Here is a 57,671-nt window from a genome sequence, read left to right as displayed (position 1 = left end):
TCATCCAGGTCGTGGAAAACTACGACAAGGGCAACCGCAAGGCGCTGAGCAAGGTCAACGCCGTGGCCAACACCTACGAAGGCCAGGACCGCGTGCTCTACCGCGTCTTCATCCAGAACCCCAAGGCACCGCTGTCCTGCATGGACGTGGTGTTCAGCAAAGGCAACTCACAGGCCACTGACGGGGTGCTGTTCTACCCGAAAAGCTCCGGTGAAACCTACTCCGCCCGCTACGTGCCCACCCGCACCTGATACAAGGAACGAACAATGGAAGACTTGAGCTTCAAAGCGCTCATGGCCCTCGCGGGGGCTAACAAGCTGATCACCGGGGCGGTGGTTACAACCTTGCTCTCGGTGATTCTGATCAAGGTTTATTGGGAACAGGTCAGCTACTTCGCCATGCGCGTGTGGCACGGTTTCCCGCTGATCGGCACCGTCGCCCGGCTGTCGCGCTCGGGCATGAACCTGGACAGCAAGCAGTGGCTGACGAACGAAGTAGCGCTGTGCAACAACTACTGGGATTACTACGACTCGATCTCCGACAAGGACACGGACTACTACAACAAGTCCGAAGCCTATCTGGACGCCATCGGTGAAGGTGACCGCCGCGAGCGCCCGGCCTGGGTGCTGATCCTGATTTTCTTGCTGATCCTGTTCGAAGCCGTGGGTTTCGCCTATGTGCTGGCGCCTTTCATTAACCAGAACGCGTCCTCCAATGACCAGACCTACCTGGCCTGGATCGGCGCCTTCCTGCTCTCGATCCTCTCGGCGGGCATGGCCGAAGCGGCCGGCCGAGCGATCCATAAAAACTCGCTGGTGAACAAAGCACGTCACTGGTGGGAAATCGACCCGGACAAGGGCAACACCCCGCTCAAGCAGATCCTGCCGGGCTTCCGCATCAAGAACACGGATGAAGACCGCAATGCCAAGGACTACAACCGCATTCTTGCCCGCCTGAGCACCAACCAGACCGTCACCCCGCGTCACGGCATGATCATCGGCTGCGCCGCGGTTGTGCTGATCATGGCGTGCGCCGCCTTTGGCATCCGGGCGTATCAACTCAAGAGCATCGAGACGGAGATGGTCGGCAATCCGAACGTGTTCGCCGAACAGAACTACGAGGCCGCTGCCAGCCCGTTCGAACTCCCGTCAGAGTCGGCTGCGGTCAATCAGGAAGCCGGTGACAAGACCCTGGAAGACCGGATGGACGCCATCCGCAGTGCGTCACTGATCACCTTCGTGGTGCTCTCGGTGATCTACATCGCGATCCAGGTAGTGAGCGTGTGGATGGCCTCGATCTTCGGCTTCGCCGGTGCCGAGTCGAAAAAGGCCTGGGAATACACCCACAAGTTCAACAGCGCTTCAGAGTTGCAGCGCTGGATGGAGACCCAGCGCACCCGCATCTCCGGTCATGCCGACCACAAGCTGCGCATGCTGCAGATGAAGTTGTCGCAGCGCCCCACCACCGGCCGCGCGATTCAGGAAGCCATCAGCGGCGCCCATGGCCGCGACTTCAATGCCTACGCCGCGCGCATGCATGAAGAAGCCGTTATCCGTGACGCCACCGCTACCGCCACTGCCGCCGCAGCAGCAGCCGGCCAACCCGCCGTGGCCGCGCCGGTCGCACAACCTGTCGTGCAACCCGTAGCCCAGCCGGCACCGGTTGCCGTGGCGCCGCAGCCAGCGGTCGTTGCCGAGCCTGGGGTTGCACCGCAGCCGGTCGCAGCCCCCGCTCCAGTCGTTGCGCCGCAGCCTGTTGCAGCGCCAGCACCGGTCGCCGCCACGCAGCCAGCAACCGTCGAGCAGGCAGCACCTGCCGCGCAAGCCGGTGGCCTGGACGCGATGCGCGCCATGGACCTGACCCGCTTCAGCGAAGACGACCTGCGCAAAGTCAGCGAGAAGAAGGGCCTGGACGCGGAAGCAGTACTGAAGATCCGCGCCGATCAAATCCTGCTCAAAGAATTCGAAGGGATCTGAATGAAGCTCAAGCACCTCTTCGCCCTGCTGCTGTGCCTGCCTGCGCTTGCGCAGGCGGCCGAGCGCAACGAAATCCCCGACTGCTACAGCTACGCCAAGATCGACAACTTCCGTCAGCCGGGCTCCGGGCGCGAACTGACCGTGATCGTCGACCAGACCATCCCGATGCCCGAAAGCATCCAGAAGGCGAGTTGGGGCCAGATCAACCGGTTCGTCGCCCCTGGCGACAAGGTCCGGCTGTACAGCTTCTCGGCGTTTCTGCCCAACCAGTTCATGCAACTGCGTTTCGCCGGCGAGTTGAACGTGCCGCTCGAAGGCAAGGTGCGTGACAGTGTCGGCATGTCGTCGCTGCGCTCGTTCGACAAATGCGTGGCGCAGCAGCAGGACTTTTTCCGCAAGAAGTTCGGCGCAACTTTCGTCACCACCCTGCGCGAAGCCTCCGAAGACATCCCGCGCAGCGAGATCTTCCATTCGCTGCGTGACATCGGCAACGACCTGGCCGCCCAGCCAGCGCAAGAGCGGGTCATCCTGCTGATTTCCGACATGCTGGAAAACAGCGACTTCGGCAGCTTCTACGTGAACAACCGGATTCGTGACCTGCAAGCCCAGGCCGAACTCAAGCGCGTCGAAGAGAAACAGCTCTACGCCGACCTGCAAGGCGCCCGCGTCTATGTGGCCGGTGCCGGGCTGGTGACCAAGGACGTGAAGCAGGCCTACCGTTCCGGCAAAACCATGGAACTGCTGGAAGGCTTCTGGAAAGGCTACTTCAGCGGCTCCAACGCCAGCCTCGTAGCGTTCGGCACCCCCAGCCTGAACGTCGACCTGAAGTAATCCCTTCGCCCGCCGCCGCCTCCAGGCGGCGGGTCTGTTTCTCTCCTCCGCACTCTTTTCATCCCGCGAACACAGGTTCGCCGCATTCGTTCGCCTGCGCGCTTGTATAGGGGGTGGGGGTATGTCACTGTGCCCGATATACATAGGGGGAGGGGGTATACCGTGTCGCACATCCATTCCAAGAAAGACGCGCTGCTCAAGCGCATCAAACGCATCGCCGGCCAGCTCCAGGCCGTGGAAAAAGCCCTTGAGGGCGACGACGACTGCGCCACCACATTGCACCTGATCGCCGCGACCCGCGGCGCCATCAATGGCCTGATGGAAGAAATCATCGAAGACCACGCCCAGGCCCATGTGGCCAATCCGGCGCTGAGCGATGAAGAGCGCGCCAAGGGCGTCGAGGAACTGCTCGAAGCGATCCGTCGCTACTCCAGATAATCACCGGGGAACCGCCATGAACCACAGCGCACCGCCCGCCCATGACCATGTCTTCCTCGGCTCGACCCACGATGAAAATGCCCGGCGCACCCTCTGTGTGGTGGTTCTCACCCTGGTGATGATGGTGGCCGAGATCGCCGCCGGTTACCTCACAGGCTCCATGGCCCTGCTCGCCGACGGCTTCCACATGGCGACCCATGCCGGCGCCCTCGGTATCGCCGCCGCGGCCTACGCCTACGCCCGCCGCCACGCTTCCAGCGGTCGCTACAGCTTCGGCACCGGCAAGGTCGGCGACCTCGGCGGCTTCGCCTCGGCGCTGATTCTCGGCATCGTCGCGTTGAGTGTTGGCATCGAATCGACGCTGCGCCTGTTCCAGCCCACTGAGGTGCAATTCGGCACCGCGACCCTGATTGCCGTAGTCGGGCTGATCGTCAACCTCATCAGCGCCCTGCTGCTGGGTCACGGTCACAGCCATGGCCCTCACCACGAACACGCGCATGACCACGATCACGACCATCACCACCACGGTCATGACAACAACCTGCGCTCGGCCTACCTGCACGTGATCGCCGACGCCCTCACCTCGGTGCTGGCTATCGCCGCACTGTTGGCCGGGCGTTATCTGGGCTGGGTGTGGCTGGACCCGGCGATGGGTATCGTCGGTGCGCTGGTGATCGCGCGCTGGTCGTGGAGCCTGATGAAAGTCACCGCCGGCGTGCTGCTGGACCAGACCGACGAGCACGTCGCCGAGGAAATCCGCGCGCTGGTGGAAAAGCCGGGGGATGCGCGGATCACCGACCTGCACGTCTGGCGGGTCGGGCCGCAGGCTCATGCGGCGATCGTCAGCGTGGTGGGTGCGGCCAGCGCGGACCTGGCGAGCATCCGGCAGCGCTTGCTGCCGGTGCATGAGGTGCGGCACCTGACCATCGAGGTGCAGCCGGGCTGATCAGTCGAAGGTGCCGCGCAGGGTCAGGGTGAAATTACGCGGCTCGCCGTAGTAGTTGCCGTACTCGGAGGTGCCGACGCTGGCGTAGTAGCGGCGGTCGAACAGGTTGTTGCCGTTGAGCGCCACAGTCCAGTGGTCATCGACCTTGTACTCCACCAGCGCGTCGTAGACGGCGTAGCCCGACTGGGTGAAATCGAAGTCGTGACTGTCGACGACATTGCCGCTCGTGTCGAAGCGGTAGGCGCTGCCTTCCACGTAGGTCGGGCTCTGCACAGTCACGCCGCCGCCGACGCGGAAGTCCGACAGGGCGTCCGGCAGGGTGTAGGCAGTCCACAGCTTGAACAGGTGCTTGGGCGTCACCGAGCTGTACAGCGTCTCTTCGGTATTGTTCTCGACACGGTTGAAGGTGTAGCCGGCGAGGATGTCCCAGCCTGGCATGATTTCGCCGGTGACTTCCAGGTCGAGGCCCTTGCTGACCACCTTGTCCTGCGCCAGGAAGCAGCACGAACCGCTGTAGCTGAAGAACGGCGAGGCGTACGCCGGGTCGGTTGCCGCCTGGTTCTCGCGGGTGGTGTAGAACAGTGCCGCACTCACATTCAGCGCACCGCCGAGCAGTTCACCCTTGATGCCGGTCTCGTAGGTCTTGCCGGTCATCGGCTCGATCGAGGTAGGCGACTCTTCCGGGCCTTTCCACTTCTGCGCCTGAGGCTTGAACACCTCGGAGTAACTGACGTAGGTGGACCACTGGTCATCCAGCGCGTAGATCAGGCCGCCGTAAGGCACGAGCGTGGTCGGCTCGCGATCAAAGACGCTGTCCTGTTGCTCCCACGGACCGACCCCGGACTGACTGGCCTTGGTGTTGTAGGCCTGCTCGAACTTGTAGCGCTGGGCGCGGGCACCCACGACCAGTTTCAGCGGGTCGGTCAGTTGCAGGCGCAGGGTCGAGTAGAGGCCATATTGCTCGCGGGTGTTGGGCGAGTAGTCGCGCCAGAAGTTGTGGTTCGACGCCTCGGTCGGCAGCGGCGTGGCTTGCGGGTCCCACAGATCGATCATGCCGCCCTTGCCCACCTTGCCCTGGGCGCTGCGCCAGCGGCTGGTGACTTTCTGGTAATCCGCGCCTACCAGCACTTCGTGGCGCCGGCCAAAGGCATCAAACCCACCGGACAGGTTCACGTCGAACACCGACTGCTGGCTCCAGCTCGACACATAGCTGCCCCACCAGTAGGGGCCGTTGTTGGTGTTTTCATCCACTGAACCGTAGGGAATCACGCCCTCGGTGGTCGCGCTGTTGTAGGAGTAGGTGTAACTGGTGTTGAGCTTCCAGTCCTCGTTGAAGTAGTGGTCGAGCTTGGCGAACCACTCACGGGTGTAGCTATCGGCCCAGGCACCCTGGGTGGAGTACCAGGTGTGTCGCGGCAGGTGCACGTCGCCGCCACTGCTGTAGCGCGGCAGGCCGTCGCCGGTGCCGTTTTCCTTGAGCTTGTCGTAGCTGCCACCGAAGGTGAGCATCGTGTCGTCGCTCAGGTCCGCTTCGAGGATGCCGTAGAGGAACGGCCGCTCGGTGCTGCGGTTGTCCATGAAGTACTGGCGGTCGTTGTACGCCGCCACCACGCGGCCGCGCAGCTTGCCGTCGAAGGCCAGCGGGCCGGTCAGGTCGACCTGGCCACGGTAGTTGTCCCAGGACCCTGCGGAGGTTTCGAGCTTGAGCTGGTAGTGGTCCAGCGGCCGCTTGCGCACCAGGTTGACGATCCCGCCGGGATCGCCGGTACCGCCCAGCAGGCCACTGGCGCCGCGCAGCACCTCGACGTGGTCGTAGGCCGCGAGGTCGTATTTGCGCTCGCTGTAGAAGGTGCCGATGCCCGAACCGATGTCCATCGGCGCGGCGCCGTCGATTTGCAGGTTGTCGATGGGGAAGCCACGGGAATAGTACTGCTGGGAGTTGTAGCTGCCGTTGCGCAAGGTGATGCCCGGCGCCATCTTCATCGCGTCCGGCAGGCTGGTCATCTGCTTGTCTTCGATCACCCGGCGGGTGACGACCGACACGGTCTGCGGCGTTTCCTTGAGGCTGACCGGGGTCTTCGAACCGACACTGACCAGGCCGGTGGTGAAGGACCTGGAGTTCTCGGTCATCTCACCCATACCCTGGCCGGAGATGCTGGTGGCACCCAGCTCCAGCGCGCCGCGTTCAGGACGGGGCACCAAACGGTAACCGGTCCCTTCACGGATGGCATCCAGCCGGGTCGCGCCGAGGATTTGCGCCAGGCCACCCTGCACCGAGTATTCGCCGTTCAGGCCATCGCTGTGCTGACCCGCGCTCAGCGCCGCGTCGACGCCAATCATCACGCCAGCCTGCTGGCCGAAAGCGCCGAGGACGCTGTCCAGGCTGCCAGCGGGAATGTGGTAGCTGCGGGTCTGCTGCTGCGAAGCGGCATCGCCGGACGCGGCGAGCAGCGGTTGGCTGGTGGCGGTCAAAGCCAGGCCCAGCAGCGCCAGGCGCAGGGCGCTGGCCAGAGGTGTGAGGCGCGTGTGCATGAAGACGATCCGAGTGTTGGAGGTTGGGAAATGGCGCTGTTTTCTCAGCGTTCTCCCTGTCTTGATGCGTGAACCGGGAAAAACTGCCGGGGCGTGATGAAAATCTTTCTCAAGCCGCCGTCACGTTGGTCCACAGACCCAACACGCGCTCCACACGGATCGGCAGCATCCGCGCCAGCAGGTCGAGGCTGGCGTCGGGATGATCCAGCGAATACGAGCCGGACACTTGCAGCCCCGCCACCTCCGGCGCGCAGCGCAGCACGCCGCGGCGGTAGCGGTCGAGGTGAGCGAGCAGCAGGCCCAGCGGCATGCGCTCGGCCACCAGCAAACCCTCGGTCCAGGCCAGGGACGCAGCGCTGGCCTTGTCCTGGGCCAACACGCGCTGATCGGCGAAGCTCAGTTGCTGGCCCGCGCTCACCACATGATTGTCGCCGTGGCGGAATTCAACCGACGCGCTGCCAGCGAACACTTGGACCAGGCTGCCAGTCATTCCCGGCAGATCGCGCGCGATGACCAGGCGGCTGGAGGCTGACGGACGTATCCAGCCCTCGGCGGTGCGGATCAGTACCGTCGCGCCCTCGCCCACGTTCAACAACACCCGCCCGACATTCAGCGCCAACTCGACGCCCGCCACCGACGGCTGCAGATCCAGCGCGGTGCGGGCGTCCAGTTGCGACTGCACGCCTGCGGCCAGTTGCACCCGCTGACGCTGGCCGGTGCCGGTGCGGTAGTCACTGAACAGCTCAGGCAGCAAGGTCCGCTCGCGCACGCTGACACCTGCCGCCGCCAGTACCGCAAACCCCGCAAAGCCCTTGAGCAACGTGCGCCGCGAACTGCCGGCGCGGGTGCGCAACAGGCTGCGGGCGTTGCTTGCCGGGACCGTCTGCGTGGTGCCGCGCAGATCATGGTTGATCCCCACCAGCCGCTGCCAGGCGCGCTCATGCTCACTGTTCTGCAAGCGCCAGTCGTCACAGGCCTGCCGATCACCGTCGCTGCTCACGCCGGATTGCAATAGCACCATCCAGTGCAGCGCCTGCTCCAGCACCTGCTCGTCGAGGGGTTGACGGTCCCGCGGCTGGAACAGCTTCATTCCTCGTAGACCGCCGCGTAGCACAGCCGGTACGCCTTGAGCATGGCCTTCTGCACCACATTGACGCTGACGCCGACCTGCTCGGCGATCTGTGGATAAGTCATCCCGTCGAGCTGCGACAGCAAGAAAATCTCCCGCACCTTGGCGCCCAGACCGTCCAGCACCCGACCCACCGAATCGAGGGTTTCCAGCACCAGCAGGCGGGTTTCCGGCGACGGCGCGAGCAGCGGGTCCATCGCCGCCAGCGACTCCAGATAGGCATTCTCCAGCGCCCGACGGCGGAAAAACTCCAGGCACAGGCGGCTGGCGACCGTGGCGAGATAAGCCCGTGGCTCGCGCAAAGACGGCAGCGCCTCCTGGCGCATCAGGCGGATGAACGTGTCCTGCGCCAGGTCCTGGGCCTGCTGGTGATTACCCAGCTTGCGCCGCAGCAACTGCACGATCCAACTGTGGTGGGCCACGTAGAGTTCGCCGACGGCGTGATGGGGCGAGGTAGAAGGAAGCATGCGGGTGATTCCATACCGACCAGGGTTGAAGGGCGTTTATGGTAATGCTTCTTATTAAATATTTTCGAGAACTATCTGATCGTCATCCGTAACACCCGGATTCACTCTGCCGCCGTCACCTCGCGGACCCGCCACTATCCTTGCAAAGCCGCACGACGCGGCCCCGCAATGATCATGGAGCGTTCATGTCCCTCGCCCTTGTCCACAGCCGCGCCCAGGTCGGCGTGCTGGCCCCGCCTGTCATCATCGAAGCCCACCTCGCCAATGGTTTACCGACCCTGACGCTGGTCGGTCTGCCTGAAGCCACGGTCAAGGAAAGCAAGGACCGGGTGCGCAGTGCGATTCTCAACTCCAAGCTGGAATTTCCGGCACGGCGGATCACCCTCAACCTGGCACCGGCGGATTTGCCCAAGGATGGCGGCCGCTTCGATCTGGCGATTGCCCTGGGGCTGCTCGCCGCCAATGGGCAATTCCCACTGGCGGCGCTGGACAGGGTGGAATGCCTGGGCGAGCTGGCGTTGTCCGGTGCGGTGCGTCCGGTGCAGGGCGTGCTGCCGGCCGCCCTTGCCGCCCGCGAAGCCGGGCGCGCGCTGGTGGTGCCGAAGGAAAATGCCGAAGAAGCGTGCATGGCGTCGGGGCTGGTGGTGTATGCGGCGGGGCATCTGCTGGAACTGGTCGGGCATTTCAGCGGGCAGCAACCGATGGAACCCTACAAGGCCAACGGCTTGCTCATGCAGCCCCGCCCCTACCCGGACCTGAGCGAAGTGCAGGGCCAGCTTGCCGCCAAACGCGCGCTGCTGGTGGCGGCTGCGGGGGCTCACAATCTACTTTTTACCGGCCCGCCTGGCACCGGCAAGACACTGCTCGCCAGCCGCCTGCCCGGCCTGTTGCCGCCACTGGATGAGCGCGAGGCGCTGGAAGTCGCGGCGATTCAGTCAGTGGCAAGCTCCAAGCCGCTGGACTGCTGGCCGCAACGACCGTTTCGTCACCCTCACCATTCGGCTTCCGGGCCTGCGTTGGTCGGTGGTGGTTGTAGGTTTTCGAAATAAATGCGAATTTTTCGAAATTGATGCGACTGACTCACTCGCTCTGAACGCCTCATAGCTAGGGGTTCGGAATATCAGGTCGCTCATCCGAAGCTTCAAACCCGCGCTTCAAAGCGTCTGCTTTCGGGCCGGTAATGTTCTAGCCCAGGCCTCATCGTGAGCTTGAAAAGGTTTTTTAACCTAGGCAATCTTCAAGGTGCCCTTACCGAAAAACCAACATGGAAGCATTCCTCTCCAGTTACGCCAACACAATCACCATCACGAGCATCCTCATCACCCTTCTCTGCACCTACGTCGCCCTCATTCAGCCGCCTCGCTAACGGTGAATCCGGATAAGAGGCTGCCGTCTCTCGCCAGGTTAGACAGACACCCTAGGGATCCATGGGGCAACCGCGTTTCAGATTTCGGGTTGCCCCATGCGTCGTAAAAACCGGTGCTGAGCTTATGTTTTCGCTAACCCTATTCAATCGTCTATATGGCACTTTGAAAGCCGCTCAGCTCGGAATCTTGCCAAGCAGGAATTCATTCTCATGGAGCTGAGGAAGCTTGGCTTTTTGGGGCGCGCCAGAGGATGTCTTGACGGCGCGGGGGGGAGACATCTTGCCTCCGTCGCTGCGCAACCTCTGCGGTCGAGGTTCCAGCCTTACTATTTCCCTGACAATGTAGGATTCTGGCTCAAAGTGAGGAATTTGGTCGGCCACATCTAACCAGAAATGTTCCTTTGGTTCGTGCTTAGGCAAAGCGGCTTTCACCACAGGAGAGAGCTTTCGGCGTCGCGGTGCGTGAGGCATACCCACCCACAGTACGGTACTGGGCATCTCAGGCTGTCTACCATGGAAGCTAGTGGCTGCGCCCGTCCAGGATCTGGCGCTTGCGATGGCTTGTATCTGCTCAAATATCTCATCGTGCAGGGAGCCGAATTCTGCACGCAGAACAATTGCCGCCTCTTGCAGGAGGGCAATTCCTTCTTTGTAGACTGGCCATCCTTGAGTGAGTGAAGCGACTAAGAGTTGAATAGGCTCCTCTTTAGCGGGAGTAACGGCGGCACCTTCGCGCAATAAGCGCACGCAGTACAACAAATGAGTGTCGGGCATCCAGCCGAAATAGCGCGACAAGTTCCGGAACCATTCCAGCGGAATCTGCTGCCAATCACCTCGCCGCAAAAGGTAGTAAGCACCAGCTACTGCAGAAACAGGATCTTCAAACTTCTCCGCGAACAAATAATGTGCCGAATGCACAAGCGTGTCCGCAGCACGCATTGAATCTCGAGCGAGAAATTCGAGCAAAGTTTCGGCAGCGGGACGGAAGCTAGTCACAACGACTGTAAGTGAGTCACCGCGGGTGTCGCGGGTGTCCTTGGGGGTCAAGAGCACGCGTGCACGGCCGCCCCCAGGAAGGGAGACAAAGCGCCATGGTACATTGGAGCCGCCCACGTGTAGCAGCCAAGCAGCGCTATCGAGCGTCAAATCAATTTGCCATGCTGCGCCGTTGCGGTAAGTCTCGTCTGGACGCAGCGGCACTTGGCTCCAAGTCCCGTTATCATTACGCCATAGGCGGAGCCAGACCCTCTGGAAGCGATCCAAATCGAGATCCAGATCATCATGTGCAGTGGCTAGAGGTGTGCGCACACCAAGCCGAGGGATCGCCCAAGCAGACCATACAGCCTGCGAAATGCTGTCGTCGCTGAAGGTCCATTCAGCAACAGACTTGTTGCCCAAAAGAACACGCTGAGTTTCGGTACGCCCAGACGGCCAAGTTAGACGCACAAATGCTTGGGAAGTACCTGCCGGTAGACACAGCAAGGCCGGCTCGCCAAGGCGGGCAGCGCCCTCGGCAAGGATGGCGCCTTGACCATCCAGTGCTTTAACAGGCAATGCCAGATTCTCGTTAGGCTGATAGTCTCGGCCCGCGCTGGCAGACGTGTAATCGAGATGAACGGTCAGCTTGCTCATGGGATTGACTGCAAAGTGAGAGGGTAGATTGGGGGAACCAGTTCTTCATCAAGGTGCACAATGGCGGGCAAGCGGCCCTCCGGATCGAGCGCGCCGACTTCATAGAACCCCCGCGGCACCTCGACCTTGTACACATCGTCCAAACCTTTTTCTGCGATACGATCCCCCTTGGACGACACAAGGTAGCGCTCGTACAAGGCACGGCTCTGCCTGGGGCTCAGGTCGAGCCAAACCTTAACTTTGGGCACAACGGCAATGCGCAGCAGCGGGACAGAGCTGCCTAGCACCATCTGCTCACTCACCTGATTACTTTCGCTAGCTGAAGCAGGGCAGTTCAGGGCTTCATATTCCAGCAGCTGTCGGATTGCGGTTGCGATGCTTTCCCCGTCCACATTCCAGGTGGCGGCCCCGGGCGTTTTAACGCCGCAATAGCCCGACAAGGCGTAGATAAGTGCGGTAGTGAAACGCGAGACAGAGCCACCCTTGGGTGCATACGCGAATGCGCCTTCACCGGTGGCGAAGACGGCGGTGACCGAGCGACGGATGACCTTCTTCTTCAGGTTCAATGCATACAAAGCTGTCGGATCAGCGCCTAGCGTCATAGCTATTTCGCGCGATATTTCACGGCAGGCATCAATGAAGTAGTAGACCGCTCCTGGCACCACACGCTCTATGGCTCGAATTGTGGTGGAGATATCGAAAGCCTCACTCCAGGGCAAAGCGCTGCTCTTACCAAAATCTTCCGCCAACAAGTAATGGTCGGCAGCAGTAAGACCGTGGCCGCAGAAATAAAAAACGCCGATGTTTTCAGGGTTTCCCTGAAGTCGCTTAATCCAAGACTCGAATGCTTGCTGAATATTCTCACGCGTAGCCGGCGCCAATGCCACGGGCCCCTGACACAGATTGACTTTCACCGGCTGGGGGGCTGAAGCCAAAGCCTCGATGGATGCAAGCGGGACCCTAGAGTTTTGCAGCCCCGTTGTACCTGGAGGCGCACCTGGCGGGAGAAACCATTCAAGTAAAGCCTTGAGTGAAACAGGCGGCGACTCCAGTTGCTGGAGTCCCAAGGGCTCATCCGCCAATGTGCCATCACCGCCAAGCAGATACGGATAACGGCCTACGCCGATCGCGAGGACGTGGGTGCCCGGCTGGCCGGCAATTGCGGCGTCGTACAGTAGTGTCATGCCGGCTTTACCCTTGGGCTAGTCGCTTAGCTAAACGCTTATAGAAACTTGGACGAAGGAAGTAGCCGCCATGCGCGCCGAAGGAGCTGTAGCCCGTGTCATAGTGGAAGTCTGCGACACCGGTCATGACAGGTTCCAATTGGTAGCTAAGCACATCGTTGGTATCGAAAACGTTCAACCAACGTTTGATATTGGTGGGGCGAGCCAGACGCCCATTGGGTGGGTCGGGCGGGAGGTTCTCGGCACTTGCCATGTATAACTTCATTTCCTCGAACAGCCCCACCTGCGAACCGACGGTAATCAAGCAGTCTACTTCGATATTAGGGTCGAAATGGGTGAGGATGTCATAGATGATTTCTCCGCCGAAGCTGTGGGCTATTACGATCAGCTTGTTGTCTTGAGCCGAGCGCGCAGCATCTGCCTTACGAAGATCTTCTAAAACCGTGGCTACGATAGGGCCTGGAACCTGCGTTGATCCGCGATGCGCCAGGTAGGTGAAGGCATCACCAGCGAACCGAGTAACTGTAGCGTTAAGCTTCTTTCGCATAAGACGCCCGGCGGAGCCTGCGAGGGCGTCTGGTCCTGCATTTGCCAGCCGTGACAGCCCCTCTTTGAGCAAATCGACGATGCCGCCACGGCCAAAAGTCTCTTGCTCACTGGTTTGAGTAGCGTACTCCAGTTGGTCCACGAAGTTACTTTCGCTCGCGGTGCCTACCCAGTCGGGCAGAGGGTTAACCGCGGCGTACTCGGCGCTCAACACGTAGGCACAAGCTAGCTTGCGCGCATCCTCGTCGCTTGTAACACCAGCGACTGCGGCCGCATATAGTATATCGACGACCGCCGATAAGTTGCCTTGGGCATCAGCGACGATGTTACCGGTGATCTCTGGGGACTCTGCAACCAAACCTGCGACTCGGCCCTGCGCCGCCCCCTCCAGGGTGTCACTTGATACGGCTCCGAATGACTCGAACTTGTCATCGGGGTTAGGCAGCACGGCCATTTGCCATGCGAACTGACCGCCGTACTTACCCCAGTAGGGGCTGAAAATTTGGATGGCGTCCGGCTTCAGCCCTAGGGAAGGAGCGACGATCTCGCGCAGCAAACCATTACGACCAATTTCATTCTCTCGATAGGCACCGCCATCGCGGTTGTTTACGCCGTGGACGAACACGAGGGGCATAGCTCATCTCCATATGATTATTGTCGTAATGTCAGGCTAGGGAACTGACAACGCTTATAGCCTTCCATGTAGCAGATTGCCATAGCTCTGGACGACTGGGCACTCCACGCACTGGGCAGGTCTGACGATACGACCATGAACTGAACCTTCAGCCCACGCTGCGCCTTCGACTCCACCTCGTTGAGATCATGCTGGGAGACCGAAATCCACTCCTCAAGTGATGTACGCATCAGGCGGCGGAGCGAACCAACCACAAAACGTCGCTGAGAATCACTCGCTCATCGGTTAGTGAGCTGCTCGTGCTGCGACGCGCGTTGAAGAGATCCACTCCCAGCCGGCGTGGCAAATTTCGCAGGCGGCTGGGCATGGGAGAGTTCTGCGCTAAAAAGACCAGAACGCTAAAAGGTGTGGGGTGTGAGCGGGATTTCAGAGGTTTTATACAGAGCCTATGTAGCAAAACTTCTACTAGACTCTGCCACTACTTGACACTGAACATTAATTCTGGCACTGCAGAGTCGCGCTAGTATTATGTGACAAGCCCGATAATAAAGGTATTTCTCCATAATCACGGAGTTGCGTATAAACCTCAACGCCCCCTAATTTTCTCCAAAAATTTAGCTGGCTCGTCAAAATTAGAACCGGACAGTTCATTGGCAAGCCCAGCGACATCAAGCGCCCTCGTACGATCTTCCGGGTCAGATGACGCATACAACACCACTGATAGATTGTACATAAGAATTGGATTACTCGACTCGCGCGTGGCTTGCTCAGCAAACTCTATCGCTATTTTGTGCATACCCGCACGAGAGAGTGCCAGACCGTACCAGCTTTTAGCCCACCGATTAGATGGATCCTCCATGATGGACTCTAAAAAATACTTTTGAGTCACCTCAAAATCCATATCAAGCACATCCATAACATGTGCCAACGTCGCCAAAATCCAAGAATCTTTAGGAGAAAATTCTAGAGCTCGACTCAATGGCTCCAATGCCAATTCAGGGCGCCCTGCTTTTTCGTAGCTCAACCCTATGAATTTGTAACACTTGAGCAACTCTTTATCTTTTTGAGCATACTCTAGTGCAGAAAGAGCCAGCGTCACGCCTTGAAGCCAATACTTTTTTGGCTTACAACTCAACGCTAAATTCATGAAGAATTTATACCAGAAAGTTTTCCTTGCCGGGTCCGTTTCAGCTTTTTCCAGGCGCGCCAAAGTATTTTTTATTTTGCATACAAACTTATCTACCTTCTCTAAATCTATAGCTGAGCAAAACTGCGGCGGCATTTCTAAAATTTTATTAGCATCTGAAAGGGCTGCAACCAAATTGCCCAATCCATAATGCACACGGGCACGTGTAAAGTAAATAATCGCACGGTCTGTCGGATTCGAATATTCGCATGCTAAGTCAAGATCATCCGCAGCACCTTTATAGTCACCAAGATCCAAGTGCACAGCAGCTCTTGTATTTAGCGCCATAGCCAACTGCCCAAAAGAGGACACTTGAACGGCACGATCAATAGCTTTTAGCGCCTCATATGACTCACCAATCTCTCGCATCAAAGCAGCTTTCTGAATGAGAACGGTACCCAGCTCACGGTCCGCTATTGATTCCGCCTCACGAAGATAAGCCAATGCTTTATCAGAATTTTTTAATTCGCGTTCAATCAAAGCCATTCGCGTGAGCAGGCTGGCTTTCCAATCCCCATCACACATCAAAACCGCTCGCTGAAGATCGGAGAGAGCACCTGGTAGGTTTCCAGTCCGGTGCAGTGTCATAGAACGGGAATTCAGACACCAAATTAGCTTTACACGCTCACCAAGCAACTCAAAAAGAGCAACCGCTTTATTAAGATGCTGCAACGCTAGCACCAGATCATCCCAAACCGTCTCTATAACCCCCGCAAGTTGTGACGCCCACGCAACTAAAACATTACGCTGACTACAGGAAGATACTTTAACTAAGTCTGGATACGCTTGTGCATAGTCGTGACCGCGATATGCAGATAGAGCACGCAAGAATACAGGCTCAATGGCCCCAACCGGAAGAATGCCAGCCTCTTGTTGCTCTCGCGAAAGTGCACTAGCAAGCCAAAGTTCACCGTTATCGGTGGCACCTGCAGCTTTAGCATACTCCCTCAAGGCTTTTTTTGACCATCCCAATGCGCCACTATGATACGCCATGCCTGCATGCGTAAAAAGATAACTCGGTATCAGATCAGCCTCCGACTGATAACTCCCCTTTTTGCTAATACCAAGTAAAAAACGATGAATGTCTGCTTGCGCTCTAGATTGATCCCTAGCATTTTTTAGAATTGCACTTCTCATGTCATCCGAAAAACACCACTCATTGTTTCGAGGAATAACGTAATCCGCACAATGCAACAACTGCAGAAATCTTTCCGCTTCAAGACCTGAGATTCCTCGCCTCTCAAGGATTAGCTTTGCTACATGATCAGTGAGGCTCTCAAGCACGCTCAGCGCCTCTACAGCACGAAGCACTTTTACAGGCATATCCTTCTTTAAATCAGAATAACGTTGCATGATATTAGCGACCTTGCATTAAAGTAATGAATGAAATAAGGTCATTATGAAGCGCACTAACATCGTTCACATGCCCATACACATACCCCAAAGCCTGATCATTACCACGGACACTATCCTGACCCGGAAGAATCTCTTTAATCATATTAGCTATATCATCTATCGCATGCTCAGCAGAGCTTTCATCCAAAGAGGATTGCAATATTACTTCAGAGTCTGCAGCACACTCGTCTAGGTTTTTTGCATAATCATTGCTTGACTCGTCAAGCAATCTAACAAGCAACAATCCTTTGGATGTTAACCATGATAGCTGAGGCCATAAGGTGGCCCAAAAATCCTGCTGTTCTTCCGAGGTTCCGGCGACCAAAACGAGCATAAATCGACTTGTACTTAGATAATCGCTCAAGGACGCTGATAAAGATGCGACCCAATCGTGAGACTCCGCACACATCATCGGTGCAACATCGATATTTATATTAGCCTCAATAGTCTGGTTACCACCTGCGGTATTCTGCGAAAGAATCTGAGCATTTCCTGGCAAAGCTACGGGGGAGGAAGATTGCGTAGGTGTTCGCCCTAACTTCCTATCAAACTCGCCACGAATACCAGAAAGATATCTAACTTTATAGTTCCGAGGATCGAGCCGAATCGATGTTCCGACAGGCTTTTCGATATCAACTTCATCGCCTCGAGACTCGAACGTAGCTGTCAATATCTCTAGAAAGGCGTTGGCGCCACAACGTGATCCATTATAGCGTACGTTTACAACACCACCATCGCCATCCAAATACTCTTTGAAAACGACGAACTGACGCCTCCAGTCAATGTGACGCCCCCTGAACTGTCGCATTTTTCTACCCAATCTTAATTTTTTGGTTACCGCCGGACTTGTTAGAGCTCCCAATATTTACATTTGAAGAAAGTTCTTTTGTTCTCTCGATCTCTATCTCTTGGTCACCTTCGGCTTCGTTGAAAGAGCCAATTCCCTGCTTTGCTGCCGCTGGCTTCTTCGCCGCTCTATGCTCAAGCAGGACAGCTCCTAGAAAAAAAGCTATGAAAGCAGCTGCTATAGAGCCTGCGTACGCCCATCCGGTTAGGGTGTTCCAATGGTTAACTGCAGCCATCACAAGTCCACCACATACCCCGGTAAGCAATCTACCGATCACTGAGTTCATTTTTATTCCTGAATATAAAAAATAAATATGTAACATACCGACTTTGCTGGCGACTAGCCATCGTTTCTCTCATCGTGCCCCTGAGAATGCCTGCTAGGCTCTGTAGGAAGCCCCTTGAAATCCCGCCAATGCCCCAGCCAGCCTGAGTTTTCGTAGAGCCTTGCCCTTTTTCACGCAGGACTCTGTGACGGCCAAGCGGCGATATGAAATTTCCGATGCGGACTGGGAGTTGGTTTCGGACCTTCGCAATTCGCCCCGCCGCACGGGACGTCCGCGCGCTGATGATCGATTGATGCTCAATGGCGTTTCTGGGTGCCTTGCTCGGGCGCAGCCTGGCGGGACATGCCTGAGCGATACGGACCTTGGTCTACGGTTTACAGCGGTTTCGAGATTGGCGAAATCAGGGCACATTCACCAAGATGCTCACGCGGATGCAAACTCAACGAGCATGGGCTAATCGATCTGGATACCTGGTGTATTGACCCAACGGCAGTCGGTCAAAGCAACCCGGGCGGCCTCTGGAGCAGGTCAAAAAAGGGGGGCGGAAGAACCGGCGGACCACGCGCTCTGCCCTGCACTCGCCGCTTGTAGTCTGCAGTGCCACGCTTGCGGTTGTGCCCCTCGGGCAACGGACGACCAGTCCAACGACCTCGACTGTCCTCCCACTGCGGTGCAGGATTCAGCCATAGCAACCTGACCCTCGCTAAGATACCGTATTGCCACTACGACATGCTCAACACGATTAGCCGAGCAGCCAAACGCGTCAGAGATGGGTCAACAAGGAAGTAATATGTCTTTTATACCAATGGAATATCAGGGTAGAGAACAGGCGTACGTAAAGCACGCCATTCTGAGAACTTACTTGCAGCGGCTGTTCATGATCATTGGCCGCAGTGAGAAGGTGATCAACTACGTTGACTGCTTCGCCGGTCCCTGGTCGGAAGAGTCTGATGACTTGCGCGACACCTCAATTGGCATCTCGTTGAGCCTTATGAAGGATTGCGCGAAATCGCTTGAAGAGCGGCATGGCGCAAAGGTGAAATTCCGCGCCCTGTATATCGAGAAAAACGACGACGCTTTTGCGAAGCTTCAGAGCTTTCTTTCCCACAATACGGACAGTGGCGTAGACGCCAGCTGCATCCACGGCGACTACACGACAAAAATCGACGAGATCGCAAACTGGGCCAAACTTGGGTTCACCTTTTTCTTCATTGATCCCAAGGGCTGGCGAAAGGTCATCAACGCGCCGATACTGGCGCCGCTGTTGGCGTTGAACAAAGCCGAGTTTCTCATCAACCTGATGTACGACTTCCTCAACCGAGCGATGTCGATGACAGCCCAGCAATCGAACGTTGAAGAGCTGCTTGGTAAGCCAATCACGTTTACGGGCAAAGAGTCGGCACACGAGCGGCAGAACATCATTGTTTCCCAGTACCGCCAGGTGGTGGGAGATCTGTACAACGGCAGAACTGCGTACGTCACCGTTGAGCGGCCTGGCATGGACCGCGTCCTGTACTTCCTAATCTACCTCACGCGACATCCCATGGGGCTCATCGTCTTCAAGGATGCCGCCGAGCAAATGGACATGGTCCAGCGTGTCAGTCAGTTCGAGACCAAGCTCCGACAGCAATCGAGCAGAAGACTTCCTGTTAATGACCTATTCTCCTCACCTGAGGATCAGCCCGAGCCAGTCAACGTTCGGGACAACAGAATGCTCGCCAGAAAGTATTTGCTGACACGTCTCTCCGCCACACCATTGCTGTTGGATAACGATTGTTGGGCAAACTTCCTTGAGGAATCAGACCTCTATCCGACGGACCTGCAACTCGCATTCAAAGAACTGGCTAAAGAAGGGAAAATCACAAACCTGGATGCGGATGTTCGTAAGCGGACAAAAAATCCAGTAAAGCCTCACTGGCCAAGAAAAAGTGAACGCTGGATGCTCTGCGCAGAATCACTTTCGACAAAAGAGACTTGCTAGTTTCTACCGACAACCCAAAAACCAGCCAACGTGAAGAAAGTTTGAATACACTAAGAAACTACTAGCCAAATAATATATTAAGCAACTCTTATTTGACTGGGATTATCGGGCAAATGTGTTATGCTTATAACTTGGCAGGGCCACGGACAGAAATGCCAAACACCAAGGTGATAGTCATTTGAGTCGCGCCCGGTTTACATGAGCATCGTGCACGACAGGAGTTACAGTGCAATGAGTACCCAGACGAGCATAGAATGGACCGAAATGACTTGGAACCCCATAGTTGGGTGCACCAAGGTATCGCCCGGCTGCAAGCATTGCTATGCCGAGAACATGGCGCACCGACTGCAGGCCATGGGCACTCCAGGTTATGAGAATGGTTTCAAGCTAAGTCTGCGCCCGGAGAAACTGCGCGAACCACTTCAGCGCAAGAAACCGACTATTTATTTTGTAAACTCCATGTCGGATCTATTTCACGAAAAAGTCCCGGATCATTACATCGATCAAGTTTTTGACGTCATTCGTGAGGCAACGCAACACACCTTTCAAATCCTGACCAAGCGTGCAGAACGGTTGGCTGACTACTTCAGCAAGCGCGTTCCACCTACCAACGCCTGGCTTGGCGTATCGGTCGAAGACAAGGCCTATGGCGTTCCCCGTATCGACTGCTTGCGCCGTGTGAATGCAACAATCCGCTTCCTCTCGGCGGAGCCCCTTCTGGAAGACCTCGGTGAAATAGACTTGACCGATATCCACTGGGTAATTGTTGGAGGTGAGTCGGGTGCGAAAGCGCGTCCCATGCAGCAGGAATGGGTCGACAACATTCATCGCCAGTGCGATATCTCCGGCTCCGCATTCTTCTTCAAGCAATGGGGCGGCTGGGGTGCGGATGGCGTCAAGCGCTCTAAAAAAGCAAACGGGCGGCTGCTGAACGGCCAGACCTGGGATGAGATACCTCTGTTGAATTTAGCCTGAGTTAAAGGATTTACCGGATGGCCAAGGATGAAAAGTATAAATGGAATATTTCCACCCGGACATATCCTCAGATTGACCCTCATAGCAAGATCAAACACAAGATCATTCAAGACTATATCCGCTCCTACATAACGGTCGTGATGAGCAACCAGATGATTCCACGAATCGGAATCAGCATCATCGATGGGTTCTGCGGCGGGGGTATTTACAAGGACGATGATGGTGTTGGCGTCCATTATGGATCGCCGATCATCGCATTGGAAACTGTGCGTGAGACGGTCGCGGAAATCAACATCCAGAGAAAGCAAAACCGCGAAGTAATCGCTAAATACTACTTTGTGGACATCAAAAAGGACAACATCAACTACCTGACCGCCGTGCTTAACGCGAAAGGATATTCGCACTTAATTGACAAGGACGTGTTTCCGATAAAGTCACGGTTCACAAATGCTCTCCCTACGCTGATAAGTCAGATCAAGAAGTTAAAATTTTCGCAACGCGCACTTTTTTTGTTGGACCAATACGCTTACAAAGATGTTCCCTTCTCCAGCATCCGCACCATCTTTCAGGAAGTGAAAAACGCTGAGGTGTTGCTGACGTTCAACGTTGACAGCCTGATTGACTATCTTTCCGAACGCGAGGAAAACCGTAAGGCGCTCCAGAACATCGACCTTGAAAAATACATTCCGTGGGCAAAGCTCCGTTCCTTCAAGGCCACTAGGCCCCATGAATGGCAGCACATCATTCAGCGCTTTCTGGCAGAGGGCATACTGAAAGAAAGCGGCGCAGATTTCATGACGGTATTTTTCATAACGCCGTTTGGCGCTAACCCTCGCACCTACTGGTTCATTCATCTCGCCAAGAGCTATCGCGCCAACGCCGTGATGAAGGAAATCCACTGGAAGTACGGCAACCACTTTTCGCACGCAATGACGCCCGCGCTGTTCGTGGGCTACGACACCAAGCGCGATATACAGGTGACCGATCAGCAAAACCTCGGTTTCGGTGAAGAGCACTTCTTCGATAGCGTCACCGGAAAACGCATCGAGACCGAACTCTCCGAATTGCTGCCCAGACAGATCTACCAAGAGCCTGTACAGACGTTCGAGGACATGATGAAGAGCATGGCCAACGGCACGATGGCCAACGAAAGCATCGTTCGCGAGGCCCTCCACATGCCAATTCTGTGCAAGGACATCGAGGTTTACGACAAGGACAGTGGCACCAAGCGCCGCAAGGGCAGCAGCATCAAGCCTTCAGATATCCTGATGCCGGCGGCGCAGCGGACAATGTTTTTCTTGCCTCCGATCTCAATGGTCCAGAAAGGAAAGGCGGGGCTCGGAGACGAGTGATTACCGGTAAAAACGCCAGATCAATGCGATCAGAACAGGGACTCATTCCAATGCCAACCAAGCCGGAGCGGTTACACCGCCTTGCCCACCCATAGATACCGGTGCCGAGAGACAAAAAATACCCCATGAACGACGATCTGGGCGAGCTGAACTGTGGAATTTCAGAGGACTGTCGTACCTACGCCGATGCGGGGACCGCAGAAAATGGAGACTCTGCAGCGCTAGCTTGATCCCTGCACCACGCCGATCCGCGGTAACTGATCAATACGCTTGTAGGTCTCATAGAGCGAGATCATGTCGCCTTGCGCCATGATCTCCAAGGGAGAGCGCCCCCCGAAGAAGTCATTCTCGTTTCTGAACCTAGGGAATCCTTTGACGTTAGCATGATTGGCAAACGTGGTCCGCAACGATGCGTGGATGCCGAGTACCAGGCCTATACGCTGTTGCTGATCTTGATCGAGCCTTCGGCCAGCACCGCAGTCTCGAGAAGCTCGACGGTATGTAGAGTGAGATATGCGCAGGATTCTGCAGGCTTGGGCCGGGGAGGCCTGCCAGCCGGCGATGATGCGCAGCGCCACTTTCAAACCTACCGACGACTGCTCCTGGTTGAAACGCCCGCTGCCCATAATGCTGCCTACTCCTACCGCCATCAGGTAATGTACCTCTGATAGCATGAGTGAAGCACTGATGAGCACCAGCCGTCCATGCCTCGCCTAGCTCTCCTGTTTCAGCCCTTCACCTCAGACCTAAGAGATGGGGAGACATTCAAATGAGTACTGGTTGAAAGCTATAAGCAGAATCACGGAAGAGTAGGCACTCACCGTAGGCCACCTTGCCAAAGCCACGATTCCCCCATTTAGGGCCGAAGCTGTTTTTGATGATCCATCCGGAAGCATCGAAGCCGACAACCTCGACAGTGTGATAGCCACCGAATGCCCCACCTTTGGATCGGTAGAGCTCGCCTTTATAGTTGGCAGAGTGAAAATCCTCCCACAGCTCCATCACGGCTATCACAGGCCCCTGCTGTACCGCTCGACGAGCTTCAAGATCGCCCTCGATCGGCCGTATGTTCGTTAACCGGATCTGCCCCTTTCTAAGGGCGCACTGCCCAGGGAAGTCAGTGGAATCCGTTGCCGTTTCTCGCACTAGGTAAGAGCCCCCTAAATCTTGCATCGCAAAGTAGGGGTCCCAGGGAGATGACGTATCCAGCCTCCCGACACAGACATGAGCGAACAGCGGAGACACTGGGAAGGCCGCTGAGGGGTTAGCCAACAGCATTCGATCCTCGATTGCAGATGCGATCGCATAACTTGTACACGCTTTGCTCTCCCCCTGGTTTTTCGGGGGAGCCAGTTTGCTGAGATCGGGAACATACGGCAGGAAAGCAGCGACCTCGGTGAACACCACCATTTCAAAGCGTGACTGTAGCCTCAGATCGACTTTCTCAAAGACCTGGGGCTCTGGATTGAAAGGGGGAATCTCCCCCGAGTATGTCAACCAAGGGCTATCCACTGTAGCAGCCAGATCAACCTGACCGGTTGCCGTGATGGGGTTCTTCGGGCTCATAGCGATGTCTCACTCGCTGCCTGATCTCGCAGCTTCTTGGCTTCAAGCAGTTTGGTTTCAGCCTCAAGCAGCGCAGTCTGATTTTCGAGAGCTTGAATCTGTGTCTCCGAGTCGGACGCAGGGTTGTTCGACTTCATCGCATCAGCCAAATCCTTGCGAGCCTTGTAGAGCTTGGTTTTTTGCTCCAGCTCCTGAAGATCTTCCCCTTGCTTGGCCGTCCGAACTGCTGCGACTTGATCGCTCAAGGATTTGAAGGTCTCGGACGCTCCAGCCGCCGTAGAACGCAGTTGCGAATATCCGCCAGACAGGAGTGCGCCATCCTCCCCGAAGCTTGCAGATGCTTTGTTGGAAGCGAATGCACGGCCTTCGAATGGGAGAAGCAACATCGGGCCCAGTTGATAGACCATTGCATCAAAACTGGTGACCTCTTCCGATTTGGGATCGCTACAGCTTGCGACCGAGCAGATTTTGAATTCGGCCAAGGCAGGCTCTCTATAGGGCAGCCCTTTCCAGCCTTCCGTAGGCGGTTGCGGGTTTGAAGGCTTAAATTCCTCCTTTGAAACTAGGGCGAAGTAGACCTGCAATGAACCGCTCTCACGTCTATTTAAACCCCACTTTTTAACAACCGGATCGGGAAGCCCGATCGGGGCCGGGGTGGCGAATTCTGTACCCGAATGTGGCCAGGTATCAGAATACGAATAGGTGACCTTCCGTAGCGCTTTTTCATACAAGTTTTTCTGCGCCTGAAGAGCGGCCTCGGCAGCATCAACCTGGCCTTGCGCGGTTATCCATGCTTGTTGAAGCTTCTTGCTCGGCCCCCCCGGAACTGCCTTCACTGCAGCGTCCACGCGCGCGAATACTGCCATTCTTGCGTCAAGGTCTTGGGTAGCCACCAGCAGCCCCGCTTTGGCTGTATCAACAGCATCGATATCAAGAGCAAGGGGAGTATCGCATTTGTCGATCCCAGCCCCCGCAAAGGCAACAGAGACAATTTTTCCCACACCGGATGCGATGTTCACCGCCACTTGTCCGGCTTGGTCATCGGCGGATGCGTTGACGGACTTCAATAAACGGTTTTGCTGCCATTCAAATACCACCTCTCCCGTCTTCATCCATCGGGTAAGACTCCTCGGATCTATCGGGTAGAGGCGATTTGGCTCAAGCGCGACCTTGGGAGTAGCTTCAGCTGAGATGTTCACCTTGATAGGAGGCGTTTTGCCTATTGCGGGTATCTGACAGGCCACAGCTTGCCATTTGACTGTCACGTCAAATTGCGTGAAGGGCATCCTGTAGGGGTTACCTGTCGGGAGAGGATCGCCGGTGCCCAGGGGCTTGGTTACAAGCTCGGTAGTGCACGAGGTAAGAGATAGGGCAACCGCACAACTCAACCCAAGCTTTTTTACCCGCATAGATACTCTCCGGTGGAATCCATTCACAGATCACATCGCGCGGCTCCGCCATACTTGACCGAGTCGTCATCAGCTTGCGGAGGTGGACTGCTGCGCACCATTACGCAGAATTCGGAGTGTAGAAGAGGAGCGGCGATTTGCCATCAGCCCCAACCGAGCTCGATGAATTGGTATTTTTTCCGAGCGGCCTTCGTAGCCTCCTGCTCGGCCAGCCGGGTGCTCAGCGCGTCGGCGTCATGCACGTAGTCGAACAGCTTCCCTTCGTATTCGTTACCTACACGCAGGGTGACCCTGAGGCGAGATCTCATCGTCTTCCGTTCCTTTGTCGCATTCGCCGCCGGCTGAGCACCAGGCACGGTACTGCCAACACCGCCAAACAGGGCGCGGCGCATTTGTTCTTCAGTAAGCTCTTCCACCAGTCATCTCAAATAGCGGGGCCGAAGCGATGACATCGTTTGCGAAAATCGAACGGGCTACCGCTGATGATAGCAATGCAATAGCACAAGGAGCTGCGTTCTGGTCCCCTGCAAGGCAGTTCGAGGCTGATCAGCCGTGCGCTGATACCCGCTATCTCGAAGAAACATTGAGAGGTTGAAGGAAGGGCCTGAACAAGCGTTTTTGCCATCGAAAGAGTCAAGCCAAATGGGTAGACTCGAAAGATGGCGATATAGCATGACAGGAAGTTTTGGCTTGGCTGACCAGCTTCAACGCATCGACCTCTCGTATTACCGTATCAACCTCAGGCACACAGATAGCCAGGTCAAGCTGCTCCAAGGCGACCAGCTTGTCTGGTGGTACGGGCCCATCCGGCAAAATACGAGACCTCGCTCGATCCCACTGGTGAAAGTCCACTTCAGGCAGCTGTTCAACGATGTACCTGGCCCACGCACATCGGCCATCGTGCCTCTCAGCAGTCTGCCGCATTACCGTATAGGCAGCATCTGGCGCAACGGGCTGTGTGTCGCCGACACGAACTTGACCTCGGCGCCAGAGGACTTCGAGGTCAATTTCGACGAAGACGGATGGTCACTGACCTCCAGGGCAGAGCTGGTGAGAGAGAATAACTCCCATCTCTTCCATCACGATGAGTATGCGCTGCAGTACCAGCATGATCGAACTCGACTGCTCAATTTCAAGCTGGCGAATGGCAGAAAAAATCTGCTCGTCCCGTGCACGGAGTACTTCATCCGCGCCTACGCGAGGAACATGGAGGTTTGCCGCGCCCTAGCCACACTCCGCTGGTCGGACGTAATGTCGGTGTGCTTTGATGAGCCTCGTCGCGACGCCTATCAATGGCTGGTCAAACCCTCTCGGAAGATGCGATTTTACGATGCTGTCTTTCTCGCTCACCTGCTGTATGACGACTATGCAGCCCGCCGTATCAGGCACATCAACGCCCAGTTCATCTCTCAGGATCCATCGGCCCATATCTTCATGGAGGCTGTACCATGGTTTCGTGGCAAGGGAAAACTGCGATGCCGCGGGCGGTGGATCAACGGTGACAACACTTTCTTGTGTCTGAACCTGGGCGGTTCAAGCCAACCAGTCGGTGAAGAGATCGAATGGCTGACAAAGAAGCTCGACAGCAGCGATGGAGAAGAAGGTGGGCATATCGTTCTGCCAAGACCTGTCCGAACAGCGGAGGCTGAGGAGTTTATCAACGAGCACTCTCACATGGCACCGGATGGCCATGCAGAGACCATCATCGTCAAACCGCCTCCCTTCAAGCTGCTGGGTCCAAAGCGCCCGGTCAAGAAAAGGAAGGAAGTGATCAAGACCGACCGCGGCCGTCTCGGCCCCAATCCCCCTGAAGCAGACTCCCACTCCTCGGGGGAAGGCACCGGCGCCGGCAAGAACATTGGAAAGCTTGAGCATGCGGCTGAAGCCGAACTGGAGACCCACGGCTTCCTCTACGACATTTGGAACGCGTTCAAATCCATCATGCTGGACAACCCGGATCGCGTGACAAAGGTGAATTGGTACACACCTCCCAAGTTCCGAGAACAAGGCCTACCACGCGCGATAGTGCTGCGACCCACCATCGATTGGACCCCCGAGGACAAGACTGCCCCTGGATGGGTGTACCTGGACAAGAAAACCGGCGAGTGCCGGGGCGTGATGGTGTTGCGCATTGAAATCGATGGGGAAAACTACTTTTGCTTTGAGGTCCAACCGACGAAACCGGACAAAGCCGAGTATTCGGGCGTACTCATGAAGTCCCATGTCACCACAATGGAAGAATTCGAAGAATTCGTGCAACAACTCTGCTCGCGGGTACGCTACGTCGTGGGACGTTTCAAGCACATGGAGTCGTTCTTCCCGCCTGGAACGAAGATCTTCAAGCACCACCAGAAGGACGCCAAGGTGCTTTACCGCAGCCGGCTGATCAATGCCCTCAAGGAAATCGGCGTGGAGTTGAACTGACTCAACGTGAATGTTCACCGTGTTGATAGCTGCTGGCAGAGGGCACCCAAAGGGTCTTGTCCACATAGGTGACGTTGTAGCCCGCCACCCCGCGGTACTCCTGCATCTGGAACACAAGGGCTTTACGGTTCACCCTCGGCAGATCATGGAAGTAGGCCAGGCCCTTCACGATCCACCGCGCTTCGAAGTCGTCACCGGCAGCTTCGCTCAACAGCGCCACCAGTTCCCTTTCAGCCCTCTGCCGCCTGGCCTGGGCTAGCCAATGCGAGTCAGGTTTCACCTGCAGCGCGAGACCGTGGCGCTTGTTCAGATAGCCGACAAAACCGGTAACCGCTGCCACCTGCCCAGGCGACCCTCTCCAGAACGCCTCAAGGTTCTTCTGCGTGGGCAACGCTCCCTGCTTCAGCTGGGCCACCTTGAGCAGATTGGCCGCCGGACGCGCCGCCAACCTGACTGAACGCACACCAGTGCCGCTGTGTTCCATTTTCGCCATCAAGGTGTCGACATACTCGCTCAGCAGTCGGGCGGACCATGCGTCGACGGGCTCGGCGAGAATCGCCGCAAGCCGGCCTCGCTCCGTATCCTGCTCACGAAGCTGCGCACTGACGGTGACCCTACCCGTCTCGACCAGGAAGCGCATGGGGTTCTCTGCCTTGCGCAAACCTCGAGCACCAAAATGCTGTAGCAGTTGCTCGTACGAAGGGACCGCGCCCCAGCCGGCATCGAGCGCCTGGAAAAATTGATAGTGGCCGTTGATTTTCAGAGCGGCCTTATGTGGACCGGATCTATCCAGCAGCCACTCGCCAAACTGGTTGTAAAGCGCATTTATGCCATCGGCACTGAATCCATTAGCGTTTATGGCCAACCGCTTCCGGAAAACAGTCTTCCATCCACACGCTTCGCATTCCCGACCACGTCCGGCTGGCGTCAGGGTGCCGCATGATGCACAAGGGAGGTTAGGCTGGGAGATGCATAGCCTGCAGCGGCCGACACCATCCTCCCCAGTGATCAGCACGCGATGGCGCCGGCAGCTCGGACAGGTAGCCTTCTGCGGCCCACTGCACGTCGGACATTGGCGCAGTCCTGTTGTCTTGTTTCTGGCCAGCCGCTGAGAGAGTTTTCCACAGACCTCGCAGTGGTCAGCAGTGCGGAAATAAGGCACACAGGATCCGCAAACTGGCCCGTACTCAGTTTTCAACCTGGTTTCAAATTCGGTCTTACCGCATCTCACGCAGGGGCCGGCCCGCTCGCAAGTACGGCAACGTGCTTCTGGGTCCAGGACTGGAAGTCGAGCAAAATCACCACAGCCAGGACACATGCGCCGTTTGAAGAGCCGCGGATAGCATGTATCGCAGTATCGATTACCTGCATGTACTCGCTTGGCCTTGGCCATCTCGCGTCCGCATCCATCGCAACCCGCCTGGGTGGATGTGTCATGAGCGGTCATTTCTACGCATCCTTCTCTGCAAACGATTCCACATACGCCACACTTCCAGAGGCGCGCGACGATGGTTAAGGCCTTCTCGACCAGGTTTGTGCGGGGAGTGCTGGGTAAGCGCCGAGAGCATCTGCTCAAGAATCTGGGGCACTCCAAACGGCGGTAGCGGAAAAGCCGTCACGGGTAGTTCAGCCTCAGTTGCAGAGTCCAAGAACCGCTCCGGACCGGCCTGCATTATCTCCCAGGCTTGGCCCAGCAGCCCAGCGCGTTCAGCAGGCGGTGCGTACTCGAACGGCAACCCGAGCGATGAAGACTTAAGCTCAGAAGCATCTACACCGATTGCCTGGCAGAACCGCCGCATTTTACCCGTCGGCCCCCGCGCTGCAGTCTTCAGGAAGCTGATCATGACCCGCGCGATGCACATCCACTCCGAGAAGCTCAACGATATCTCCCCGTATGGCACCGTGGAGTGGCTCGCAGCGTCGGCGAACGTCTGAAATGCCACGGCGGATTCAGACGCTGGCCCTGAGAGAGCACCGCCCAACGAACCTCCACAATGGTGACATCTGGATAGTGGTTGATCAGCACGCAAGCGACCTGGCTGCAACGCTGAAAAGCAGCTAGGGCAACGATCAATCAGCAACACTCGGTGCCTGGGGCAGGTGGTGTGCCACGCCAGCCTGTTCTGCTGCCGGTAGTGAGGAACAGGCTCCAACATGCAGCGAGTACAGCACAGCAATCCGCCTGCATGAGATCGGCTTCGACACCCCAGGGGAAGAATCCAGGGCAACAGCGACGATCTCTGAGCGGCAGCATTTGGAGACAAGAGCTGAATGACCGGCCAGAGAGTGCTGGCCAATAGGGCCTGTGCGCTGAGCCCAGCCATGGCCGCCAAAACATCGAGGTTCGCCCAGACGTGCATGCGGTCCAGATCCACAGACCATACCTGGGCACCCGGCCATACGATACTGGTCAACGTACGCGGCTCGCAGCCATGGGCATGCGCAGTTCTCACCAGCCAGGAAGAGAACAGCTCGTCAGGCAGGATCGAAGGTGTGAGGGGCCATCGGGATGCTAGACAACGCGCTCCCGGATGCCACGTGTAGGACGCTTCCACGACTTACTCTCGATGAGTGGTCGATCAATGCATTCCTTCCCAGAGTTGATGGCTTCCGTGGCGCATTCGACCAGCAGGCCGTGCAAGTCACCCGTGTTGCCACCCGAAATGGAATGAATCAGCTGAGCCAGCTCCGGCTTGTAGAGCTCTGAAGGCCGCTTGAGTGGCAGAACGGCTTCGAACGACTTCAGCAGGCGCTGGAAATCAGCGTTCAGCTTCCAGGTCTCCAGCTTGATGACATCGAAGCGACTGGCATGCTGCGCATCCAGGTGCAGGATCTGTACGGCGTCGCGAGTCCCAACGCCCACGATTGGGATCATCAAGGTATTGCACAGCATCTTTAGGGCGTTCATGACCTCGCGCTGCTTGGTAGCGGATCCAGTCAGCATCGAGTGCACTTCGTCGATGATCAGCATCCGCACCTTTAGCTCGCGCAGGGCATGGATAACCTGAAACCTCAGCGTGACCTTGGAGTCGGTGGTTTTATACGGCATCCACATCCGATCGAGGATGGCAATGTACAGGTCCTTCTCCTCGGCAGACGGCGGCGCTTCAGCCAGGATGATCGGCCGCACCGGCTCTGAGTTCTCGTCGACGTGACCTTGCCCATGGGTCTTCTCGAAATGCCGAACGATGGTGGTTTTACCGTTGTTGGGGTCACCGACGATGAGCAGGTTCGGCATTCGCGGGCGCTTGGGAGCGTCGAGCAGGCACTCCAAGCTGTCCAGAATATGGTGGGCCGCCTTGTAGCCAATCCAACGAGGTTCGCCCATGAACAGGATTCGCTCGCGGGCCGATAGCTGCAGCACAGGCCTGAAATCGGAATGCAGGTGTGCGTACTCGGTCATTGGATATCACCAATCAGGTCAACGTCGTCGAGCAGTTGCCCTTCGCCTGTTAGAAGAGAAGGTACCGCTTCCACACGCTCTTTGACAGGCCGTGCCGGCGTAATGTTTTTGGTGTGCACCTTGTGCTTCTGAGCATCACGACGTGCCTTTTTGGTACTCGCTGACGCATCATTCACGATCTGGCGGCGTTCCAAAATGAGCCTGCCGATCAACGCTTCATCGATGTGCTGACGCCCCTCATCAACCGCCTGTTTCTTGGCTGCTCGGAATTCCCAAAGGGTTGCAGCAGGGAAGGCTTGGTTGGCCACCGGCACACGAAAATATTGCTTGAGCACAGGATCGTAGAACCAGATAACACTGATATCGCGAGGGTCACGCCTAAATACGAACTTGCGGGCCTGACCGGTGGCGGGATCCGTCGTACCGATCCAGTGACGCAAGGCCTCCGAGTAGTAGTACACGTCAAGCTGAACACCGTAGTGCTGGACGGTACGGCGGTAAGAAGGCATGAAATCCAACTGCACCGTGAGTGGGTCTGCTGGTCGAGGCGGAACACTCACCAAGGCATCGACACCGCGGCTACCGAAGAAGCCAAGGTGCCATTTGCGCGCGGGAGGCATGTAGATCCCAGAGTGAACACGGTTGTGGTAGATGATGATCGTCTTGACCAACCACTCCTCAAACTCACTCATCGTGAGTGCGGCGTGCTTGTCGGAGTCGTAGCCGGCCCTATCAGGCACGCTGCTATGGGTGGTGCCTGGCAGCTCATGCAGTTCACGCATGAAGGTGCCCAACAGCCGTTCGATATGACCGCCGTACTTGGGTCGCTTCACCGGACGGAACTGGTTCTCGATGTTGTAGTTAGAGCACGACCGCCGGAAGTTCTCAGCCTGGAAGTCAGGGCCGTTGTCAGTGTGCACGGTGCGAGGGAAGCCCCAAACCGGCCATTCTCCACGAACATTGTGGAGGTTCAGCCAGGATTCCTTCGGCAATATCGAGTGCGCCAGGCACATCCCGACAGAGATCTCTGATGGATCTTCGAGGGCCAGGTAGTAGCCGGTAATCATCCGGGAGTGCACGTCGATCGCAAGGGTCAGCCACAAGCGTCCAATCGGCTTGCGATGCCGGTCATCCACGATGATGAGGTCGATCGGCGTGTGGTCGATCTGAACTACCGCCAGCGGATAGTCAGCACCCGGGAATTTGCCAACGGAAGGCGTGAAGCGGTTGCGCGCCTCGTCGGCAAAACCACGCCGGCGTAACACCACTTTCTCAGGAATGCGCTTTATCCTGGTCCTGATCGCCGATGCGCTGGGAGGGGTAAGACCAAGGGCTTTGGCCTGCGTTTCGATTTCTTTGATAGTCGACTGGATCGAGCGACGCTGTGTGGTCAGATAGTGCTCTTCGATCACGGCCCCAATCAGATCGTCCGCCTGGGCACTCAGCCGGCTATTACCTGATTGCCAGCCGCGCTTGCGAGGAACAAGCGCTAGCACCTCGTGCCAGCTTTGATAGCGGTCCAGCCACCGATAAAGCGTGGCCGCATCGACACCCACTTCCTTGGCTCGCTCCTCGACGCTGTTTCTTGGAAGCACAGAGTCACGCAACAGCGGCTTGATGGCTGAGAAGCGCTGCTGCGCAATAGCCCACTCATCGGAGCTGATGGTCGAGATGTCATAGTTGACGTAAAGGCCGTCAACTCGCTCTTGCTCCACAGGCTCCAACTCGGAGATTCGAAGCGATACGCTACGGCCAGACTCGACCTCGATGCCTACAACATTCTGAAGGTCGAGCAGTTGAACGATCTGGTAGTTCTGCTTATCACTACGGACCGTCGCGCCCACCTCAATACGCACGCGCTCCCTGGAGGGTTCGAAGGGGACCAGGTGCTCATCAGTGTCAATGTCATAGATGTTCATACCGCGGCCGTCCAGATCTCGAGGAATTCGTTCAAAGGTTCGGTGATGTCGCACTCTACCCGCCCAGTGGCGATCAGATGCCACAACAGCGCCACACCGCGATCGCGGTATACGCCTTTGAAATGGCGGGCTAGGAGGTAGTGCACCGGAGCAAGCTCCATCTCCTGGAGCGTTTTCAGGACCATCTCGATGTCCTCGCGATCAAACTCCAACCGTTCGAACCGTTCGAGGAACGTGATGTTCTCGAGCGGGAGTCCGCGAATACGCGACTCGTCATAGATGCTAAAAGTCCAACCTTCCTGCCTCGCATAGCGGCGAGCTGCCTTCCACTTCCCAAGCCAAGTGCGCCAGTTTTTGCGCCACTCGTAGGCTGGCTTGACCTCGACCAGCATCGGCTTGATGTAGTCCATGTAGTCAACGCCGGGCAGTTGGCGGTAATGGACCAAGAAGTCGGGAGTGTAGGTTTGAGGACGCCCGCGAGAATCGAGGAAGTCGACGCGAGCAGGCTGAGCGATCACCGATTCGACCCGATGGGAGAACCTCATCCGCTTGAGGAAATCGCGCTCCAGCAACGACTCGAAGGGGATACCGCCGACACCTCGGAAGGGCAAGAAGCCGGAGACGCTGCGGCGTGTCGGCTTGATCGGGCGGACCTGTTTAATTTGGTCGCAGCTATTTCGAGTAGTTTTCAATCCTGTCGCATCCAATTAGAAAATTTTTCGCATCTATTTGTGCAATCGAAAACGGTGCTTCGCGGCCTCTAGCGTAATGGTTTCGCATCTATTGCGAAAGCCTACAGTGGTTCGCGCCCGACGCCGGGCGAAATCACGCTCGCCCATCACGGTGTTCTGTTTCTCGATGAACTGCCCGAGTTCGAGCGCCGCGTGCTGGAGGTGCTTCGCGAGCCTCTAGAATCAGGCGAGATCGTGGTGGCGCGGGCGCGGGACCGGGTGCGCTTTCCGGCACGCTTTCAACTGGTCGCGGCGATGAACCCTTGCCCCTGTGGATATCTCGGCGACCCCACTGGCCGCTGCCGCTGCAGCAGTGAAATGGTCCAGCGCTACCGCAACAAACTCTCCGGCCCGCTGCTCGACCGCATCGACCTGCACCTCACCGTCGCCCGCGAAGCCACCGCCCTGTCACCCACCACCGACAACGGCCCCGACAGCGCCACCCTCGCCCATCAGGTCGCCATCACCCGCGAGCGCCAGCAGCGCAGACAAGGCTGTGCCAATGCCTTCCTCGACCTACCCGGCCTGCGCCGCCACTGCGGGTTATCCACAGACGACGAGCGCTGGCTGGAGAGCGCGTGCGAGCGGCTGACCCTTTCACTGCGCGCCGCGCATCGCTTGCTCAAGGTGGCGAGGACGTTGGCGGACCTGGAAGAAGCCCAGGACATTCGCCGGGATCATCTGGCGGAGGCGTTGCAATATCGGCCGGCGGGGCAGGAATAGGACGTGGGCGCGGGCAAACCTGAAGCACTCGAGGGCGTCCTGAGCGGCTATCACTCTCGCCGGATCACCATCAAGCACCGCCTGATCTATCTCTATGAAGCGGGAACACTGACTATCCTGGCCTGCCGCTACCACTACGAGTGACGCCCGCCAGCACCGCATCCACCAGCGCTTTCGCCATCTCCGCCTGCTGGGCGATCCCCAGTGCCATCGCCTGGTCGTTCAAGCTCAGGTATTCGGCGCTGTCGTAGGCGTAGGCCTGGACGCTGTTGAGTATCTGGCTGACATGGACCAGCGCGTCTTCGGCGCAGATGCCTTCGCGGGCGATGAACATCGGATTGCCATGGAAATCGGTCGGGCCGAACGGGACCGGGCAGGTCAACACGCGGGTGAGTTCGAGGTTCGGGGGATCGGGGACGGGTTTTTTCATCTTGCAACTCCTATGCAATGGAGCTGCCGCCATGGCGCTGCGAAACGGATGGGTGGCAGCTGTACGCGGGTTCGCAGACCGGGCATAGGAACCGGCGCACCCGAAGGTGCCCCGCGCACAACCGCCATAACAGGGAGACACGGACCAAAGGCGGCCCGCGATCTGAAATGAGGTTCTGGCTATGCTCTGGGCTGCGACACCCGATCACTGAAAATCAGCGACGGTCGGAGCCTAAGCAGCCACCCGGGCGGGCGCAACAGAGCAACAGGCCGCGGAGTATGATTCAGAAGAGCCCTACAGAAAACAGCTACAAGGCATTGTGAAATCTATTGTTTCGAATGAGCCTTGAAACAGTCAGCGCCCCACCACGCCAGAGAACCCCATGCCCGCACTCCTCCAAGACTACCCTCTTCTGCTCGGCATTTTCCTGCTCGGGCTCGATCTGCTGCTGTGGCGAGCGATCCCCATCGAGAAGCGCAACTGGCGCATCGCCGCGCGGGTGGTGGCGTTCCTGCTGTTTACCGGGGTGCTGCTGAGTGCCGGGATCAGCCCGCTGCAACCGCCGCCCTGGCCCGAGGACGTTGCGCGCAATCTGCTGGCGACGGTGCTGGAAATTGTCTGGTGGCTGTTCGCTGCGCGGACGCTGACGGTGGTGATCGGCCTGTTGCTGATTGCCCGCAGCGGGCACACCGGGCGGCTGTTGCAGGATGTGGTGGGCGCGGTGATTTTCCTGGTGGCGATCGTCGCCGCCGCGGCCTATGTGATGCAGTTGCCGGTCAAGGGCCTGCTGGCGACGTCCGGGGTGATGGCCATCGTCATCGGCCTGGCGCTGCAAAGCACGCTGAGCGATGTGTTCTCCGGCATCGTGCTCAACACCACCCGGCCCTATCAGATCGATGACTGGATCAGCATCGACGGCACCGAAGGCCGGGTGATCGATATCGACTGGCGCGCCACTCGCCTGCTCACCGGCAACGGCAGCATGGCGGTGATCCCCAACTCGGTGGCAGCCAAGGCCAAACTGCTCAATTTCAGCCGGCCCAACGATGTCCACGGCGTGTCCATCACGGTGGTGGTGCCGGCCAGTGTGCGGCCGCGCAAGGTGCTGGATGCGCTGGAAAAGACTTTGCAAGGCAGCAGCGCGCTGCTGACCACGCCCAAGCCGAAGGCGACGATCAAGGCTTCGACCCTGGAATCGGTCGAGTACGAGGCCAGCGGTTTCGTCAGTTCAATGGACCAGAAGAACCCGGTGCGCAACCAGATGTTCGACCTCGCCCACCGTCACCTCGTAGCCGCCGGCGTTATCTGGAACGGCGACAGCCAGGTCCGCCCATGGAGCCGCCAGCGCAGTCTGCTGGAGGACGTGCGGATCTTCCGGGCCCTGAGCAGCGAGGAAAAGGACAGCCTGAGCCAGCGCATGATCGCCATCGAGTACCCGGCTGATCAGGTGATCCTCGGTCTCGATCAGGCTTCCGAGCATGTGCTGGTGATCGGTACCGGCGTGGTGTCGGCGGCGGTCCACGACGGTGAGCGGCTGCTGGAAGCCGGGCGCATGGGCCCGGGCGAAGTGCTGGGAGTAGAAGGACTGCTGGACGGTGACGCCTCCAGCGCCGAGTTCCGCACGCTGACCAGTTGCCTGCTCTACCGCATCGACAAGGCCGAGGTGCGCGACTGCCTGGAGAAGCGCGACGAGGTGAAGGCTGCACTGAGCAAGCTGCAGCGCGTGCGCGAGCAGAACAGCCAGTCGTTGGTTTTGCAGAAACCCGCCGTGATCAAGAAAGGCGGTTTCCTCAACTGGCTCAAGAAGGCCTAAAGCACCACGCGAAGGCACTGCCCCGCGTGATACAGCGAGAACCCGGTTTCGTAGAAGCCGGTCCGCAGCGCTGGCACCGCCACCGGTTTCATGGGTGAAAAGGCAATCGGCAGCGTGTCCGGATCATCCTGCAGCAGGAACTGCGCGAACGCCTTGCCGATTACTGTGCCGGTGGTGTTGCCGCGACCGTTGTAGCCGGTCACGGCGACGATACCCGGCGCCGGCTCGAACAGACGCATCAGGTGGTCGGGGGTGAAATCGATGCAGCCGGTCCAGTGCATTTCCCACTCGACCTTGCCCAGTTGCGGGAAGTAATGGCTCTGGATGCGGTCGGCCCAACTGCGCACGAACCACGCCGGCTTGTTGTCGACCCGGCCGAGACTGCCCAGCAGCAGGCGGCCCTGGTCGTCGCGGCGGATGCTGCTCAACACGGTGCGCGTGTCCCAGGAACCTTGGCCGTGTTTGAGCACGTTATCGGCGGCGGCACCATGCAGTGGTGCCGAAGCGACCTGGTAGTAATAACCGCGGAAGAAGTGGCGCTGCAGGTCGGTCCAGTCGCCTTCGGTGTAGGCGCCGGTGGAGATCACCACTTTCTCGGCGCTGACGGCGCCTTTGGCGGTTTTCACCTGCCAGCCGCTGCCGTTGCGCACCAGCCCTTGCACCGGAGACTGTGGATAAATCTTGCCGCCCAGGCGCGTGACCGCTTCGGCCAGGCCACGGGTGTAGGCCATGGGGTTGATGGTGCCGGCGCGGCGGTCGAGCAGCGCGGCGGAAATCTTGTCAGTGCCGCAGTAGTCCTCGCAGCGGGCGCCGGTGAGCAGTTCGACGTCGGCGCCGCGGCGGGTCCATTGTTCGTGGCGGGCTTGCAGGTCAGCCACGCCGGTGGCGTTGTGGGCCATGTGCAGCGTGCCTTCGTTGCGCGCCTGGCAATCGATGCCCAGACGCTCGATCAAGGCGAAGACTTGCGCCGGGGCCTCGCCCAGCAGTTTGTTCAGACGGCTGCCCTGTTGCTGGCCGAGGGTGCTCTCGACGTCATCGGGACGGATCCAGGTGCCGGCGTTGACCAGCCCGACATTGCGCCCGGAACCACCGTGGCCAATGACGCTGGCTTCCAGCAGCACCACCGACTTGCCCTGTTCGAGCAAGTGCAGCGCGGCCGAGAGACCGGTGATACCACCACCGATCACACAGACATCGGCCTTGACCTCAGCCGCCAATGCCGCGGCGGGCGCCGCGGGCGGGGTGACGTATTCCCACAAGCATTGTTGACGCAGTTCGGGCATGGCCTGGCTCCGGCTCGGGTCTTGTTGTGAGGCCATCGCCGGCAAGCCGGCTCCCACGAGTCGGCTGCATGCCGCTCACTGTGGGAGCTGGCTTGCCAGCGATGGCGCCCTCAAGGGCAAAACACTGAATCAGTCGAACACAATCCCCTGCGCCAGCGGCAGCTCCCGGGAATAGTTCACGGTGTTGGTCTGCCGGCGCATGTAGGCCTTCCAGCTATCCGACCCCGACTCACGACCACCGCCAGTCTCCTTCTCACCACCAAACGCCCCGCCAATCTCCGCACCGCTGGTGCCGATGTTGACGTTGGCAATCCCGCAGTCACTGCCCGCGGCGCTCTGGAAACGCTCGGCCTCGCGCAGGTCGGTGGTGAAGATGCAGGACGAGAGCCCCTGTGGCACTTCGTTGTTCAGGCGCAGCGCTTCGTCGAAGTCATCGTAGGTCAGCACATAGAGAATCGGCGCGAAGGTTTCATGGCGCACCACCTCGGTCTGCCCCGGCATTTCGACAATCGCCGGCGCCACGTAATAGGCATTCGGATACTGCTCGGCCAGTTGACGCTCGCCGCCGAACACCTGGCCGCCTTCATCACGGGCTCGGGCCAGCGCGTCCTGCATGGACTGGAACGACGCCTTGTCGATCAGCGGGCCAATCAGGTTGCCTTCACGCGGATCACCGATACGCACTTTGCCGTAGGCGGATTTGACCCGCGCCACCACTTCATCCTTGACCGAACGGTGCACGATCACCCGGCGCAAGGTGGTGCAGCGCTGGCCGGCGGTGCCCACAGCGCTGAACAGCACGGCGCGCACGGCCAGATCAAGGTCGGCGCTGGGGGCGAGGATCATGGCGTTGTTGCCGCCCAGTTCGAGGATGCTGCGACCGAAACGCGCCGCCACCCGCGGACCGACTTCGCGGCCCATGCGGGTGCTGCCGGTGGCGCTGACCAGCGGCACGCGCGGGTCGTCCACCAACGCCTGGCCGGCGTCGCGGTCACCGATGATCACCTGGCTCAGGCCTTGCGGCGCATCGCCGAACGCGGCCAACGCTTTTTCGAACAGCGCCTGGCAAGCCAGTGCGGTCAGCGGGGTTTTCTCGGACGGTTTCCAGACCACGGCGTTACCGCAGACCAGCGCCAGGGTGGTGTTCCAGGCCCAGACCGCGACCGGGAAGTTGAAGGCGCTGATCACGCCTACCACGCCCAGCGGATGCCAGCTTTCACGCATGTGGTGGCCGGGACGCTCGGAAGCGATGGTCAGGCCGTAGAGCTGGCGCGACAGGCCGACGGCGAAGTCGCAGATGTCGATCATTTCCTGCACTTCGCCCAGGCCTTCCTGGGTGATCTTGCCGGCTTCCACCGACACCAGTTCGCCCAGTTGCGCCTTGTACTCGCGCAGGATTTCACCAAACAGGCGCACCAGCTCACCGCGACGCGGCGCCGGTACATTGCGCCAGGCCAGGAAGGCTTGTTGGGCCTGGTCGATCTTTGCGCTGACCGCGGCGGCCGGCTCCAGGTGCACCGAGGCGATCACGCTGCCATCGATGGGGGTGTGAACCGGATGGTTGCCGTGGGTGTAGGCACTGGCGGGGACACCCAGGCGGTCAAGCAATCCATCAACCATGTTGTTCTCCTGCAAGGCGGTGAGAGGTTGTAATCGTTGTGGGGATCAGTATTAATCCGATCACTCTGGCGCAACAAACGACCTTTATTCCGCACATCATTCCGCCAGGTAATGATCTTTCGGCCAGGAGTTGCCGCTATGTCCAAACGTCTGGTGCCCTCGATGGCGGCCTTACAGTGCTTCGAAGCCGCTGCCCGGCACCTGAGCTTCACCCGCGCCGCCGAGGAGCTGCACCTGACCCAGAGCGCGGTGAGCAAGCAGGTGGCGCAACTGGAAGAAATGCTCCGCCATCACCTGTTCCTGCGCATCCGCCGACGCTTGCAACTGACGCCGGCCGGCGCGCTGTACCTGGCGGAGGTGAACAAGATCCTCACCCAGGTGGACATGTCCAGCCGCTACATCCTGTCTTACGGCGAGCAAACCGAAGTGCTCAAGGTCGCCACACAGCCCAGCTTCGGTGTGCGCTGGCTGATCCCGCACCTGAAGGGCTTCGGCAAGCGCCACCCGAACATCCACCTGGATATCCGCAATGAAATGGAGCCCTTCGCCCTGCTCCAGGCCAAGGCCGATGTGGTGTTCTTCTATGGCCAGGGCACGTGGCCGGGGGCGACCTGCATCGAGTTGTTCGGCGAGGACGTGCTGCCAGTCTGCGCGCCGGAGCTGTTACAGGGCCGCACCCTGAACGACGCCAGCGAGCTGGGCGATCTGGTGCTGCTGCAAAGCACCACCCGCCCGGAAGCCTGGCACGAATGGTTTCTCGAACAAGGCCTGCACTCGGCCAACAGCTACCACGGCCCGCGCTTCGACACTTTTCATATGTGCCTGAGCGCCGCCCAGGCCGGCTGCGGCGTGGCGCTGGTGCCGAGTTACCTGGCGCAGACCGAGCTGGCCGAGGGCAAACTGGTGGTGGCGTGGCCGCACCGCATGCGCAGCAACGGCGCGCACTTCCTGGCGTTTTCCGAGCATGCCGCCGAGGTGCCGAAGGTGCGCTGCCTGGTGGACTGGATCAATCAGCAGGTGGCAGACGAAAGGTCCTGAATTGACGGAATGACTGCTCGACTTTTTTTCGCTTGAAGTCCAACAGCATTCCTCGCTTTCATGTATCAGCGCCCCGATCACTCACCAGGAAGCTTGCGATGCCCGCTCAAGATTTCGTCAGCCCGGACCTCATCCGCGCACGGTTCTCCGCCGCCATGTCGCTCATGTACAAGCAGGAAGTCCCGCTCTACGGCACGCTGCTGAAGCTGGTGAGCGAGGTCAATCGACAGGTGATGGCCAGCCGGCCGGAAGTCGCCGAGGCCCTGCGCTGGACCGGCGAAATCGAGCGCCTCGACCAGGAACGCCACGGCGCCATCCGTGTCGGCACCGCAGAAGAACTGGCCACCATCGGTCGCCTGTTCGCGGTGATGGGCATGCAGCCGGTGGGTTACTACGACCTCAGCTCGGCGGGCGTGCCGGTGCATTCCACGGCGTTTCGCCCGGTGCATGAGCAGTCGCTGCATGTCAGCCCGTTCCGGGTCTTCACCTCACTGCTGCGCCTGGAACTGATTGATGATCCGGCCCTGCGCGAGCTGGCCCGTTCGATCCTCGAACAGCGGCAGATCTTCACTCCCCGCGCGCTGCAACTGATCGAGCAAAGCGAACGTGATGGCGGCCTGAATGACGAAGATGCTACCGCGTTCGTCAACGAATCCCTGCACACCTTCCGCTGGCACCACGAAGCCACGGTGACCGCCGAGCAGTACAAGCAACTGCACGACCAGCACCGTTTGATCGCCGATGTGGTGGCGTTCAAAGGCCCGCACATCAATCACCTGACCCCGCGCACCCTGGATATCGACGCTATCCAGCTGGGCATGCCGACGGCGGGTATTCCGCCCAAGGCGGTGGTCGAAGGCCCGCCTACCCGGCGTCATCCGATCCTGCTGCGGCAGACCAGCTTCAAGGCGTTGCAGGAGACCATCGCCTTCAGTGACGCCGAGGGCAGCCACACTGCGCGCTTTGGAGAAATCGAACAGCGCGGCGCGGCGCTGACGCCGAAAGGCCGCCAGCTCTACGACCAACTGCTTGACGCCACACGCGACGCGTTGGGCGGCGCGCCGGCCGAGAGTAACGCCAACCGCTACATGAGCCTGCTGGCCGAGCAGTTCCGCGCCTTCCCCGACGACCTGCGGCAGATGCGCGAGCAGGGCCTGGCGTACTTCCGTTATTTCCCGACGGAAAAGGGACTGGCCGCGCGGGATTCAGCGCAGCGGCCGACCGGCCTGGAGGCGCTGATCGAGGCCGGGCATATCCACTATGAAGCGCTGGTGTACGAGGATTTCCTGCCGGTCAGTGCGGCGGGGATCTTCCAGTCCAACCTTGGGGATGACGGCCAGGCCGAATACGGCAGCAACGCCAACCGCGAAGCGTTCGAAGAAGCGCTGGGGCAGCGGGTGCAGGATGAGTTGGCGTTGTATGCGGAGAGTGAGCGGCGGTCGCTTGCTGCTTGTGCTGAGGCGTTGAAGTTGCCTGTTTCTATCTGAAAAACGGGGGCCGCTTGGCGGCCCTTCGCGAGCAAGCTCGCTCCTACAGGGTTCTGAGCCGGTGTGACCTGTAGGAGCGAGCTTGCTCGCGATCAGGCCCCTCGGTCAACGCCCGACCCGAAACCGCCCCACCTCTTCTCGCAACTGCCCCGCCAACCCCTCCAGCTCGCGCGCCGTCGCCGCAAGGTTGCTCGCCACTTCCCGCTGTTCACTGTTGGCCAACGCAATGCTTTGCAGGTTGCTGCTGAGCAACGTAGCCGTGGCGCTCTGTTCCTGGGTCGCGGTGGTGATGGCGGCGAATTGCTCGCCGGCACTGCGGCTCTGCTCGTCGATCCGCATCAGCGCCTCGGCCACCCGGACATTACGCTCCAGACCTTCCTGCATCAGGCGATTGCCCTGCTCCATGGTGCTGATGGCGTTGCCGGTCTGCTGTTGCACGCTGTCGATCATCACCGAGATTTCATCGGTGGCCTTGCGGGTGCGCGCCGCCAGACTGCGCACTTCGTCGGCGACCACGGCAAAGCCGCGGCCCTGCTCGCCAGCCCGCGCCGCTTCGATGGCGGCATTGAGCGCCAGCAGGTTGGTCTGTTCGGCAATCGAGGTGATCACCCCGACGATGCCGCCGATTTCCTGGGAGCGCGCACCGAGCACGTCGATGACCTTGGCGGTGTCGCCGAGCGCGCCGGCAATCTGTTGCAGGGACGACGAAGCTTCCTCCATCGATGAGCGACCGATACGGGTTTGCTGGGCGTTGTCCTGGGCCATGCGCTCAGTGCTGCCCATGCTGTCGGCGATGTTCATCGAGGTGGCGCTGAACTCTTCCACCGCGCCGGCCATGCTGTTGATCTCGCCGGATTGCTGCTCCATGCCGTCGCAGGCGCCGGAGGACAAATCGGCCAGGGCGTGGGCGCGGTTACCGACCTGCTGCGCGGCCTCGCGAATCCGCAGGACCATGCTCGCCAGCGCTTCGCCCATCTGGTTGAAGCTCTGCGCGAGCTGGCCGATTTCATCCTCGCTAGTCACCTTCAAACGCACATTCAGGTCACCGGCACCGAGGGCTTCGGCCTGATGCACCAGATCGCTCAGGGGGCGCAACTTGCGCCGCAGCAGCCAGAGCGTGGCGCCCACCGCCAGCAGCATCGACAGCAAGCTGCCGATGGCCAGGCGCATGCCGACGCTCCAGGTCACCGCGCGGATTTCCGCCTCGGGCATGCTCGCCAGCACGGTCCACGGGCCATCGGCAAACGGCGCGGCAACGCTATACAACGCCTCGGTGCCGTCATTCCAGAAACGCCCCTCACCGGGGTGCGCGAGTACATCACCCAGTTCCCCAGGCTCGGCGGAGGTCGCACCGGCCGGCGCCACCAGCCAGCGTTTTTGTTCGTCGAGCAGCGCCAGCGAACCGGTCTGGCCGATGCGGAAGCGCTTCAGGTTGGCGAACTGGGCGTTCTGCGCGTCGGTGTAGTCGAAGCCGACAAACAGCACCGCTATCACCCGCCCGCCACTGTCGCGGACCGGGGTGTATTGGGTCATGTACGCGCGCTCGAACAGCAGCGCGCGGCCGACGTAGGCTTGCCCGGCCATGAGGCGGGCATAGGCCGGGTGCTGGCGGTCGAGCAGGGTGCCGATGGCGCGGCTGCCGTCCTGCTTGGTCAGCGAGGTGCTGATGCGCACGAAATCGTCGCCGCTGCGCACGAACACGGTGGCGGCGCCGGCGGTCAGGTTGCGGAATTCGTCCACTTCACTGAAGTCGTTGTTCAGCGCCTGACCATCGAGGAACAGGCCCGGCGTCGCCACCCCGGCCACCGGAATCGAGGTGCCGGCCTGCACGCTGAGGCCACTTTTGAAGCGCTGTTCGAACAGGCCGGCGAGGCGCTGGGTGCTTTCGCGCAGGGTGCTGTGGAAGGTGTTGAGCTGGTCGGCCAGCAGCCGCGCTTCACTGGCCAGGTGTTCCTGGCGGGTGATCAGGTTCGCGTGGTCGAGGGAACGCAGGGCGAACAGGGTGCTGCCGGTAATCACCACGGCCAGCACGGCGGCGAGGGCGATACCGAGCTGCGAGGCAATCCGGGCACGAGGTCGAGACATGAAAACTCCTGACAATCCGGCAGGGATCATCGTGATCGCTGCACCGTCGGCATAAAAAGACGGGGCCTTTCTCCTGAGGCCCTCGCCCTTTAGATTCGGCTTTGCGGCGGATTACTTGAGTGTTGCACCCGGATATCCAGCGCAAACGATCATTCGCTGCCGTTAAGCTCATTTGCCTGCAGCATTTCCACTTCTGGCAACTGCATCGCTCGTGCCTCGCTCTGCAGGAAATCACTCAGCCGGCGCAGGCGCTCGCCGCCGGGGCGGGTGCGTGGCCAGACCAGAAAATAATCCAGACCGCTGGCCACCGCCGACGGCCATGGCAGGCTGAGCCGGCCTTGGGCGACGTCTTCGGCGACCATCAGCAAATCGCCCATGGACACACCATAGCCCCGCGCCGCCGCGATCATGCCCAGCTCCAGAGTGTCGAACACCTGGCCGCCCTTGAGCGAAATCTGCTCGGTCAGGCCCATGCGCGCCAGCCAGGTGCGCCAGTCGCGCTTGTCCGGGGTCGGGTGCAGCAGCTCGCAGGCGGCCAGGCGCTCTGCGGTCCACGGGCCTTCCTTGAGCAATTCGGGCGCGCCCACCGGCACCAGCAGTTCGGAGAACAGCCGGCTGACTTCCCAGTCCGGGGGAAAGTGCCCGTCGCCCAGCAGCACCGCGCAGTCGAACGGCTCCTGATTGAAGTCGACATGATCGACATCCATCCAGGCGCTGGTCAGTTGCACCTCGTTGCCGGGCTGCAGATGGCGGAAGCGGCTCAGCCGCGCCAGCAGCCAGCGCATGGTCAGGGTCGAGGGCGCCTTCATGCGCAATACACCGTCTTCACTGCGCAGGGTGCTGCAGGCCCGCTCCAGCGCAGCGAAACCTTCACGCACGCCGGGCAGCAACAACCGCGCCGCCTCGCTGAGTTGCAGGCTGCGGCCATTGCGGACGAACAGGCGACAGGCGAAGTGTTCTTCAAGCGTGCGGATATGCCGGCTCACCGCGCTCTGGGTGACGTTCAACTCATCCGCCGCGCGGGTGAACGAGCTGTGCCGCGCCGCAGCCTCGAAGGCGCGCAGCGCGTACAGCGGGGGAAGACGTTGGGACATGGGCGAACCTCCTGGCGCGCATCTTCGCATGAGTTTTAATCATGCCAGTGATCGTTTTTATCCTTTTGTGCGCCGCGCTGCAAAGGCCGAAAATTGCTGGCTTCTCTCTTCTTCAGGCAAGGACACCGATCATGCAGGCCGCGTCGACTCATGAACTCAAGGCACTGTTGCGGCTCGCGGGGCCGCTGATTGCCTCGCAGTTGGCGCACATGCTGATGCTGCTCACCGACACCTTCATGATGGCCAGGATCAGCCCCGAGGCGCTGGCCGGCGGCGGGCTGGGTGCGGCGAGCTATTCGTTCGTGTCGATCTTTTGCCTGGGCGTGATCGCCGCAGTGGGCACGCTGGTCGCCATCCGCCATGGTGCCGGCGACACCGACGGCGCCACCCGCCTGACCCAGGCCGGACTATGGCTGGGTTGGGTGATGGCGGTGGTGGCGGCGTTGGTGCTGTGGAACCTGTCGCCGGTGCTCCTGCTGCTGGGGCAGACGCCCGGCAACGTCGAAAACGCCAGCCAGTTCCTGTTGCTGCTGCCATTCGCCTTGCCCGGCTACCTGACGTTCATGGCCCTGCGCGGTTTCACCAGCGCGCTGGGGCGGTCATCGCCGGTGATGGTCATCAGCGTTGTGGGGACGGTACTCAACTTCCTGCTCAACTATGCGTTGATCGAAGGCATGTTCGGCTTGCCCAAGCTCGGCCTGATGGGTATTGGCCTGGTCACCGCGATCGTCGCCAACTGCATGGCGGTAGCCCTGGCGCTGTATATCCGCAAGCACCCGGCCTACGCGCCCTACCCGATCCGCAAGCAACTTTCGCGGCCGTCGCTGCCGGCCCTGCGCGAGCTATGGCGGCTGGGCCTGCCGATTGGTGGCACCTACACCGTGGAAGTAGGGCTGTTTGCCTTCGCGGCGCTGTGCATGGGCACCATGGGCAGTACTGAACTGGCGGCGCACCAGATTGCGCTGCAGATCGTCTCGACCGCGTTCATGGTGCCGGCGGGGTTGTCCTATGCGGTGACCATGCGTGTCGGCCTGCACTACGGCGCTGATCGCCTGCTGGCGGCGCGGCATGCCGGGCGGATCGGCATCGGTTTTGGTGCGGCGCTGATGCTGGGCTTCTCGGTGTTGTTCTGGCTGGTGCCGGAGCCGCTGGTTAACCTGTTCCTCGACCGCGACAACCCGGCCTTCACCGGTGTGATTCAACTCGCCGTGAGCCTGTTGATGGTGGCGGCGTGGTTTGAACTGTTCGACGGCATCCAGACCATCGCCATGGGCTCGATTCGCGGTCTCAAGGACGCCAAGACCACCTTCCTGGTGGGCCTGGGTTGCTACTGGCTGATTGGAGCACCAGCGGCGTGGATCATGGCGTTCCCGCTGGGTATGGGCGCGGTCGGCGTCTGGTGGGGACTGGCGCTGGGGCTGGCGTGCGCGGCGATCAGCCTGACGTGGGCGTTTGAGTGGCGGATGAAGCGGATGATGGGCGGAGCGAGTGTGGGAGTGCCGGTTCGGCCTTGATATCGCTGCAGGGGTATCTACACATCGCGCGGGCTTGACGCAAAACGTGTGGGAGCGGCCCATCGCGGCTAACGGCCGCTCCCACAGGTTCCGCGTCAACCCTGTTTCACCGCTACCAGGCCCTTCGCGTGGCGTTGATTACAACGCCATCGGCCGCTGCGCCGCGTTCGCCAGCAAGAACTCTACCAGCGGCTCGATCGCCAACGGCTTGCTGATCAGGTAACCCTGCACCTGGTCGCAGCCGAAACTGCGCAGCAGTTCCAGTTGCTCGGTGGTTTCCACACCTTCGGCCACCACTTCAAGGTGAAGGTTGTGCGCCAGATTGATCATCGCGTGGACCAGCTTGCGGTTTTCTTCACGCTGTTCCATGCCGGCGACAAAGCTGCGATCGACCTTGAGCAGGGCGATCGGCAGGCTGTTGAGGTGCACGAACGACGAGAAACCGGTGCCGAAATCGTCCAGCGAGAAGCGCACACCCAGCCGCCCTAGGGCGTCCATAGTCTGCTTGACCAAGTCGTTGCGGCGCATGACCGCAGTCTCGGTCAGTTCGAATTCCAGCCAGCGCGCATCGACGCCGTGCTGCACGATCAGTCGGCTCAGGGTCGCCAGCAACTGGCTGTCCTGGAACTGGCGGAACGACAGGTTCACCGCCATGTGCAGCGGCGCCAGGCCGCGCTCGCGCAGGACCTGGACATCGCGCAACGCACGGGAAATTACCCAGTAACCCAGCGGCACGATCAGCCCGCTCTGCTCGGCCAGCGGGACGAACTCACTCGGCGGCAGCAGGCCGCGCTCGGCATGGCGCCAGCGAACCAGGGCTTCGAGGCCGACGATGCGGCCTTCGCTCAGGTCCAGACGCGGCTGATAGTGCAGTTCCAACTCGTCGCGGCGCAGGGCGCGGCGCAGCTCGCTCTCCAGGTCGGCCATGCTGCGGGCGTTCTGGTTGATGCGTTCATCGAAGATGTGGAAAGTGCAGCCATGGGTGCTCTTGGCCTGCTGCATGGCGATGTGCGCGTGCCACATCAACGGGTCGGCACCGGCCAGCGCGCGGGCGTGGGCGACGCCCAGGCTGCAGCCGACCAACAGGCTTTCGCCGTCAATCCAGTAGGGCTCGGCGAGGGCTTCGACGATGCGTTCGGCCATCCACTCGGCCCGTTGCGGCTCGCGGCGAGTGTCAATCAGCAGGGCGAATTCATCGCTACCGAGACGGGCCAGGCGATCACCGGCTTCCAGTTGGCTCTTGAGCCGACCCACCACCTGCAGGATCAGGCGGTCGCCGCCCTGGTGGCCGAGGGCGTCGTTGGCATGGCGGAAGTTGTCGAGATCGAGGTGGCCAAGGGCAACGCCACGGCCTTCGTTCTCGGCCAGACGTGCCGCCAGCAGGGTCTGGAAGCCCTGGCGGTTGGCGATGCCGGTCAGTGGATCTTGCTCGGCGAGGCGTTGCAGAGTGTTTTCCAGCACACCGCGCTCGCGCACATGGCGCAGGCAGCGGCGCACGGTGTCGCTGCCCAGGTGTCCACGCACCAGCCAGTCGCTGACGCCGGGCGGCGCGCTGACCGGCTCGTCTTCCAGCAACAGCACCATCGGCAGGTCGCAGCGGCCCGGTGCCGGCTGGCGACCCGGCGTGGCCAGGACGACAGCATTGCGGTCGCGGGCGAACAGGCTGTCCACCGACTCCCAGCTCGGAGCCGTCAGCAACACCGCGGCGCCCGCCAGCGGCAATAGCGACTCACCGAGGGCGACGGCCCATTCGGGCTCTTCGGCCAGCAGGAGCAAACGCAACGGTTCGGCAGGCGTAGACAAGCTCTCTCCTTAGTTAGCACGCGGACGCAGTCATTGACGCTGAATGATAGGAAAACGACACCACGCACTAATGTAAATGATTTTCACTTGGAACACGGTACTGTCGTTTCCAGAAAACCGTTCAATCCGGGCACGCATCCTGATGGAAAGTAGCAAAGCCGGCAAATCTGGATATTGTGCTGCGTCACACTGTCAGACGGTCGCGCCATGGCGACGATCCCCTGTTAAACTGCGCGGCTATTTTTCAACCACCCCCGGTTTACGTCATGTCCCGACTCAATCCCCGGCAGCAAGAAGCCGTGAACTACGTCGGCGGCCCGCTTCTGGTACTTGCCGGCGCGGGCTCCGGCAAGACCAGCGTGATCACCCGCAAGATCGCCTACCTGATCCAGCAGTGCGGGATTCGCGCCCAGTACATCGTGGCCATGACCTTCACCAACAAGGCCGCGCGGGAGATGAAGGAGCGGGTCGGCACCCTGCTGCGCAAGGGCGAGGGCCGCGGCCTGACGGTGTCGACTTTCCACAACCTCGGGTTGAACATCATCCGCAAGGAACACCAGCGGCTCGGCTACAAGCCCGGTTTCTCGATCTTCGACGAAACCGATGTGAAAGCCCTGATGACCGACATCATGCAGAAGGAATACTCCGGGGAAGACGGCGTCGACGAGATCAAGAACATGATCGGCGCCTGGAAAAACGACCTGATCCTGCCGCCCGAAGCGCTGGAAAAAGCCCGCAACCCCAAGGAGCAGACCGCCGCCATCGTCTACGCCCACTACCAGCGCACGCTGAAGGCGTTCAACGCGGTGGACTTCGACGACCTGATCCTGCTGCCGGTGAAGCTCTTCGAAGAGCACGCCGACATCCTCGAAAAGTGGCAGAACCGGGTGCGTTACCTGCTGGTAGACGAATATCAGGACACCAACGCCAGCCAGTACCTGCTGGTGAAGATGCTGATCGGCACGCGCAACCAGTTCACCGTGGTGGGCGACGACGACCAGTCGATCTACGCCTGGCGCGGCGCGCGGCCGGAAAACCTGATGCTGCTCAAGGACGACTACCCGTCGCTCAAAGTGGTCATGCTGGAGCAGAACTACCGCTCCACCAGCCGCATCCTGCGCTGCGCCAACGTGCTGATCGCCAACAACCCGCACGCGTTCGAGAAGCAGTTGTGGAGCGAGATGGGTCACGGTGACGAGATCCGCGTGATCCGCTGCAAGAACGAGGAAGCCGAGGCCGAGCGGGTGGCCATGGAAATCCTCAGCCTGCACCTGCGCACCGACCGCCCGTACAGCGATTTCGCCATCCTCTACCGCGGCAACTACCAGGCCAAGCTGATCGAGCTGAAGTTGCAGCACCATCAAGTGCCGTACCGCCTGTCGGGCGGCAACAGCTTCTTCGGCCGCCAGGAAGTGAAGGACCTGATGGCCTACTTCCGCCTGCTGGTAAACCCGGACGACGACAACGCCTACCTGCGGGTGATCAACGTGCCGCGCCGGGAAATCGGCTCGACCACCCTGGAAAAGCTCGGCAACTACGCCACCGAGCGCAAGATTTCGATGTACGCCGCCAGCGAAGAGCTGGGCCTGCGCGAGCATCTCGATACCCGCTTCACCGACCGCCTGCACCGTTTCAAGACCTGGATGGACAAGGTTCGCGAGCAGGTAGCGCTGGAAGACCCGATCGCCGCGCTGCGCAGCATGGTGATGGACATCGATTACGAAAACTGGATTCGCACCAACAGTTCCAGCGACAAGGCCGCGGACTTCCGCATGGGCAACGTCTGGTTCCTGATCGACGCGCTGAAAAGCACGCTGGAGAAGGACGAAGAAGGCGACATGACCATCGAGGACGCCATCGGCAAGCTGGTGCTGCGCGACATGCTGGAGCGCCAGCAGGAAGAAGAGGACGGCGCCGAGGGCGTGCAGATGATGACGTTGCACGCGTCCAAGGGCCTGGAATTCCCCTACGTGTTCATCATGGGCATGGAGGAGGAGATTCTTCCGCACCGCTCCAGCATCGAAGCCGACACCATCGAAGAAGAACGCCGCCTGGCGTATGTCGGCATTACCCGGGCTCGCCAGACCCTGGCCTTCACCTTCGCCGCCAAGCGCAAGCAGTACGGCGAGATCATCGATTGTTCGCCGAGCCGCTTCCTGGATGAGCTGCCGGCCGAGGATCTGGCCTGGGAAGGCCTGGACGACGCACCCACCGAGGTCAAGGCAGCGCGAGGCAATACGGCATTGGCCGATATCCGTGCCATGCTCAAACGGTAGATAATCACCCCTTTAATCGCCCTGGCTCATTGCCGGGGCCTTTTGCTTACATCCGAGGAAACACCAGTGGAAGCACTGCACCAGAAGATTCGCGAAGAAGGCATCGTGCTTTCCGACCAGGTACTGAAAGTCGATGCGTTTCTCAACCATCAGATCGACCCTGCGCTGATGCAACTGATCGGTGACGAGTTCGCCCGTCTGTTCGCCGACTCCGGCGTGACCAAGATCGTCACCATCGAAGCCTCCGGCATCGCCCCGGCGGTGATGACCGGCCTGAAGCTCGGCGTGCCGGTGCTGTTCGCGCGCAAGCATCAGTCCCTGACGCTGACTGAAAACCTGCTGACCGCCTCGGTGTATTCCTTCACCAAGCAGACCGAGAACACCGTGGCCATCTCGCCGCGTCACCTCAACAGCAGCGACCGCGTACTGGTCATCGACGACTTCCTGGCCAACGGCAAGGCGTCCCAGGCGCTGATCTCGATCATCAAGCAGGCGGGCGCGACCGTTGCCGGCCTGGGTATCGTCATCGAGAAGTCGTTCCAGGGCGGCCGCGCCGAGCTGGACAGCCAGGGTTACCGCGTTGAATCGCTGGCCCGGGTCAAATCGCTGGAAGGCGGCCAGGTCACCTTCCTCTGACCGAGCCCCTCGGCCCGGATGTAAAAAGCCCGCCGCCACAGTGATGTGGCGGCGGGCTTTTTCATGGCTGGGAGTTTCTTGTGGTCTTTAGGGCCTAATCGCTGGCAAGCCAGCTCCCACAGGGTGCTTGTACCGCCCCTGTGGGAGCTGGCTTGCCAGCGATTAGGCCCCAAACCTTGATCAGCGCTCCCGAAGAGCCTCCGCTCGGGCCCGGATAATCGGCTTGAGCAGATAACTCAGCACACTCTTCTTGCCCGTGATGATATCCACCGAAGCCACCATGCCTGGGATGATCAGCAGCGGCTTCTCATCCGTGCCCAGGTGGCTGCGGTCGGTACGCAGCTTGATCAGGTAGAAGGTGTTGCCCTCTTCATCGGTGATGGTGTCGGCACCGATCTGCTCCAGCTTGGCCTTCAGGCCGCCATAGATCGTGAAGTCATAAGCGGTGAACTTGACCATGGCTTCCTGGCCTGGGTGCAGGAAGGCGATGTCCTGCGGACGGATCCGCGCTTCCACCAGCAAGGTGTCGTCCAGCGGCACGATTTCCACCAGATCGCTGCCCGGCTGGATCACGCCGCCGATGGTGTTGACCAGCACCTGCTTGACGATGCCCCGCACCGGCGAGGTGACCAGCGTGCGGCTGACCCGGTCTTCCAGCGCCTTGCCGGTGGCCTGGGTCTTGTTCAGGTCGGTGCGCGCCTCGTTGAGTTGGGTCAGCGCGTCACTGCGGAACTTGCCGCGGGTTTCGTCGATCTTGCGCTCGACTTCCTTGATCGCCGACTCGGCCCGCGGGATCGCCAGAGACGTGGCATCGAGCTGACCGCGGTTTTCCACTTCGGCGCGCTTGAGCCGCAGCACTTCCACCGGGGACACCGCGCCCTGCGCCACCAGCGGCTCGGACATGCCGATCTCCTGGCGCAGCAGTTGCAGGCTGTTGCGGTACTGCGACTGCTTGGAGGAAAACTCGCGAAGCTCTTGCTGACGCTGCACCAGTTGCTCCTGCAGACCGCCGACTTCGTCCTGCAATTGCTGACGCCGGCTCTGATATAGGGATTCTTCGCTGGACGCCTGGGTCGGCGCGGCCTTGCGCAGCTCGGCGTCGATGTTCAACGGCCGGTCCTCGGCCTCGGCGCTCAGGCGCTCGACCCGCAGGGACAGGCCCACGCGGTCAGCCTCGGTCTCGCCAACGTTGGAGACGAAGCGGGTGTCGTCCAGACGCAGCAACGGCGCACCGGCCTCGACCACCTGGCCTTCATGAATGTAGATCTGCGCGACGATGCCGCCTTCCAGGTTCTGGATCTTTTGCAGTTTCGAGGACGGGATGGCCTTGCCGTCGCCGCGGGTGACTTCGTCCAGCACGGCGAAGTTGGCCCACAACACGAGGAACAGGAAGAAGCAGATGATGCCCCAGATGGTCAGCCGGACAATGCGCGGCGCATCCTCCACCAACGCCTTGTTGACCTCTGGCAGCGGCTCGCCGCCGAACGATTGCGAACCCTTGAAATAGCCGCGCAAGACATCCTTGAAGCGCCCAACTCCTGACTTAAGCAACACTGATCTGCCCCTTCTTGAGCGCATCCATGACGGCCGCTTTCGGGCCGTCGGCAACGATCTGGCCGCGGTCGATGACGATCAACCGATCTACCAGTGACAGCAACGAGGCGCGGTGTGTCACCAGCACCACCGTCTTGTGTTCGATAACCGCTTGCAGGCGCTGTTTGAGGCGCTCTTCACCGGTGTTGTCCATGGCCGCGGTGGGCTCGTCGAGCAGCAGGACCTGCGGGTTGAGCAGCAGCGCCCGGGCCAGGGCGACGTTCTGCCGCTGACCACCGGAAAGGTTCTGGCCGCGCTCGCCGACCTGCAATTCATAGCCTTGCGGGTGAAGGCGGGCGAACTCGTGCACACCGGCCAGTTCGGCGGCCTGCAGGACCATCTCGTCCTCGACGTAACGAGCGCCACTGACCAGGTTGTCACGCAGAGTGCCGGCCAGTAGTTGAATGTCCTGCGGCACATAGCCGAGGTTGTGGCGCAGCTCGCTGACGTCGATCTGGCGAATGTCCACGCCGTCTACCAGCAACGAGCCAGCGTCGGCCTCGTACAGGCCCACCACCAGCTTGGCCAGCGAGCTTTTGCCCGAGCCACTGCGGCCGATGATGCCGACCTTCTCGCCGGGACGGATGGCCATGCTGATGTTCTTCAGCGCGGGGTTCTGCTGGTTCGGGTAGGTGAAGTCGACACCACGGAATTCCAGGGCGCCTTGCAGGACCTGACGGCTCAGCGGGCGCTCTTCGAAATTGCGCTCCTGCGGCAGTTCCATCATCTGGTCGGTGGACACCATGGTCACCTTGGCCTGCTGGTAGCGGGTCAGCAGACCGGCCAGTTGACCCAGCGGACCAAGAGCGCGGCCGCTGAGCATGTAGCAGGCGATCAGGCCGCCCATGCTGAGGTTGCCGGCCATGATCTGGTAGACACCGAAGCAGATCAGCGCGACCCCGGCCAGTTGCTGGATCAGCAAGGTGATGTTCATGGCCAGGCCCGACAGCACTTTCACCCGCAGTTCGAGACGGCTGAGGGTACCGATGGTTTGCTCCCACATGTACTGGCGTTCGCTTTCGGCGTTGTTGACCTTGACCGCGTCCAGTCCGGCGAGGGTTTCGATCAAGCTCGACTGGCGCTCGGAGGCCAGGGCCATGGTCCGCTCCAGGGTCGCCGTCAGCGGCCGCTGCAGGGCATAGCCGATGCCGAGGGCCAACGGGAAGGCAACGATCGGCACCCACACCAGATGGCCGCCGATGATGCCGATCACCATCAGGATCAGCAGGGTGAACGGCAGGTCAATCAGGCTGGCGAGGGTCAATGACGCGAGGAAGTCGCGCAGGCCCTGAAACTCATGGATGTTCTGCGCAAAGCTGCCGACCCGCGCCGGGCGGTATTTCATCGACATGCCGACGATGCGTTCGAACAGCGTGGCGGAAATGATCAGGTCGGTCTTTTTCCCGGCGAGATCAAGGCAAAGGCTGCGCAAGCCCTTGAGGATGAGGTCGAAGACATAGGCGCCGGCGATCCCGATCGTCAGCACCCACAGGGTCGAGGTGGCCTGGTTCGGTACCACCCGATCGTAGACGTTCATCACGAACAGCGGCGCGGCCATGGCGATGATGTTGATGATCAGGCTGGCAGCGATAGCGTCGGCGTAGAGCCAGCGCGAGCGCTTGAGGGTGTCGCGGAACCAGGAACGGGCCCGGGGGATCAGGTTGCCGTGGTTCACATCGAACTTGTGCTGCGGTTGAGCGAAGAACACCCGGCCCGCGTAATCCGCTTCCAGTGCCTCGCGGCTGACATGCACCTCGCCGCCGTCGCTCTCGCTGAGCAGCAGACGTGCGGTGTTTTCATTCTCCCAGCCGAGCAGGACGGTGCTGCGCCCATCTTTGAGCAGCAGCATGGTCGGCATGGCGATGCTCGGGATGTGCTCCAGCTTGCGCTGCAACAGGCGCCCTTGCAGCCCGGCCCGGGCCGCCGCTCGCGAGAGCAGCTCGGGACTCAGGCGCTGCGCCGGCAGCGGCAGGCCCGTGGTAAGCATGGCGCGGCTGGCGGGCTTCTGGTGCAACACGCAGAGCGACAGCAGGCTGTCCAGCAGCGGATCGTCGTGCAGGCTTCGCGGGTCATGGGTGAGGTTTCTGCTGACAGATGAATCCACGCGGACTTCCTTGCTGGCTAGGGGGGGCCGTTAATCAGTTGAGCCCGGGCAAGTTTACTCTGGGCTTGATGTCGTTCTGTACGACGGTTGCCATCGGTGCCACGACGCCCTGGCTCCTGAGTAACTGACCAATGGTCGCTTTGATCCGGTACTGAGTAAACAGTTGAACGGTTTTGACTTCCGCCAGACGGCGCTGGGCACTGAACAATTCGTTCTCGCTGTCGAGCAGGTCGAGCAGTGTGCGCTCACCGAGGCCAAACTGGCTCTGGTAGGCAGTCCGCACGTTGCTGCTGTGCTGGACGTATTGCTGAGCGATCGGCACCTGCGCATCGGCGTTCTGCTTAGCATTCCACGCCAAGCCTAACTCCTCATTGAGCTGACGCAAGGCATTGTTGCGAATATCCAGCGCCTGGCTCGCCATGTAGGACTTGGATTCCAGGTCCGCCTTGTCGCTGCCGCCGTCGTACAGGTTGAAGCTCATCCGCACCATGGCTTGCCACTCGTTGTTGTGCCCGCTCACGCCGTCGACGTTGTTGTTCGCGCTGCGGCCCAGTTCGGCGTCGAAGCGCGGGTAGAACCGTGATTTGGCAGTTTCGTATTGCTTGTCGGCGGCGGCGATGTCCGATTCCGCCGAGCGCAGGGCCGGGTTGCTTTCGACCATTTGATGGCGGGCTTCATCGAGGGTCGCGGGCAGCAGGTCGATGAACGGCGGGGGCGGGCTCAGTTCATCGGGCAGTTGACCAACGACACTCAGGTAATTGGTTTGTGCGTCGGCCAGGTTGGTTTGTTCCGTCAGCAGGTTATTTTTTGCCGAAGCCAGGCGCGCTTCAGCCTGGTCCATGTCGGCCTGGCGTCCTACACCGCGAGAGGTGCGCAGGCGGATCTGGTCGTAAATGCGTTCGTGGCTGCGCAGGTTGTCCTCGGACAGACGCACCATGTCGCGGCGCATCAGCACATCGAGGTAGACCCGGGACACGGCCAGGCCGGTGCGCTCGGAGGAATCCAGCAGCGCATAGGCGCGAGAGTTGGCGGTGGCCTGCTGTCGACCCACTTCATTGGACGTCGCGAAGCCGTCGAACACCATCTGCCGCAGACGGACGCTGGACTCGCCGCGATTCAGGGTTTCCCAGTGGTCGCTCCCACCAGCGGCACGGGTGGTGGTGCTGTCGGTGCTTTCGCGGCCATAACCGGCCAGCACATCGACCTTGGGCAGATAGCCGCCCTGGGCAACGCGAACCTGTTTGTCGGCCGCGAGTCTACCGTTCACTCCAGCCTGGATTTCCGGGTGCGTTTCGAGGGCTTGTTGCATGGCTTGGGGCAGGGTCTGTGCGAAACAAAAATTGGCGCCAAAAAACAGTGCTGCGGCAGTCAGGACGGGCAAACGCATTTTCGTATTTTCCCCAGGGACTATTTGTCCCAAATCATCGCAAAACGTGGCATCCCACCAGAAAATGGCTATAAATGGAAACCGTGCGTCGGAAATTTCCTAATGAGAACCACATCACAGATCAACAGGTCTTCACCAGTTGAAATATCAATGTGACATTAGTAGGCCGATTGTTTAGGATGGCGACCACCGGGTCAATAGTTTGACTAAAAAGAATTAAAAAGAACTCGGCGCCATAAGTTTGACAGTAAGTCAGAACGTCTTGCGAAACATTCCAAGCAGATAGCGGCAACAACAGCCCAATGCGTATGGAAGCCACATTAGAACGGTTAGTTCGGAGAGTGTCATGAGCAGTGTTGTCGCCATCGTCCAACGTGTTATTGGCCAGGTAATGGCTGTATCCCCTGAAGGTGTTCAACGTGTACTGGTAGAAGGCGACCGCCTGTTTGCCGGCGACCAGGTTTTGACGGGGCTCTCCGGCGCCATCACCCTGGAGTTGACCGACGGGCGCACCATCGACCTGGGTCGTGATACGCAGTGGAGCGCAGACTCTCCGGACAGCACCACCAACATCGAGGAGATCGCCGCTCAGGCCGCGCCTTCGGTCGAGGAGCTGCAGCAAGCCATCGCCGCCGGTGCTGACCCGACGCAAGATCTCGAAGCGACCGCGGCGGGTCCGCAGGGCCAAGGCGGTGGTGCTGCGGGGGGTGGTCACAGTGTGGTGATGCTGGATGCGACTGCCGGTTCGGTGGCGCCGGTTATCGGTTATGAAACCGAAGGCTTGAACTTTGCTGCCACGCTGGATGAAGACTTCACGGGCGCGCCTGACACCACCACCCAGACCCTCGACGCCACCGCCACCACCCAGGAAAGCAGCCTGACGCTGAGCGCCACGCCAAGCGTTTCCGAGGCCGGCGGCGCGATCGTCTACACCGCGACCCTGACCCAGGCGCCGACCTCCGATCTGCGCGTGACCCTGTCCAACGGCCAGGTCATCGTCATTTCCGCTGGTCAACTGACCGGCAACGTCACCGTGGTGATTCCGTCCAGCGACAACGTCTACCTGGATGACCGCCAGATCTCCACCACCATCACCGGTACCACCGGTGGCGACGGCCTGACCCTCACCCCGAACACCACCCCGGCGGTCACCCAGATCGTCGACACCCTCGACACCACCACGCTCAATCTGACTGCGGGCGGCAGCGTCACCGAAGGCGGCGTGATCACCTACACCGCCAGCCTGACCAATCCGGCGCAAACGCCGGTGACCGTGACCCTGTCCAACGGCGCAGTGATCACCATCGCAGCCGGCGAAGTGACCGGCACCGTGCAAGTGCCGACCCCGGCCAATGACGTGTACGCCAACGGCAGCACCGTCAGCGTGACCATCACCGGCGCCTCGGGGGGCAACTTCGAGAACCTGGAGCCGAGCACGACGCCTGCCGTCACCACCATCACCGACTCCATCGACACCACGACCGTCAACCTGGGCGCCAGCGCCAGCGTTGCCGAAAACGGCGTGATCACCTACACCGCCAGCGTCACCGCGCCGGTGACCGGCTCGCCGGTGGTCATCACCCTGTCCAACGGCCAGACCATTACCATTCCGGTCGGCAGCAGCAGCGGC

At 59.9% G+C, this 57,671-nt stretch carries 44 protein-coding genes and 5 pseudogenes (1 of these 49 running past the window's edge); 21 read left to right on the top strand and 28 right to left on the bottom strand.

What is annotated here, in order from left to right:
• From DM374_RS15785 to dmeF, 5 genes are all read left to right on the top strand, one after another.
• A protein-coding gene (locus DM374_RS15785) for an OmpA family protein (RefSeq protein ID WP_225422517.1) crosses the window boundary here: on the top strand, positions 1-251 show its final stretch. Its footprint begins 1,423 nt before the window's first position; 251 of the gene's 1,674 nt are visible here — the last part of the coding sequence; the start codon falls outside the window, past its left edge; its stop codon occupies positions 249-251.
• A gap of 15 nt (positions 252-266) precedes the next feature.
• On the top strand, positions 267-1,976 hold the full coding sequence (locus tag DM374_RS15780) for a PXPV repeat protein (RefSeq protein WP_110970705.1): 1,710 nt from the start codon (positions 267-269) through the stop codon (positions 1,974-1,976).
• Entirely contained in the window at positions 1,977-2,807 is an 831-nt protein-coding gene (locus DM374_RS15775) for a hypothetical protein (RefSeq protein ID WP_110970704.1), read from the top strand.
• A 162-nt stretch (positions 2,808-2,969) separates the two neighbouring features.
• Positions 2,970-3,245 carry a metal/formaldehyde-sensitive transcriptional repressor gene (locus DM374_RS15770; protein ID WP_110970703.1) on the top strand — a complete coding sequence of 92 codons (276 nt, stop codon included), beginning with the start codon at positions 2,970-2,972 and terminating at the stop codon, positions 3,243-3,245.
• Between the two features lie 16 nt (positions 3,246-3,261).
• Positions 3,262-4,191, top strand: a complete 930-nt coding sequence (dmeF, locus tag DM374_RS15765) for a CDF family Co(II)/Ni(II) efflux transporter DmeF (protein ID WP_110970702.1) — start codon at positions 3,262-3,264, stop codon at positions 4,189-4,191.
• Here the strand turns inward: dmeF and DM374_RS15760 are convergent, their stop codons facing one another.
• From DM374_RS15760 to DM374_RS15750, 3 genes are all read right to left on the bottom strand, one after another.
• On the bottom strand, positions 4,192-6,723 hold the full coding sequence (locus tag DM374_RS15760; RefSeq protein WP_110970701.1) for a TonB-dependent siderophore receptor: 2,532 nt from the start codon (positions 6,721-6,723) through the stop codon (positions 4,192-4,194).
• Between the two features lie 109 nt (positions 6,724-6,832).
• Positions 6,833-7,813, bottom strand: a complete 981-nt coding sequence (locus tag DM374_RS15755; RefSeq protein ID WP_110970700.1) for a DUF4880 domain-containing protein — start codon at positions 7,811-7,813, stop codon at positions 6,833-6,835.
• On the bottom strand, positions 7,810-8,319 hold the full coding sequence (locus tag DM374_RS15750; RefSeq protein WP_110970699.1) for a sigma-70 family RNA polymerase sigma factor: 510 nt from the start codon (positions 8,317-8,319) through the stop codon (positions 7,810-7,812). The genes DM374_RS15755 and DM374_RS15750 overlap by 4 nt, the downstream gene beginning before the upstream one ends.
• A gap of 185 nt (positions 8,320-8,504) precedes the next feature.
• Between DM374_RS15750 and DM374_RS15745 the strand changes: the two are divergent.
• A pseudogene (locus tag DM374_RS15745) lies at positions 8,505-9,356 on the top strand (YifB family Mg chelatase-like AAA ATPase); the annotation flags it as partial.
• Between the two features lie 503 nt (positions 9,357-9,859).
• Here DM374_RS15745 and DM374_RS15740 read toward each other — a convergent pair.
• The 6 genes from DM374_RS15740 to DM374_RS15710 all read right to left on the bottom strand — a co-directional run bounded on the left by DM374_RS15740 (position 9,860) and on the right by DM374_RS15710 (position 17,395).
• Entirely contained in the window at positions 9,860-11,317 is a 1,458-nt protein-coding gene (locus tag DM374_RS15740; protein ID WP_110970697.1) for a hypothetical protein, read from the bottom strand.
• Positions 11,314-12,501, bottom strand: coding sequence for a caspase family protein (locus tag DM374_RS15735; RefSeq protein WP_110970696.1), 1,188 nt, complete (start codon positions 12,499-12,501; stop codon positions 11,314-11,316). Before DM374_RS15735 ends, DM374_RS15740 begins: the two co-directional genes overlap by 4 nt.
• Before the next feature lie 7 nt (positions 12,502-12,508).
• Entirely contained in the window at positions 12,509-13,681 is a 1,173-nt protein-coding gene (locus DM374_RS15730; RefSeq protein ID WP_110970695.1) for a hypothetical protein, read from the bottom strand.
• Positions 13,682-14,267: 586 nt separating this feature from the next.
• Positions 14,268-16,220 (bottom strand): tetratricopeptide repeat protein, encoded by a 1,953-nt coding sequence (locus DM374_RS33175; RefSeq protein WP_157969707.1) that lies wholly within the window; start codon positions 16,218-16,220, stop codon positions 14,268-14,270.
• A gap of 4 nt (positions 16,221-16,224) precedes the next feature.
• Positions 16,225-17,070, bottom strand: coding sequence for a hypothetical protein (locus DM374_RS33170; RefSeq protein WP_157969706.1), 846 nt, complete (start codon positions 17,068-17,070; stop codon positions 16,225-16,227).
• A gap of 4 nt (positions 17,071-17,074) precedes the next feature.
• Complete coding sequence (locus DM374_RS15710) at positions 17,075-17,395, bottom strand: hypothetical protein (RefSeq protein ID WP_110970691.1); 321 nt, start codon at positions 17,393-17,395, stop codon at positions 17,075-17,077.
• Between the two features lie 184 nt (positions 17,396-17,579).
• Here DM374_RS15710 and DM374_RS15705 point away from each other — a divergent pair.
• The 4 genes and pseudogenes from DM374_RS15705 to DM374_RS15690 all read left to right on the top strand — a co-directional run.
• Positions 17,580-17,999: pseudogene (locus DM374_RS15705) on the top strand (transposase); the annotation flags it as partial.
• Between the two features lie 186 nt (positions 18,000-18,185).
• The gene (tcmP, locus tag DM374_RS15700; RefSeq protein ID WP_110970690.1) at positions 18,186-19,376 is read left to right on the top strand and encodes a three-Cys-motif partner protein TcmP; all 1,191 of its coding nucleotides are present in this window, start codon (positions 18,186-18,188) and stop codon (positions 19,374-19,376) included.
• Positions 19,377-19,607: 231 nt separating this feature from the next.
• On the top strand, positions 19,608-20,351 hold the full coding sequence (locus DM374_RS15695; protein WP_088852171.1) for a phage Gp37/Gp68 family protein: 744 nt from the start codon (positions 19,608-19,610) through the stop codon (positions 20,349-20,351).
• Positions 20,352-20,368: 17 nt separating this feature from the next.
• Complete coding sequence (locus tag DM374_RS15690) at positions 20,369-21,703, top strand: three-Cys-motif partner protein TcmP (protein ID WP_110970689.1); 1,335 nt, start codon at positions 20,369-20,371, stop codon at positions 21,701-21,703.
• 221 nt (positions 21,704-21,924) lie between these two features.
• On the opposite strand, the gene DM374_RS15685 is transcribed toward DM374_RS15690, so the two are convergent.
• From DM374_RS15685 to DM374_RS15670, 4 genes are all read right to left on the bottom strand, one after another.
• Positions 21,925-22,329: an antitoxin Xre-like helix-turn-helix domain-containing protein gene (locus DM374_RS15685; RefSeq protein WP_110970775.1), complete on the bottom strand. Its 405-nt coding sequence runs from the start codon at positions 22,327-22,329 to the stop codon at positions 21,925-21,927.
• A 139-nt stretch (positions 22,330-22,468) separates the two neighbouring features.
• Positions 22,469-23,269 carry a C1 family peptidase gene (locus tag DM374_RS15680; protein WP_110970688.1) on the bottom strand — a complete coding sequence of 267 codons (801 nt, stop codon included), beginning with the start codon at positions 23,267-23,269 and terminating at the stop codon, positions 22,469-22,471.
• Entirely contained in the window at positions 23,266-24,678 is a 1,413-nt protein-coding gene (locus DM374_RS15675) for a hypothetical protein (protein ID WP_110970687.1), read from the bottom strand. The genes DM374_RS15680 and DM374_RS15675 overlap by 4 nt, the downstream gene beginning before the upstream one ends.
• A 143-nt stretch (positions 24,679-24,821) precedes the next feature.
• Positions 24,822-25,097, bottom strand: a complete 276-nt coding sequence (locus DM374_RS15670; RefSeq protein ID WP_110970686.1) for a hypothetical protein — start codon at positions 25,095-25,097, stop codon at positions 24,822-24,824.
• Positions 25,098-25,368: 271 nt separating this feature from the next.
• Here DM374_RS15670 and DM374_RS15665 point away from each other — a divergent pair, with 271 nt between their 5' ends.
• A complete protein-coding gene (locus tag DM374_RS15665; RefSeq protein ID WP_110970685.1) occupies positions 25,369-27,102 on the top strand; it encodes a hypothetical protein in 1,734 nt (577 codons plus the stop codon).
• Position 27,103: 1 nt separating this feature from the next.
• Here the strand turns inward: DM374_RS15665 and DM374_RS15660 are convergent, their stop codons facing one another.
• The 5 genes and pseudogenes from DM374_RS15660 to DM374_RS15635 form a co-directional block, all read right to left on the bottom strand.
• Positions 27,104-27,967, bottom strand: coding sequence for a hypothetical protein (locus tag DM374_RS15660; protein ID WP_225422516.1), 864 nt, complete (start codon positions 27,965-27,967; stop codon positions 27,104-27,106).
• 1,222 nt (positions 27,968-29,189) lie between these two features.
• Positions 29,190-29,657: pseudogene (locus DM374_RS34345) on the bottom strand (TniQ family protein); the annotation flags it as partial.
• Positions 29,615-30,505, bottom strand: coding sequence for a TniB family NTP-binding protein (locus DM374_RS15645; RefSeq protein WP_110970682.1), 891 nt, complete (start codon positions 30,503-30,505; stop codon positions 29,615-29,617). The pseudogene DM374_RS34345 and the gene DM374_RS15645, both read right to left, overlap by 43 nt.
• The gene (locus tag DM374_RS15640; RefSeq protein ID WP_110970681.1) at positions 30,502-32,424 is read right to left on the bottom strand and encodes a Mu transposase C-terminal domain-containing protein; all 1,923 of its coding nucleotides are present in this window, start codon (positions 32,422-32,424) and stop codon (positions 30,502-30,504) included. Before DM374_RS15640 ends, DM374_RS15645 begins: the two co-directional genes overlap by 4 nt.
• Positions 32,421-32,969, bottom strand: coding sequence for a TnsA endonuclease N-terminal domain-containing protein (locus tag DM374_RS15635; protein ID WP_110970773.1), 549 nt, complete (start codon positions 32,967-32,969; stop codon positions 32,421-32,423). Before DM374_RS15635 ends, DM374_RS15640 begins: the two co-directional genes overlap by 4 nt.
• A 255-nt stretch (positions 32,970-33,224) precedes the next feature.
• On the opposite strand from DM374_RS15635, the pseudogene DM374_RS15630 reads away from it, so the two are divergent.
• Together DM374_RS15630 and DM374_RS15625 are read left to right on the top strand one after the other, a co-directional pair.
• Positions 33,225-33,878, top strand: a pseudogene (locus DM374_RS15630) (ATP-binding protein); the annotation flags it as partial.
• A gap of 3 nt (positions 33,879-33,881) precedes the next feature.
• Positions 33,882-34,022: a Txe/YoeB family addiction module toxin gene (locus DM374_RS15625; protein WP_110970680.1), complete on the top strand. Its 141-nt coding sequence runs from the start codon at positions 33,882-33,884 to the stop codon at positions 34,020-34,022.
• On the opposite strand, the gene DM374_RS15620 is transcribed toward DM374_RS15625, so the two are convergent.
• Complete coding sequence (locus DM374_RS15620) at positions 33,991-34,308, bottom strand: DUF6124 family protein (protein WP_157969705.1); 318 nt, start codon at positions 34,306-34,308, stop codon at positions 33,991-33,993. The two genes, DM374_RS15625 and DM374_RS15620, sit on opposite strands and share 32 nt — an antisense overlap.
• A 382-nt stretch (positions 34,309-34,690) precedes the next feature.
• Between DM374_RS15620 and DM374_RS15615 the strand changes: the two genes are divergently transcribed.
• Positions 34,691-36,121, top strand: a complete 1,431-nt coding sequence (locus tag DM374_RS15615) for a mechanosensitive ion channel family protein (protein WP_110970678.1) — start codon at positions 34,691-34,693, stop codon at positions 36,119-36,121.
• Here the strand turns inward: DM374_RS15615 and amaA are convergent.
• Both amaA and amaB read right to left on the bottom strand, forming a co-directional pair.
• A complete protein-coding gene (amaA, locus tag DM374_RS15610) occupies positions 36,118-37,404 on the bottom strand; it encodes an L-pipecolate oxidase (RefSeq protein WP_110970677.1) in 1,287 nt (428 codons plus the stop codon). The genes DM374_RS15615 and amaA overlap by 4 nt on opposite strands.
• 129 nt (positions 37,405-37,533) lie before the next feature.
• Positions 37,534-39,024, bottom strand: a complete 1,491-nt coding sequence (gene amaB, locus DM374_RS15605) for an L-piperidine-6-carboxylate dehydrogenase (RefSeq protein ID WP_110970676.1) — start codon at positions 39,022-39,024, stop codon at positions 37,534-37,536.
• Between the two features lie 138 nt (positions 39,025-39,162).
• On the opposite strand from amaB, the gene DM374_RS15600 reads away from it, so the two are divergent.
• Both DM374_RS15600 and hglS read left to right on the top strand, forming a co-directional pair.
• Positions 39,163-40,062 (top strand): LysR family transcriptional regulator, encoded by a 900-nt coding sequence (locus DM374_RS15600; RefSeq protein ID WP_110970675.1) that lies wholly within the window; start codon positions 39,163-39,165, stop codon positions 40,060-40,062.
• Between the two features lie 98 nt (positions 40,063-40,160).
• Positions 40,161-41,549 carry a 2-oxoadipate dioxygenase/decarboxylase HglS gene (gene hglS / locus DM374_RS15595; RefSeq protein WP_110970674.1) on the top strand — a complete coding sequence of 463 codons (1,389 nt, stop codon included), beginning with the start codon at positions 40,161-40,163 and terminating at the stop codon, positions 41,547-41,549.
• Positions 41,550-41,654: 105 nt separating this feature from the next.
• Here hglS and DM374_RS34340 read toward each other — a convergent pair whose 3' ends face one another.
• The 3 genes and pseudogenes from DM374_RS34340 to DM374_RS15585 all read right to left on the bottom strand — a co-directional run bounded on the left by DM374_RS34340 (position 41,655) and on the right by DM374_RS15585 (position 44,728).
• Positions 41,655-42,386, bottom strand: coding sequence for a methyl-accepting chemotaxis protein (locus DM374_RS34340; protein WP_371929320.1), 732 nt, complete (start codon positions 42,384-42,386; stop codon positions 41,655-41,657).
• A gap of 135 nt (positions 42,387-42,521) precedes the next feature.
• A pseudogene (locus DM374_RS34335) lies at positions 42,522-43,634 on the bottom strand (Cache 3/Cache 2 fusion domain-containing protein); the annotation flags it as partial.
• Positions 43,635-43,783: 149 nt separating this feature from the next.
• Positions 43,784-44,728, bottom strand: coding sequence for a LysR substrate-binding domain-containing protein (locus tag DM374_RS15585; RefSeq protein WP_110970672.1), 945 nt, complete (start codon positions 44,726-44,728; stop codon positions 43,784-43,786).
• On the opposite strand from DM374_RS15585, the gene DM374_RS33480 reads away from it, so the two are divergent.
• Together DM374_RS33480 and DM374_RS15580 are read left to right on the top strand one after the other, a co-directional pair.
• Positions 44,727-44,882: a hypothetical protein gene (locus DM374_RS33480; protein ID WP_159985348.1), complete on the top strand. Its 156-nt coding sequence runs from the start codon at positions 44,727-44,729 to the stop codon at positions 44,880-44,882. The two genes, DM374_RS15585 and DM374_RS33480, sit on opposite strands and share 2 nt — an antisense overlap.
• Positions 44,860-46,242 carry a NorM family multidrug efflux MATE transporter gene (locus DM374_RS15580; protein WP_110970671.1) on the top strand — a complete coding sequence of 461 codons (1,383 nt, stop codon included), beginning with the start codon at positions 44,860-44,862 and terminating at the stop codon, positions 46,240-46,242. Before DM374_RS33480 ends, DM374_RS15580 begins: the two co-directional genes overlap by 23 nt.
• Positions 46,243-46,380: 138 nt before the next feature.
• Here the strand turns inward: DM374_RS15580 and DM374_RS15575 are convergent, their stop codons facing one another.
• Positions 46,381-48,045: a putative bifunctional diguanylate cyclase/phosphodiesterase gene (locus DM374_RS15575; RefSeq protein ID WP_110970670.1), complete on the bottom strand. Its 1,665-nt coding sequence runs from the start codon at positions 48,043-48,045 to the stop codon at positions 46,381-46,383.
• Between the two features lie 266 nt (positions 48,046-48,311).
• Here DM374_RS15575 and rep point away from each other — a divergent pair, with 266 nt between their 5' ends.
• Entirely contained in the window at positions 48,312-50,321 is a 2,010-nt protein-coding gene (rep, locus tag DM374_RS15570) for a DNA helicase Rep (RefSeq protein ID WP_110970669.1), read from the top strand.
• 66 nt (positions 50,322-50,387) lie between these two features.
• Positions 50,388-50,957, top strand: a complete 570-nt coding sequence (xpt, locus tag DM374_RS15565) for a xanthine phosphoribosyltransferase (protein WP_095159861.1) — start codon at positions 50,388-50,390, stop codon at positions 50,955-50,957.
• A 180-nt stretch (positions 50,958-51,137) separates the two neighbouring features.
• On the opposite strand, the gene DM374_RS15560 is transcribed toward xpt, so the two are convergent.
• Genes DM374_RS15560 through DM374_RS15550 form a run of 3 tightly spaced genes read right to left on the bottom strand, consistent with a single transcriptional unit; the run spans position 51,138 to position 56,041 of the window.
• Complete coding sequence (locus tag DM374_RS15560; protein ID WP_110970668.1) at positions 51,138-52,511, bottom strand: HlyD family type I secretion periplasmic adaptor subunit; 1,374 nt, start codon at positions 52,509-52,511, stop codon at positions 51,138-51,140.
• Entirely contained in the window at positions 52,501-54,654 is a 2,154-nt protein-coding gene (locus DM374_RS15555) for a type I secretion system permease/ATPase (RefSeq protein WP_110970667.1), read from the bottom strand. The genes DM374_RS15560 and DM374_RS15555 overlap by 11 nt, the downstream gene beginning before the upstream one ends.
• A 34-nt stretch (positions 54,655-54,688) precedes the next feature.
• Positions 54,689-56,041 (bottom strand): TolC family outer membrane protein, encoded by a 1,353-nt coding sequence (locus tag DM374_RS15550; protein ID WP_110970666.1) that lies wholly within the window; start codon positions 56,039-56,041, stop codon positions 54,689-54,691.
• 346 nt (positions 56,042-56,387) lie between these two features.
• Between DM374_RS15550 and DM374_RS15545 the strand changes: the two genes are divergently transcribed.
• Positions 56,388-57,671, top strand: a 1,284-nt coding sequence (locus DM374_RS15545) for a retention module-containing protein (protein ID WP_157969704.1), incomplete at its 3' end; no start/stop codon positions are given.

Origin of the sequence: Pseudomonas huaxiensis (assembly GCF_003231275.1) — a bacterium.
In the GTDB taxonomy this organism is placed as follows: domain Bacteria; phylum Pseudomonadota; class Gammaproteobacteria; order Pseudomonadales; family Pseudomonadaceae; genus Aquipseudomonas; species Aquipseudomonas huaxiensis.
The sequence above is the reverse complement of the archived record's forward strand: the minus strand, read 5'-3'. Positions and strand labels throughout refer to the sequence as shown.

Excerpts from the sequence above, each read along its gene's own strand:
- DM374_RS15680 (WP_110970688.1), bottom strand. The coding sequence starts at position 23,269 with ATGAGCCCGAAGAACCCCATCACGGCAACCGGTCAGGTTGATCTGGCT.
- DM374_RS15750 (WP_110970699.1), bottom strand. The coding sequence starts at position 8,319 with ATGCTTCCTTCTACCTCGCCCCATCACGCCGTCGGCGAACTCTACGTG.
- DM374_RS15675 (WP_110970687.1), bottom strand. The coding sequence starts at position 24,678 with ATGCGGGTAAAAAAGCTTGGGTTGAGTTGTGCGGTTGCCCTATCTCTT.
- DM374_RS15600 (WP_110970675.1), top strand. The coding sequence starts at position 39,163 with ATGTCCAAACGTCTGGTGCCCTCGATGGCGGCCTTACAGTGCTTCGAA.
- tcmP (WP_110970690.1), top strand. The coding sequence starts at position 18,186 with ATGTCTTTTATACCAATGGAATATCAGGGTAGAGAACAGGCGTACGTA.
- DM374_RS15695 (WP_088852171.1), top strand. The coding sequence starts at position 19,608 with ATGAGTACCCAGACGAGCATAGAATGGACCGAAATGACTTGGAACCCC.
- DM374_RS15615 (WP_110970678.1), top strand. The coding sequence starts at position 34,691 with ATGCCCGCACTCCTCCAAGACTACCCTCTTCTGCTCGGCATTTTCCTG.
- DM374_RS15635 (WP_110970773.1), bottom strand. The coding sequence starts at position 32,969 with ATGAGGTTCTCCCATCGGGTCGAATCGGTGATCGCTCAGCCTGCTCGC.
- DM374_RS15780 (WP_110970705.1), top strand. The coding sequence starts at position 267 with ATGGAAGACTTGAGCTTCAAAGCGCTCATGGCCCTCGCGGGGGCTAAC.
- DM374_RS15755 (WP_110970700.1), bottom strand. The coding sequence starts at position 7,813 with ATGAAGCTGTTCCAGCCGCGGGACCGTCAACCCCTCGACGAGCAGGTG.
- DM374_RS15735 (WP_110970696.1), bottom strand. The coding sequence starts at position 12,501 with ATGACACTACTGTACGACGCCGCAATTGCCGGCCAGCCGGGCACCCAC.
- DM374_RS15620 (WP_157969705.1), bottom strand. The coding sequence starts at position 34,308 with ATGAAAAAACCCGTCCCCGATCCCCCGAACCTCGAACTCACCCGCGTG.
- DM374_RS15550 (WP_110970666.1), bottom strand. The coding sequence starts at position 56,041 with ATGCGTTTGCCCGTCCTGACTGCCGCAGCACTGTTTTTTGGCGCCAAT.
- DM374_RS15690 (WP_110970689.1), top strand. The coding sequence starts at position 20,369 with ATGGCCAAGGATGAAAAGTATAAATGGAATATTTCCACCCGGACATAT.
- DM374_RS33480 (WP_159985348.1), top strand. The coding sequence starts at position 44,727 with ATGGGCGAACCTCCTGGCGCGCATCTTCGCATGAGTTTTAATCATGCC.
- DM374_RS15740 (WP_110970697.1), bottom strand. The coding sequence starts at position 11,317 with ATGAGCAAGCTGACCGTTCATCTCGATTACACGTCTGCCAGCGCGGGC.
- hglS (WP_110970674.1), top strand. The coding sequence starts at position 40,161 with ATGCCCGCTCAAGATTTCGTCAGCCCGGACCTCATCCGCGCACGGTTC.
- DM374_RS33170 (WP_157969706.1), bottom strand. The coding sequence starts at position 17,070 with ATGCGACAGTTCAGGGGGCGTCACATTGACTGGAGGCGTCAGTTCGTC.
- amaB (WP_110970676.1), bottom strand. The coding sequence starts at position 39,024 with ATGGTTGATGGATTGCTTGACCGCCTGGGTGTCCCCGCCAGTGCCTAC.
- DM374_RS15775 (WP_110970704.1), top strand. The coding sequence starts at position 1,977 with ATGAAGCTCAAGCACCTCTTCGCCCTGCTGCTGTGCCTGCCTGCGCTT.
- DM374_RS34340 (WP_371929320.1), bottom strand. The coding sequence starts at position 42,386 with ATGGCCGGCGCGGTGGAAGAGTTCAGCGCCACCTCGATGAACATCGCC.
- rep (WP_110970669.1), top strand. The coding sequence starts at position 48,312 with ATGTCCCGACTCAATCCCCGGCAGCAAGAAGCCGTGAACTACGTCGGC.
- DM374_RS15645 (WP_110970682.1), bottom strand. The coding sequence starts at position 30,505 with ATGACCGAGTACGCACACCTGCATTCCGATTTCAGGCCTGTGCTGCAG.
- DM374_RS15640 (WP_110970681.1), bottom strand. The coding sequence starts at position 32,424 with ATGAACATCTATGACATTGACACTGATGAGCACCTGGTCCCCTTCGAA.
- DM374_RS15585 (WP_110970672.1), bottom strand. The coding sequence starts at position 44,728 with ATGTCCCAACGTCTTCCCCCGCTGTACGCGCTGCGCGCCTTCGAGGCT.
- DM374_RS15760 (WP_110970701.1), bottom strand. The coding sequence starts at position 6,723 with ATGCACACGCGCCTCACACCTCTGGCCAGCGCCCTGCGCCTGGCGCTG.
- DM374_RS15730 (WP_110970695.1), bottom strand. The coding sequence starts at position 13,681 with ATGCCCCTCGTGTTCGTCCACGGCGTAAACAACCGCGATGGCGGTGCC.
- amaA (WP_110970677.1), bottom strand. The coding sequence starts at position 37,404 with ATGCCCGAACTGCGTCAACAATGCTTGTGGGAATACGTCACCCCGCCC.
- DM374_RS15685 (WP_110970775.1), bottom strand. The coding sequence starts at position 22,329 with ATGGGCAGCGGGCGTTTCAACCAGGAGCAGTCGTCGGTAGGTTTGAAA.
- DM374_RS15710 (WP_110970691.1), bottom strand. The coding sequence starts at position 17,395 with ATGAACTCAGTGATCGGTAGATTGCTTACCGGGGTATGTGGTGGACTT.
- dmeF (WP_110970702.1), top strand. The coding sequence starts at position 3,262 with ATGAACCACAGCGCACCGCCCGCCCATGACCATGTCTTCCTCGGCTCG.
- DM374_RS33175 (WP_157969707.1), bottom strand. The coding sequence starts at position 16,220 with ATGCAACGTTATTCTGATTTAAAGAAGGATATGCCTGTAAAAGTGCTT.
- DM374_RS15580 (WP_110970671.1), top strand. The coding sequence starts at position 44,860 with ATGCAGGCCGCGTCGACTCATGAACTCAAGGCACTGTTGCGGCTCGCG.